This window comes from Neisseria viridiae (assembly GCF_962747995.1).
In the GTDB taxonomy this organism is placed as follows: Bacteria; Pseudomonadota; Gammaproteobacteria; order Burkholderiales; family Neisseriaceae; genus Neisseria; species Neisseria viridiae.
In genome coordinates this window covers 1-57,671 of record NZ_CAUJAJ010000008.1, presented here as the reverse complement: position 1 = coordinate 57,671, position 57,671 = coordinate 1, and the positions used below count along the sequence as shown (strand labels likewise).

At 50.3% G+C, this 57,671-nt stretch carries 50 protein-coding genes and 5 pseudogenes (1 of these 55 running past the window's edge); 34 read left to right on the top strand and 21 right to left on the bottom strand.

Translation table 11 applies throughout. The features are described from left to right. Positions 1 to 765, bottom strand: the 5' portion of a protein-coding gene (locus tag Q9J79_RS06350; protein ID WP_301911951.1) for an inositol monophosphatase family protein. 21 nt of this gene lie to the left of the window's left edge; only the first 765 of its 786 coding nucleotides appear in the window; the start codon lies at positions 763 to 765; its stop codon lies off the left edge, out of view. 242 nt (positions 766 to 1,007) lie between these two features. Between Q9J79_RS06350 and Q9J79_RS06345 the strand changes: the two genes are divergently transcribed. From Q9J79_RS06345 to Q9J79_RS06330, 4 genes are all read left to right on the top strand, one after another. After that, positions 1,008 to 1,823: an RNA methyltransferase gene (locus Q9J79_RS06345; RefSeq protein ID WP_301911952.1), complete on the top strand. Its 816-nt coding sequence runs from the start codon at positions 1,008 to 1,010 to the stop codon at positions 1,821 to 1,823. A 60-nt stretch (positions 1,824 to 1,883) separates the two neighbouring features. Next, entirely contained in the window at positions 1,884 to 2,741 is an 858-nt protein-coding gene (locus Q9J79_RS06340) for a DUF1853 family protein (protein WP_301911953.1), read from the top strand. Between the two features lie 34 nt (positions 2,742 to 2,775). Next, the gene (locus tag Q9J79_RS06335) at positions 2,776 to 4,032 is read left to right on the top strand and encodes an RsmB/NOP family class I SAM-dependent RNA methyltransferase (RefSeq protein WP_301912005.1); all 1,257 of its coding nucleotides are present in this window, start codon (positions 2,776 to 2,778) and stop codon (positions 4,030 to 4,032) included. A gap of 346 nt (positions 4,033 to 4,378) precedes the next feature. Next, positions 4,379 to 4,807, top strand: coding sequence for a DUF4124 domain-containing protein (locus Q9J79_RS06330; RefSeq protein ID WP_304685233.1), 429 nt, complete (start codon positions 4,379 to 4,381; stop codon positions 4,805 to 4,807). A gap of 48 nt (positions 4,808 to 4,855) precedes the next feature. On the opposite strand, the gene Q9J79_RS06325 is transcribed toward Q9J79_RS06330, so the two are convergent. Both Q9J79_RS06325 and Q9J79_RS06320 read right to left on the bottom strand, forming a co-directional pair. Next, positions 4,856 to 6,199 carry an aldehyde dehydrogenase family protein gene (locus Q9J79_RS06325; RefSeq protein WP_304685235.1) on the bottom strand — a complete coding sequence of 448 codons (1,344 nt, stop codon included), beginning with the start codon at positions 6,197 to 6,199 and terminating at the stop codon, positions 4,856 to 4,858. 4 nt (positions 6,200 to 6,203) lie between these two features. Further along, positions 6,204 to 6,857: a MarC family protein gene (locus Q9J79_RS06320; RefSeq protein WP_304685236.1), complete on the bottom strand. Its 654-nt coding sequence runs from the start codon at positions 6,855 to 6,857 to the stop codon at positions 6,204 to 6,206. A 149-nt stretch (positions 6,858 to 7,006) separates the two neighbouring features. Here Q9J79_RS06320 and gatC point away from each other — a divergent pair, with 149 nt between their 5' ends. The 7 genes from gatC to Q9J79_RS06285 all read left to right on the top strand — a co-directional run bounded on the left by gatC (position 7,007) and on the right by Q9J79_RS06285 (position 13,224). Next, positions 7,007 to 7,297, top strand: a complete 291-nt coding sequence (gatC, locus tag Q9J79_RS06315) for an Asp-tRNA(Asn)/Glu-tRNA(Gln) amidotransferase subunit GatC (RefSeq protein ID WP_118814611.1) — start codon at positions 7,007 to 7,009, stop codon at positions 7,295 to 7,297. Positions 7,298 to 7,359: 62 nt separating this feature from the next. Further along, complete coding sequence (gene gatA / locus Q9J79_RS06310) at positions 7,360 to 8,805, top strand: Asp-tRNA(Asn)/Glu-tRNA(Gln) amidotransferase subunit GatA (RefSeq protein WP_304685237.1); 1,446 nt, start codon at positions 7,360 to 7,362, stop codon at positions 8,803 to 8,805. After that, positions 8,802 to 9,734, top strand: coding sequence for a VirK/YbjX family protein (locus tag Q9J79_RS06305; RefSeq protein ID WP_304685238.1), 933 nt, complete (start codon positions 8,802 to 8,804; stop codon positions 9,732 to 9,734). The genes gatA and Q9J79_RS06305 overlap by 4 nt, the downstream gene beginning before the upstream one ends. A gap of 42 nt (positions 9,735 to 9,776) precedes the next feature. Next, entirely contained in the window at positions 9,777 to 11,207 is a 1,431-nt protein-coding gene (gene gatB, locus Q9J79_RS06300; protein ID WP_304685239.1) for an Asp-tRNA(Asn)/Glu-tRNA(Gln) amidotransferase subunit GatB, read from the top strand. Positions 11,208 to 11,298: 91 nt separating this feature from the next. Beyond that, a complete protein-coding gene (locus Q9J79_RS06295; RefSeq protein ID WP_301911958.1) occupies positions 11,299 to 12,309 on the top strand; it encodes a 2Fe-2S iron-sulfur cluster-binding protein in 1,011 nt (336 codons plus the stop codon). Positions 12,310 to 12,338: 29 nt separating this feature from the next. Next, positions 12,339 to 12,857: a hypothetical protein gene (locus tag Q9J79_RS06290; protein ID WP_304685240.1), complete on the top strand. Its 519-nt coding sequence runs from the start codon at positions 12,339 to 12,341 to the stop codon at positions 12,855 to 12,857. 13 nt (positions 12,858 to 12,870) lie between these two features. Then, positions 12,871 to 13,224: a hypothetical protein gene (locus tag Q9J79_RS06285; RefSeq protein WP_118811633.1), complete on the top strand. Its 354-nt coding sequence runs from the start codon at positions 12,871 to 12,873 to the stop codon at positions 13,222 to 13,224. 400 nt (positions 13,225 to 13,624) lie between these two features. On the opposite strand, the gene pdxH is transcribed toward Q9J79_RS06285, so the two are convergent. After that, the gene (gene pdxH, locus Q9J79_RS06280; RefSeq protein ID WP_301911960.1) at positions 13,625 to 14,257 is read right to left on the bottom strand and encodes a pyridoxamine 5'-phosphate oxidase; all 633 of its coding nucleotides are present in this window, start codon (positions 14,255 to 14,257) and stop codon (positions 13,625 to 13,627) included. 221 nt (positions 14,258 to 14,478) lie between these two features. Here pdxH and Q9J79_RS06275 point away from each other — a divergent pair, with 221 nt between their 5' ends. After that, on the top strand, positions 14,479 to 15,528 hold the full coding sequence (locus tag Q9J79_RS06275; RefSeq protein WP_301912006.1) for a pseudouridine synthase: 1,050 nt from the start codon (positions 14,479 to 14,481) through the stop codon (positions 15,526 to 15,528). A gap of 68 nt (positions 15,529 to 15,596) precedes the next feature. On the opposite strand, the gene Q9J79_RS06270 is transcribed toward Q9J79_RS06275, so the two are convergent. Then, the gene (locus Q9J79_RS06270; RefSeq protein ID WP_301911961.1) at positions 15,597 to 17,138 is read right to left on the bottom strand and encodes an L-lactate MFS transporter; all 1,542 of its coding nucleotides are present in this window, start codon (positions 17,136 to 17,138) and stop codon (positions 15,597 to 15,599) included. An 806-nt stretch (positions 17,139 to 17,944) separates the two neighbouring features. Beyond that, positions 17,945 to 19,300, bottom strand: a complete 1,356-nt coding sequence (gene xseA / locus Q9J79_RS06265; protein ID WP_301911962.1) for an exodeoxyribonuclease VII large subunit — start codon at positions 19,298 to 19,300, stop codon at positions 17,945 to 17,947. Between the two features lie 196 nt (positions 19,301 to 19,496). Between xseA and nadE the strand changes: the two genes are divergently transcribed. Beyond that, a complete protein-coding gene (nadE, locus tag Q9J79_RS06260; RefSeq protein WP_301911963.1) occupies positions 19,497 to 20,318 on the top strand; it encodes an NAD(+) synthase in 822 nt (273 codons plus the stop codon). Between the two features lie 69 nt (positions 20,319 to 20,387). Here nadE and dnrN read toward each other — a convergent pair whose 3' ends face one another. Then, positions 20,388 to 20,861, bottom strand: coding sequence for an iron-sulfur cluster repair protein DnrN (gene dnrN, locus Q9J79_RS06255; RefSeq protein ID WP_301911964.1), 474 nt, complete (start codon positions 20,859 to 20,861; stop codon positions 20,388 to 20,390). A gap of 297 nt (positions 20,862 to 21,158) precedes the next feature. On the opposite strand from dnrN, the gene trxA reads away from it, so the two are divergent. After that, positions 21,159 to 21,491 carry a thioredoxin TrxA gene (gene trxA / locus Q9J79_RS06250; RefSeq protein ID WP_301911965.1) on the top strand — a complete coding sequence of 111 codons (333 nt, stop codon included), beginning with the start codon at positions 21,159 to 21,161 and terminating at the stop codon, positions 21,489 to 21,491. A gap of 51 nt (positions 21,492 to 21,542) precedes the next feature. Here trxA and Q9J79_RS06245 read toward each other — a convergent pair whose 3' ends face one another. Further along, the gene (locus tag Q9J79_RS06245; protein ID WP_301911966.1) at positions 21,543 to 22,490 is read right to left on the bottom strand and encodes a class I SAM-dependent methyltransferase; all 948 of its coding nucleotides are present in this window, start codon (positions 22,488 to 22,490) and stop codon (positions 21,543 to 21,545) included. 329 nt (positions 22,491 to 22,819) lie between these two features. Here Q9J79_RS06245 and Q9J79_RS06240 point away from each other — a divergent pair, with 329 nt between their 5' ends. Continuing rightward, positions 22,820 to 24,208, top strand: coding sequence for a DEAD/DEAH box helicase (locus Q9J79_RS06240; RefSeq protein WP_301911967.1), 1,389 nt, complete (start codon positions 22,820 to 22,822; stop codon positions 24,206 to 24,208). A gap of 380 nt (positions 24,209 to 24,588) precedes the next feature. Here the strand turns inward: Q9J79_RS06240 and Q9J79_RS06235 are convergent, their stop codons facing one another. The 3 genes from Q9J79_RS06235 to Q9J79_RS06225 all read right to left on the bottom strand — a co-directional run bounded on the left by Q9J79_RS06235 (position 24,589) and on the right by Q9J79_RS06225 (position 26,632). Further along, positions 24,589 to 25,008, bottom strand: coding sequence for a hypothetical protein (locus Q9J79_RS06235; protein WP_304672832.1), 420 nt, complete (start codon positions 25,006 to 25,008; stop codon positions 24,589 to 24,591). 484 nt (positions 25,009 to 25,492) lie between these two features. Next, entirely contained in the window at positions 25,493 to 26,047 is a 555-nt protein-coding gene (locus tag Q9J79_RS06230; RefSeq protein ID WP_300906306.1) for a hypothetical protein, read from the bottom strand. An 84-nt stretch (positions 26,048 to 26,131) separates the two neighbouring features. Then, positions 26,132 to 26,632 (bottom strand): hypothetical protein, encoded by a 501-nt coding sequence (locus Q9J79_RS06225; RefSeq protein ID WP_301911968.1) that lies wholly within the window; start codon positions 26,630 to 26,632, stop codon positions 26,132 to 26,134. Positions 26,633 to 27,035: 403 nt separating this feature from the next. On the opposite strand from Q9J79_RS06225, the gene Q9J79_RS06220 reads away from it, so the two are divergent. Further along, a complete protein-coding gene (locus Q9J79_RS06220) occupies positions 27,036 to 28,229 on the top strand; it encodes an aspartate aminotransferase family protein (protein ID WP_301911969.1) in 1,194 nt (397 codons plus the stop codon). Positions 28,230 to 28,335: 106 nt separating this feature from the next. On the opposite strand, the gene clpX is transcribed toward Q9J79_RS06220, so the two are convergent. From clpX to Q9J79_RS06205, 3 genes are all read right to left on the bottom strand, one after another. After that, on the bottom strand, positions 28,336 to 29,580 hold the full coding sequence (gene clpX / locus Q9J79_RS06215) for an ATP-dependent Clp protease ATP-binding subunit ClpX (protein WP_304685241.1): 1,245 nt from the start codon (positions 29,578 to 29,580) through the stop codon (positions 28,336 to 28,338). A 112-nt stretch (positions 29,581 to 29,692) separates the two neighbouring features. Beyond that, positions 29,693 to 30,148, bottom strand: coding sequence for a DUF4948 family protein (locus Q9J79_RS06210; protein ID WP_301666789.1), 456 nt, complete (start codon positions 30,146 to 30,148; stop codon positions 29,693 to 29,695). 59 nt (positions 30,149 to 30,207) lie between these two features. Further along, a complete protein-coding gene (locus tag Q9J79_RS06205) occupies positions 30,208 to 30,570 on the bottom strand; it encodes a polymorphic toxin type 44 domain-containing protein (protein WP_301912007.1) in 363 nt (120 codons plus the stop codon). A gap of 201 nt (positions 30,571 to 30,771) precedes the next feature. On the opposite strand from Q9J79_RS06205, the gene rbfA reads away from it, so the two are divergent. Genes rbfA through truB form a run of 3 tightly spaced genes read left to right on the top strand, consistent with a single transcriptional unit; the run spans position 30,772 to position 32,656 of the window. Continuing rightward, complete coding sequence (gene rbfA, locus Q9J79_RS06200) at positions 30,772 to 31,143, top strand: 30S ribosome-binding factor RbfA (protein WP_196428132.1); 372 nt, start codon at positions 30,772 to 30,774, stop codon at positions 31,141 to 31,143. A gap of 10 nt (positions 31,144 to 31,153) precedes the next feature. Then, complete coding sequence (locus Q9J79_RS06195; RefSeq protein ID WP_301912008.1) at positions 31,154 to 31,678, top strand: hypothetical protein; 525 nt, start codon at positions 31,154 to 31,156, stop codon at positions 31,676 to 31,678. Positions 31,679 to 31,735: 57 nt separating this feature from the next. Further along, a complete protein-coding gene (gene truB, locus Q9J79_RS06190; protein ID WP_301911971.1) occupies positions 31,736 to 32,656 on the top strand; it encodes a tRNA pseudouridine(55) synthase TruB in 921 nt (306 codons plus the stop codon). Positions 32,657 to 32,697: 41 nt separating this feature from the next. On the opposite strand, the pseudogene Q9J79_RS06185 reads toward truB, so the two are convergent. Continuing rightward, positions 32,698 to 32,808: pseudogene (locus Q9J79_RS06185) on the bottom strand (IS5/IS1182 family transposase); the annotation flags it as partial. Between the two features lie 170 nt (positions 32,809 to 32,978). Here Q9J79_RS06185 and Q9J79_RS06180 point away from each other — a divergent pair. From Q9J79_RS06180 to Q9J79_RS06170, 3 genes are read left to right on the top strand one after another with little or no spacing between them, the layout of a single operon-like run. Continuing rightward, on the top strand, positions 32,979 to 33,446 hold the full coding sequence (locus tag Q9J79_RS06180; protein ID WP_304713147.1) for a site-specific DNA-methyltransferase: 468 nt from the start codon (positions 32,979 to 32,981) through the stop codon (positions 33,444 to 33,446). After that, complete coding sequence (locus Q9J79_RS06175; RefSeq protein ID WP_304713149.1) at positions 33,337 to 35,037, top strand: site-specific DNA-methyltransferase; 1,701 nt, start codon at positions 33,337 to 33,339, stop codon at positions 35,035 to 35,037. The genes Q9J79_RS06180 and Q9J79_RS06175 overlap by 110 nt, the downstream gene beginning before the upstream one ends. Further along, positions 35,027 to 37,798 (top strand): DEAD/DEAH box helicase family protein, encoded by a 2,772-nt coding sequence (locus tag Q9J79_RS06170; protein ID WP_301911974.1) that lies wholly within the window; start codon positions 35,027 to 35,029, stop codon positions 37,796 to 37,798. Before Q9J79_RS06175 ends, Q9J79_RS06170 begins: the two co-directional genes overlap by 11 nt. Before the next feature lie 147 nt (positions 37,799 to 37,945). On the opposite strand, the gene Q9J79_RS06165 is transcribed toward Q9J79_RS06170, so the two are convergent. Continuing rightward, positions 37,946 to 39,118: an alpha-hydroxy acid oxidase gene (locus Q9J79_RS06165; protein ID WP_127238593.1), complete on the bottom strand. Its 1,173-nt coding sequence runs from the start codon at positions 39,116 to 39,118 to the stop codon at positions 37,946 to 37,948. A 120-nt stretch (positions 39,119 to 39,238) separates the two neighbouring features. Then, positions 39,239 to 39,469 carry a hypothetical protein gene (locus Q9J79_RS06160; protein WP_301911975.1) on the bottom strand — a complete coding sequence of 77 codons (231 nt, stop codon included), beginning with the start codon at positions 39,467 to 39,469 and terminating at the stop codon, positions 39,239 to 39,241. On the opposite strand from Q9J79_RS06160, the gene iscR reads away from it, so the two are divergent. From iscR to iscA, 5 genes are all read left to right on the top strand, one after another. Beyond that, on the top strand, positions 39,468 to 39,914 hold the full coding sequence (iscR, locus tag Q9J79_RS06155) for a Fe-S cluster assembly transcriptional regulator IscR (RefSeq protein ID WP_301911976.1): 447 nt from the start codon (positions 39,468 to 39,470) through the stop codon (positions 39,912 to 39,914). The genes Q9J79_RS06160 and iscR overlap by 2 nt on opposite strands. Positions 39,915 to 39,942: 28 nt before the next feature. Beyond that, entirely contained in the window at positions 39,943 to 41,157 is a 1,215-nt protein-coding gene (locus Q9J79_RS06150) for an IscS subfamily cysteine desulfurase (protein ID WP_301911977.1), read from the top strand. A 66-nt stretch (positions 41,158 to 41,223) separates the two neighbouring features. Beyond that, the gene (locus Q9J79_RS06145; RefSeq protein WP_002216985.1) at positions 41,224 to 41,352 is read left to right on the top strand and encodes a hypothetical protein; all 129 of its coding nucleotides are present in this window, start codon (positions 41,224 to 41,226) and stop codon (positions 41,350 to 41,352) included. 67 nt (positions 41,353 to 41,419) lie between these two features. Then, on the top strand, positions 41,420 to 41,806 hold the full coding sequence (gene iscU, locus Q9J79_RS06140) for a Fe-S cluster assembly scaffold IscU (RefSeq protein WP_211709507.1): 387 nt from the start codon (positions 41,420 to 41,422) through the stop codon (positions 41,804 to 41,806). A gap of 87 nt (positions 41,807 to 41,893) precedes the next feature. Beyond that, a complete protein-coding gene (gene iscA / locus Q9J79_RS06135; RefSeq protein WP_002216984.1) occupies positions 41,894 to 42,214 on the top strand; it encodes an iron-sulfur cluster assembly protein IscA in 321 nt (106 codons plus the stop codon). Here iscA and Q9J79_RS06130 read toward each other — a convergent pair. Continuing rightward, a complete protein-coding gene (locus Q9J79_RS06130; RefSeq protein WP_254324812.1) occupies positions 42,174 to 42,395 on the bottom strand; it encodes an alternative ribosome-rescue factor A in 222 nt (73 codons plus the stop codon). The two genes, iscA and Q9J79_RS06130, sit on opposite strands and share 41 nt — an antisense overlap. A gap of 82 nt (positions 42,396 to 42,477) precedes the next feature. Between Q9J79_RS06130 and hscB the strand changes: the two genes are divergently transcribed. From hscB to Q9J79_RS10385, 6 genes and pseudogenes are all read left to right on the top strand, one after another. Continuing rightward, entirely contained in the window at positions 42,478 to 42,978 is a 501-nt protein-coding gene (hscB, locus tag Q9J79_RS06125) for a Fe-S protein assembly co-chaperone HscB (RefSeq protein ID WP_301911981.1), read from the top strand. A 125-nt stretch (positions 42,979 to 43,103) separates the two neighbouring features. Next, positions 43,104 to 43,412 (top strand): hypothetical protein, encoded by a 309-nt coding sequence (locus tag Q9J79_RS06120; RefSeq protein ID WP_003751092.1) that lies wholly within the window; start codon positions 43,104 to 43,106, stop codon positions 43,410 to 43,412. Between the two features lie 144 nt (positions 43,413 to 43,556). Continuing rightward, the gene (locus Q9J79_RS06115; protein ID WP_070814418.1) at positions 43,557 to 44,081 is read left to right on the top strand and encodes an ankyrin repeat domain-containing protein; all 525 of its coding nucleotides are present in this window, start codon (positions 43,557 to 43,559) and stop codon (positions 44,079 to 44,081) included. Positions 44,082 to 44,153: 72 nt separating this feature from the next. Further along, positions 44,154 to 44,282 carry a hypothetical protein gene (locus Q9J79_RS06110; protein WP_301911982.1) on the top strand — a complete coding sequence of 43 codons (129 nt, stop codon included), beginning with the start codon at positions 44,154 to 44,156 and terminating at the stop codon, positions 44,280 to 44,282. 39 nt (positions 44,283 to 44,321) lie between these two features. Beyond that, positions 44,322 to 46,946, top strand: a pseudogene (gene gyrA / locus Q9J79_RS06105) (DNA gyrase subunit A); the annotation flags it as partial. A 36-nt stretch (positions 46,947 to 46,982) separates the two neighbouring features. After that, positions 46,983 to 47,339, top strand: a complete 357-nt coding sequence (locus Q9J79_RS10385; RefSeq protein ID WP_439652296.1) for a DNA gyrase C-terminal beta-propeller domain-containing protein — start codon at positions 46,983 to 46,985, stop codon at positions 47,337 to 47,339. Positions 47,340 to 47,405: 66 nt separating this feature from the next. Here Q9J79_RS10385 and Q9J79_RS06100 read toward each other — a convergent pair whose 3' ends face one another. After that, the gene (locus tag Q9J79_RS06100) at positions 47,406 to 48,059 is read right to left on the bottom strand and encodes an IS1595 family transposase (RefSeq protein WP_304685354.1); all 654 of its coding nucleotides are present in this window, start codon (positions 48,057 to 48,059) and stop codon (positions 47,406 to 47,408) included. Between the two features lie 323 nt (positions 48,060 to 48,382). Here Q9J79_RS06100 and Q9J79_RS06095 point away from each other — a divergent pair. Beyond that, positions 48,383 to 48,598, top strand: a pseudogene (locus Q9J79_RS06095) (TonB-dependent receptor); the annotation flags it as partial. Positions 48,599 to 48,746: 148 nt separating this feature from the next. On the opposite strand, the pseudogene Q9J79_RS06090 reads toward Q9J79_RS06095, so the two are convergent. Next, a pseudogene (locus Q9J79_RS06090) lies at positions 48,747 to 49,448 on the bottom strand (YadA family autotransporter adhesin); the annotation flags it as partial. 660 nt (positions 49,449 to 50,108) lie between these two features. Further along, positions 50,109 to 57,455, bottom strand: a pseudogene (locus tag Q9J79_RS06085) (ESPR-type extended signal peptide-containing protein); the annotation flags it as partial. Between the last annotated feature and the right edge of the window lie 216 nt (positions 57,456 to 57,671).

Genomic DNA, 57,671 nt, shown 5'->3' with positions numbered 1-57,671 from the left:
TTTCAACATTTGCGCCAGTACTTTAGGATTGGCAGCCACAATATCGCCGCTTTCCAACCAGCCGTCTTCACCCGTCATATCGGTTACGATACCGCCTGCTTCTTGGACAATCAATGCACCAGCGGCAATGTCCCACGGTTTGAGGTTGAACTCGAAAAAGCCGTCAAAACGACCAGTCGCCACAGCACACAAATCCAAAGAAGCCGCGCCTTCGCGGCGGCCGCCGGCGGTTTTTGACAAGAAATCTTTCAAAATCGCCAGATACTTGTCCATCATGCTTTGATCGACAACGGGGAAGCCCGTACCAATCAGGCAGCGGTTCAATTCGATGCGGTTGGAAACGCGGATGCGGCGGTCGTTGAGCAACGCGCCTTTGCCGCGCGAAGCCATATATACGTCGTTGCGCTCGGGGGCGTAAACCAAAGCTTCTTGCAACACGCCTTTGTGCAGCAGTGCCATAGAGATGGCGTATTGGGGATGGCCGTGGAGGAAGTTGGTTGTGCCGTCAAGCGGATCAATAATCCATTCGTACTCGGCTGCGGCTTTGCCGTGGGAGCCGCTTTCTTCGCAAGTGATTTTGTGGTGCGGATAGGCTTCTTTCAAAGCCTCAACCAGGATGATTTCGGAATTGCGGTCAACATCGGAAACAAAATCGTTGAATGCTTTGCTGTCGGTTTTGACGGCATCGAGGTTGCCTGCGGCGCGTATCATCATCTGACCGGCACGGCGGGCGGCTTTAAAGGCTGTATTCAAAAACGGATTCATCAGATTTCCTTAAGGGTGCATACCGCCGGTTCGGACGTGCAGTCCTTCGGAGCGGCAAAATCGGAGTTTATTTGGTTGGGGTAAACACTGCCAAATCGGGTAAAATACCGCCTGACGCGTGTCTGCTTCAGGCGCAACGTTAAATTTCCGACGTTGTTAAAGAACATCTCAGACGGCATTTTACCGTCCGAACGAAAAAGACGGCGCATTATACCCTATTCCATTCCGACCGAAAACCGAACATGACTGCCCCTAAACCCGAATTGCCCGACTATCTCGGCAACATCCGCATCATCCTCACGCGCACCAGCCATCCCGCCAATATCGGCTCTGCCGCACGCGCGATGAAAACAATGGGTCTGCACAAATTGACCATCGTCGCCCCCAATCTGATGGCAACGCCGATGACGGAAAACTCGCCCGTGTTTGACCCGGAGCATCCTCAATCGTTTAAATTACCGGAAGAAAGCTTCATCCTCGCTTCCGGCGCGGCAGACGTTTTGGAAAATGCCACCATTGCCGCTTCTTTGGACGAAGCCCTTGCCGACACCACCATCGCCTGCGCCCTCACCAGCCGCCGCCGCGAAATCACCGCGCCGCTGCAAACGCCGCGCGATTTAGTGCCCGAATTATTGCAGGCGGCGCAACGCGGGGAACAAGTCGCGCTCGTCTTCGGCAACGAGACTTTCGGCTTGAGCATCGAAGAAGTCCGAGCCTGCAACCGACTGATGACCATCAACGGCAATCCCGACTATTTCTCGCTCAACCTCGCCCAAGCCGTGCAGGTCGTGTGCTACGAAATCTTCAGTCAAACCGATTCGCCGATGACCCATCTGCAACAGGAAGACCACGCCGCGACCCACGAGCAAATCAAAGGCATGGTCGCCCACATGGAAAGCGTGATGAACGACATCGGCTTTTTCAACCGCCGCAACGGCGAGCGTCTGATGCGCCGTATGCAGAGCCTGTTCGGACGCGCCAACACGCAAACCGAAGACATCGATATCCTGCGCGGTTTTTTCAATACCGTCAGCCACCGTATCCATAAAAAAGACTGATTAAGGCCGTCTGAAAACATTTCCAGCTTTTCAGACGGCATAACTGATATTCGGATAAGCATGAATTACGCCCTAGACGCATTATGGTGGAAACTTACCAGCCAACCCGTCCGCGACCTTGCCTCGCTGCTGACTGCGCCGCCTTTGTGGCAAAGCGGCTGCGAATTGAGCGTGCGAGAACTGCTGGGAGAACACGGTTTCCGTTACCTTTTGGCATTGGATGCCGATCCCACGCGGCTGACGGATTACCTCGCCCAACGCGCCCCGTTCGGCCACCGTCTCGGCATTTATGCCGAAGAGCTGCTGGCTTTTTGGTTTGCCAATGCACCGCACGCCGAACTGCTCGCGCACAACCTCACGGTTTCCGGTTCGGACGGCAATACGCAAGGAGCGGCGGATTTTGTGGCAAGGCTTAACGACAAACCCTACCATATCGAGCTGACCTGCAAATATTACGGCGGCGGCACGGGCAGGTCCGAAGACATGCGCGGATTCGACCCCAAAGACACGCTGTTGGGAAAAGCCGCCAAACTGACCGCCCAACTCGGTCTGCCGCATACTTCAGACGGCATCCGGACCTTGCGGCAGCACGGTCTGCCGCTTGGCGTAAAACCCGTTTCCATCGTGCGCGGCATTGGATTTTTTCCACAAGGTTTCCATGCTTTTGAGCCGCCGCTTAATCCATACGGCTGGCACGGCGTCTATATTCAAGATTGGGCGGAATACGGGTTTGAACGCCAAGAAGTCCGCTACCACCTGCTCGACCGTATGGCCTATCTCGCGCCTGCGCGTGTTGCCGAAACCGAAGCATTGAACGAAACCGAAATCCGCCGTATCGACCAAGGCCTGATTGCCGTTTTGGAATTGCGCCCCGACGGCTTTTGGCACGAAATCGAACGCATTATGAAGGCCGTCTGAAACCCTTTACCAACTTTAAGAGAACCCATTAATGATGAACGCCGCACAACTCGACCATACCGCCGAAATTTTGGCTGAAATGCTGACTTTCAAACAGCCTGCCGATGCCGTCCTCTCCGCCTATTTCCGCGAAAACAAAAAGCTAGGTAGGCAGGATCGCCACGAAATCGCCGAAACTGCCTTTGCCGCGCTGCGCCACTACCAAAAAATCAGCACCGCCCTGCGCCGTCCGCACGCCCAGCCGCGCAAAGCCGCGCTTGCCGCACTGGTTCTCGGCAGAAGCACCAACATCGGCCAAATCAAAGACCTGCTTGATGAAGAAGAAACAGCGTTCCTCGGCAATTTGAAAGCCCGTAAAACCGAGTTTTCAGACGGTCTGAATACCGCCGCAGAATTGCCGCAATGGCTGGTGGAACAGCTGCAACAGCATTGGAGCGAAGAAGAAATCCTCGCTTTCGGTCGCAGCATCAACCAAGCCGCGCCGCTCGACATCCGCGTCAATACTTTGAAAGGCAAACGCGATAAAGTGCTGCCGCTGTTGCAAGCCGAAAGCCCCGATGCAGAAGCAACGCCTTATTCGCCCTGGGGCATCCGCCTGAAAAACAAAATCGCGCTTAACAAACACGAACTGTTTTTAGACGGCACGCTGGAAGTCCAAGACGAAGGCAGCCAACTGCTTGCCCTGCTCGTCGGTGCAAAACGCGGCGAAATCATTGTCGATTTCTGTGCCGGCGCAGGCGGCAAAACCTTGGCTGTCGGCGCACAAATGGCCAACAAAGGCAGAATCTACGCCTTCGACATCGCCGAAAAACGCCTTGCCAACCTCAAACCGCGTATGACCCGCGCCGGACTGACCAACGTCCACCCCGAACGCATCGGCAGCGAACACGACAGCCGTATCGCACGACTGGCAGGCAAAGCCGACCGCGTGTTGGTGGACACGCCCTGCTCCGGCTTAGGCACGCTGCGCCGCAACCCCGACCTCAAATACCGCCAATCCGCCGAGACCGTCGCCAAACTTTTGGAACAGCAACACAGCATCCTCGATGCCGCATCCAAACTGGTGAAACCACAAGGACGCTTGGTGTACACCACTTGCAGCATCCTGCCCGAAGAAAACGAGCTGCAAGTCGAACGCTTCCTGTCCGAACATCCCGAGTTTGAACCCGTCAACTGCGCCGAACAGCTGCAAAGCCTGAAGGTCGATTTGGATACCGGCAAATACCTGCGCCTCGATTCGGCAAAACACCAAACCGACGGCTTCTTCGCCGCCGTATTGCAACGCAAATAACCCTGTTTGAACAAAATGCCGTCTGAAACCCTCTTAAAAGCATTCAGACGGCATTTCATCAATTAAAAATATCAAAATACCGCAGATTCAACCGATTCAACACCAAAGGCAGAAGCACGCGCCCATCGGATTTTATACGCGCCTGCCTGCAATTTTCTTTTTCTTTGCCGAAATATACGGTAGCATAAGCATATTCCAATGATATTTTTGGGAATCTGTTTTACCCCAATATATAAAGCACCATATTAAGGCGGAGTGTCTTCCCCACTTTGACCCGAACCCGGAAAAGACACCGCCCGAGCCAATCCTGATGCTGCCCCGGCAGCCAACCATTAAGGAAACCCTAATGAACTTTGCTTTATCCGTCATCACATTTGCCCTCGCCTCTTTCCTGCCCGTCCCGCCTGCCGAAGCCGCCGTCTTTACTTGGAAGGACGGCGGCGGCAACAGCTATTCGGATGTGCCGAAACAGCTTCATCCCGACCAGAGCCAAATCCTCAACCTGCGGACGCGCCAAACCAAACCGGCGGTCAAGCCCAAACCTGCCGTCGATCAGAATGCGGGCAGTGCGAAGGAAAACGAAAAGGATATTGCCGAGAAAAACGGGCAGCTTGAGGAAGAAAAGAAAAGAATTGCCGAAACCGAACGGCAGAACAAAGAAGAAAACTGCCGGATTTCCAAAATGAACCTGAAGGCGGTGGGAAACTCAAATGCGAAAAACAAGGATGATTTGATCCGTAAATACAATAACGCCGTAAACAAATACTGCCGTTAATCGGCTCTAGCGCAAACCCCATGCCGTCTGAAGCGGCACGGGGTTTGTTTATTTCTGCCAGTAGGTTTTAACGTTGACGAACTCGTACAGCCCGAATTCGGACAGTTCGCGCCCGTAACCGGAATCTTTGACTCCGCCGAAAGGCAGGCGCAAATCGCTGCTGGTATGGCGGTTGATAAACACCGATCCCGCCTGTATTTTTTCGGCAAACCGCCAGGCGCGTTCAGTATCGGCGGTATAAATGCAGGCACCGAGTCCGAACGGGGAATCATTGGCAAGGGCGATGGCATGATCTTCGTTTTCGGCACGCAAAATCAGAGCCACGGGGCCGAATACTTCTTCTCTCCAGACGCGGCAGGCAGGATTTACCCTGTCTAAAACCGTCGCAGGGTAAAACCACCCCGGCCCCGGCGGGATTTTGCCCCCGATCAGGCATACCGCGCCGTTTGAAACGGCATCTTCAACCTGCCCGTGAACCCGCTCCCGCAAATCTTCGCGGTGCAGCGGTGCAAGCGTGGTATCGGGATGTTTCGGGTCGCCCATTTTCAATTTGGCGCATTCGGCGAGAAACAGCGGAATAAAGCGGTCGGCTGCGGCTTCGGTTACGATGATGCGTTTGGCGGCGTTGCACGATTGCCCCGCATCGCGGAAACGGGAATAACAGGCTTCTGCGGCGGCGCGTTCCAAGTCGGCATCGGGCATCACGATAAAGGCGTTGCTGCCGCCGAGTTCCAACACGGTTTTCTTGAGGTTTGCACCCGCGTGTGCCGCAAGGATGCGCCCCGTATGCGTCGAACCGGTAAACGCCATCGCATCGGTATCTTCAACCGCCTTGAGCGTGTCCGCCTCATCCAGCCACGCGCCTGCCAAAGGAATGCCGTCTGAAGCCAAATCGAACAGTGCCTGACTGACGCGCGCCACGCTGGGTGCGGGTTTGACGGCGCACGCATTGCCCGCGCACATAGCGGGAACGGCAAAGCGCAATACCTGCCAGACGGGATAGTTCCAAGGCATGACGGCAAATACGATGCCCAAAGGCTCGAAGCGCACCTGACTCAAACTCGCCTGCGTCGCAATGGTTTTGTGGGCAAGCAGTTCGGGGGCGAGGCGGGCGTAATAGCGTATCAGTTCGATAGACTTGCCGATTTCCGCGCGGCATTCGTGCAGGCAACGTCCGACTTCTTCGCACACCATTTCCGCAAAACGCTCTTTTTCCGCCTCCAAACGGCCGGCAAATTTTTGCAGGCGCGCGGCACGTTCGGTTACGCCCAATTGCGCGAACGCCCTGCCGCGCATTTTCAAATCCGCCAGCCGCCGTTCAAACTCCGCATAATCTTGAGCTGGGCGGCGGTAAAGCGTTTCGCCCGTAAATACATTGACACTGTGAAACATCGAATCAACCTGCCAGTTGCGGGAATATCGTTTTCAGTCCCGACACAATAATCTCCACCGATACCGCCGCCAGCATCATACCCATAATGCGGTTTAAAATCGTCAGCCCCGTCGTGCCCAGCAGGCGGCTGACCTTCCCGGCAACGATTAAAATGACATAACAAATCGCACTGACCACCAAACCGGCCGCGATAATCAGCGCGATGTCGCTGTACGTTTTGGCTGCCGAAGCGTAAATAATCACGGTTGAAATACCGCCCGGGCCGATGGTGATCGGTATGGCGATGGGCACGACGGCAATCGCTCCGGCATTGCGGGCGGGGCGCGCCTGCCCCGTGTCCGGCTGCGCGCCGAGATTCTGCTTGGCGGGATTGTCGTTGCCGTTCATCATTGAAATGGCAATCAGCAACACCAAAATTCCGCCGCCGACCTGAAACGAACCGACGCTGATGCCCAAAACCTTCAACAGCGCACCGCCGATCAGCGCAAATACCGCAATCACGGCAAACACGGCGACGGCGGCCGTCCGCGCGACCTTCCTGCGCTCCTTCGTGCTGTGCCCGTTGGTCAGGTCAAGGTAAAGCGACAACGCACTGAACGGATTAATCAGCACCAAAAAAGCCACAATCAGCTTGCCGATTTCCATACCCAATCCCATTATTTCCCCTCCTTCAAACCCGTACGGCAGGCATTCGATGTTGCAAATTGCCGCCGCAACGGATTTTTCCGTTATAATTAAAAATTCAAGCAATACGCCCCATCATACCCGAACGACGGTATCTTTACCATCAGACAAGGATGCTTTTCATGGCACTGACACTTGCCGACGTAGACAAAATCGCCCGACTCTCCCGACTGCACCTGACTGCGGAAGAAAAAGAAAAATCGCTTCAAGAATTAAACGACATCTTCTCTATGGTCGAACAGATGCAAACCATCAACACAGACGGCATCGAACCGATGGCGCACCCGCACGAGGCCGCCTTGCGCCTGCGCGAAGACGAAGTAACCGAAACCGACCGCGCCGCCGAATATCAGGCGGTCGCTCCGGAAGTACGCAACCGCCTGTACATCGTACCGCAAGTTATCGAAGAATAATCCGAATACGCTTCAGACGGCATCAGCAATACCGCCCGAAGCCCTTTAAGGATGGAAGATTTATGACACAATACACATTGAAACAGGCAAGCGTCCTGTTGCAGTCCAAACAGATTTCCGCCGTCGAACTGGCAAGCGCATACCTTGCCGCCATCGCTGAAAAAAATCCCGCCCTCAACGGCTACATCACGCTGAACCCCGAAAAAACCCTCGCCGAAGCCCGCGCCGCCGACGAACGTATCGCGCAGGGCAACGCCTCCGCGCTTACCGGCGTTCCCGTCGCCTACAAGGATATTTTCTGCCAAACCGGCTGGCGCAGCGCGTGCGCTTCCAAAATGCTCGACAACTTCATCTCCCCCTACACCGCCACCGTCGTCCAAAACCTGCTCGACGAAGGCATGGTAACGCTTGGCCGCACCAATATGGACGAGTTCGCTATGGGTTCGACCAATGAAAACTCATTTTACGGCGCGACCAAAAACCCGTGGAATCCCGAACACGTCCCCGGCGGCTCTTCCGGCGGTTCGGCTGCCGTCGTTGCCGCACGCCTTGCCCCTGCCGCGCTCGGTTCGGATACCGGCGGCTCCATCCGCCAGCCTGCTTCACACTGCGGCATTACCGGCATCAAACCTACCTATGGCACGGTTTCCCGCTTCGGTATGGTCGCCTACGCCTCCAGCTTCGACCAGGCCGGCCCGATGGCGCAAACCGCCGAAGACTGCGCGATTCTGTTGAACGCGATGGCAGGTTTCGACCCCAAAGACTCCACCAGCCTCGAGCGCGAAAAAGAAGACTACACCCGCGATTTGAACCAACCGCTCAAAGGTTTGAAAATCGGCCTGCCCAAAGAATACTTTAGCGAAGGCAACAGTGCCGATGTTCAGACGGCATTGCAAAACACCATTGATTTGCTGAAAGCGCAAGGCGCGGAATTGGTCGAAGTTTCCCTGCCGCAAACCAAGCTGTCCATCCCCGCCTACTACGTCCTCGCCTCCGCAGAAGCCGGCACCAACCTTTCACGTTACGACGGCGTGCGCTACGGACACCGTGCCGCCCAATTCGGCGATTTGGAAGAAATGTACGGCAAAACCCGCGCCGAAGGTTTCGGCAGCGAAGTCAAACGCCGCATCATGATCGGCACTTATGTACTGTCGCACGGCTACTACGATGCCTACTATCTCAAAGCCCAAAAACTGCGCCGCCTCGTTGCCGATGATTTTCAGACGGCATTTGCACGGTGCGACCTCATCCTCGCGCCGACCGCACCCACTGCCGCCCCCAAAATCGGAGCGGATGCTTCGCCGGTTGAAACCTACTTGAGCGACATTTACACCATCGCCGTCAACCTCGCCGGACTGCCCGCATTGACCCTGCCCGCAGGCTTCAGCGGCGGCGGACTGCCCGTCGGCGTTCAGCTTATCGGCAACTACTTCGCCGAAGCCAAAATCCTCGGTGCGGCGCATCAAATCCAACTCAACAGCGATTGGCACGGCAAACGACCCGAATGAAGCAGAACCGCACCTTTACCTTCCCCGATTTTCGCACCGTTTACAGCTATGCCCCTTTATATCGGCTGCAACATTTAAAATACACATTGCGAAAATTTTTCGGAAAAAAAGAAATTTACGCCTTCGAGCAGTTTGTCAACGCCTCCCCCATCCGTCAGGGGCTGTTCCTCCACTGCCCGCAGGATGCCTATCCGCTTCTGCGTGAATTTGTTGACAGGCGTTTTAACTGCAAACGCCGTTTAGATGCGATGATGGCAGATTTTCTTATGGCGGAAAAACTGTTCGGCACAGACATTCTGCACCAAATGGAAGACTACCGCTTCCATCTGGTCTTGGCGCACCTTTCAGACGGCATCAGCTTGTGGCTCAACCGCAACGACAACTGCGTCGAAGAAGGCGCGTGGTCTTTATCTTTGCGCGATGAAGCAGGCAACCGGCTGTATATGGCGACTTTCGCCTTTGTTGGCACACACCTGCTGGCAGCCTCCGTACAAGGGCCTGCGGGTGAAGAAGCCAAAGACACCGTCCGCCGCATAACCAAACAACTTCACGGCCTGCGTCCCCAACAACTGATGGTAACCGCACTGCAATATTTCGCCGCCGCATTAAAATTAGACGGCGCGATAGGCATTGCACAAAAACATCAAGTCAAATTGCGCTGGAAACTTAAAAAGCGCGTCAAAATGAATTACGACGCATTCTGGCAGGAATACGGCGCAAGTTTGGAACGAGACGGCTACTGGCATCTCCCCCAAACTCCCGCCCGCAAAGACCTTGCCGACATCGAAAGCAAAAAACGCTCGATGTACCGCAAGCGTTATGAAATGCTGGACAACATGGTTGCAGAGATGAAGGACAGTCTGAAAACAAAAGCACGCAGCATTTCAGACGGCATCCAAACGGAAAAACCGCCCCGCCGGACAGCCTGACGCGAAGACTATCGAATTGATATTTTAGAGAAAGAAGCTCTTATGACCTGGGAAACCGTAATCGGCTTGGAAATCCACGTCCAATTGAACACCAAATCCAAAATCTTCAGCGGCGCATCGGCCGCATTCGGCGCAGAACCCAACGCGCACGCCGGCGTAGTGGAATGCGCGCTGCCGGGCGTTTTGCCTGTGATGAACCGCGAAGTCGTTGAAAAAGCCATCAAATTGGGTTTGGCTTTGGATGCAAAAATCAACCGGAAAAACGTATTCGACCGTAAAAACTACTTCTATCCCGACTTACCAAAAGGCTATCAAATCAGTCAGTTGGACTTACCGATTGTCGAACACGGCAAATTGGAAATCGTAGTCGGCGACGATGTGAAAATCATCAACGTAACCCGCGCCCATATGGAAGAAGACGCAGGCAAATCCGTGCACGAGGGCTTGAACGGCGCGACCGGCATCGACCTGAACCGCGCAGGCACGCCGTTGTTGGAAGTGGTCTCCGAACCCGAAATGTGTTCCGCCGCCGAAGCCGTTGCCTACGCCAAAGCTTTGCACAGCTTGGTAACCTGGCTGGACATTTGCGACGGCAATATGGCGGAGGGTTCGTTCCGCGTCGATGCCAACGTATCCGTTCGCCCAAAAGGTCAAGCAGAGTTCGGCACGCGCCGCGAGATTAAAAACCTCAACTCCTTCCGTTTCTTGGAGCAGGCAATCAATTACGAAGTGGAAGCGCAAATCGAGATTTTGGAAGACGGCGGCAAAGTACAGCAGGCAACGATGCTGTTCGATCCTGAAAAAGGTGAAACCCGCGTGATGCGCTTGAAAGAAGACGCGCACGACTACCGCTACTTCCCCGACCCGGATTTGCTGCCCGTCATCATTTCAGATGCCCAAATGCAAAAAGCCAAAGCAGAAATGCCCGAGCTGCCGAAAGAAATGGCGGCGCGTTTCGTGGCGGATTACGGCGTGTCCGAATACGACGCGCGCCTGCTCACCGCCAGCCGCGCACAGGCTGCCTATTTTGAAGAAGCCGCCAAAGAAAGCGGACAGGGCAAGCCGACTGCCAATTGGATGAACGGCGAACTCGCCGCCACGCTGAACAAAGAAGGCATGGAACTTGCCGACAGTCCGATTACCGCCCCGCGCCTCGCCGCGCTGGTGGGCAAAATCGCCGACGGCACATTAAGCAGCAAGTTAGCGAAAAAAGCCTTTGAAGCCATGTGGGCAGAACCTGAAGCCACCATTGCCGAAATCATTGAAAAACACGGTTTGCAACAGATGACCGATACCGGCGCGGTTGAAGCGATGGTGGACGAAGTGCTGGCAAACAACGCCAAAGCCGTGGAACAGTTTAAATCCGGCAACGAAAAAGCCCTGAATGCGATTGTGGGGCAAGTGATGAAGGCCAGCAAAGGCAGAGCCAACCCCGCGCAGGTTCAAGAGCTGATTAAAGCCAAACTTGCCTGATAAGCAAGATGCCGTCTGAAACCCAAATCCGACGTTCAGACGGCATTTTCACAGTCTGACCACATTAAAACAGCATAAAAAACAATATTCCATGAACCACACCATTACACTGCCCGACCAAACCACCTTTGCCGCCGACGACGGTGAAACCGTTTTGGCCGCTGCCGCCCGACAAAACCTCAATCTGCCCCATTCCTGCAAAAGCGGTGTCTGCGGACAATGCAAAGCCGAACTGGTCAGCGGCGATATTCAAATGGGCGGACACTCGGAACAGGCTTTATCCGAAGCAGAAAAAGCACAAGGCAAGATTTTGATGTGCCGCACCACTGCGCAAAGCGATATCAGCATCCACATCCCCGGCTACAAAGCCGATGCCCTACCCGTCCGCACCCTGCCCGCACGCATCGAAAGTATTATTTTCAAACACGATGTTGCCCTCCTGAAACTTGCCCTGCCCAAAGCCCCGCCGTTTGCCTTCTACGCCGGGCAATACATTGACTTACTGCTGCCAGGCAACGTCAGCCGCAGCTACTCCATCGCCAATTCGCCCGACCAAGAAGGCATTTTGGAACTACACATCCGCAGGCGCGAAAACGGTGTCTGCTCGGAAATGATTTTCGGCAGCGAACCCAAAGTCAAAGAAAAAGGCATCGTCCGCGTTAAAGGCCCGCTCGGTTCGTTTACCTTGCAGGAAGACAGCGGCAAGCCCGTCATCCTGCTGGCAACCGGCACAGGCTACGCCCCCATCCGCAGCATCCTGCTCGACCTTATCCACCAAGACAGCAGCCGCGCCGTCCATTTCTACTGGGGCGCGCGTCATCAAGATGATTTGTATGCCCTCGAAGAAGCACAAGGGTTGGCATGCCGTCTGAAAAACGCCTGCTTCACCCCCGTATTGTCCCGCCCCGGAGAGGGCTGGCAGGGAAGAAAAGGGCACGTACAAGACATCGCGGCACAAGACCACCCTGACCTGTCGGAATACGAAGTGTTTGCCTGCGGCTCTCCGGCTATGACCGAACAAGCAAAAAATCTGTTTGTGCAACAGCATAAGCTGCCGGAAAACTTGTTTTTCTCCGACGCATTCACGCCGTCCGCATCATAATTCCCCGGTATAGTAAAAGGGCAGTAATTATGCAAAAAAAAATAATACTTTCTTTAAAAGAAAAAATAGAGGGTATAGGTAATAATGTAGATCATATCTTACTCGCAACTTTAATTCTTAAATGGTTACATGATTATCCTAGTTTAGAGAAAGAATTTTTAGATCACTATTCAAATATTTCTAAATTTATGAATATAGAAATTTCAGATATCCCTAATTATCCAATAAAAAAATCACTAATTAGTTTTTACGATTTAAAAGCTCTTAAACGGGAAATAGATATTTCCATGCAAAGAAAAAATTCATATATTTATCAATCGCTACAAAATTTTTTAGAGAATTTATTTATTATTCAAGAACCAGATATGGAATGTAATATTTGCCATGGCACCTATGGTTTTGATTTATGGAAGGAAATCGAGACTAATAGATTAGTTTATTGCTGCAAAACATGTGCATTCGCAGAATATGTTAATGGGGAATTTAGAAATAATGAAAATCACCTTACCATTCCAACAAATGATGATTTGAGTTTATTGAATACATAATTAGTAGAATAAAATGAAACAACGTAATCAAAAAACTAAAATTTGGACAGAGAATGAAGTTGAGCAGTCATTAAATGAATTTAATGATATTTTGCTTAATAATACATTTCTTATTGATGATTTAAAAAAGAAGTTTTTAGCAACAAGTGCCTATTGTTTATCTCTACTTCCGGAAGAAGAAGATATATATAAAATATTAGTCAATGGCACTAAAATTGTAAATTTAGAATTTAACAAGCATGCAAATACATCATATATTACAAATGTAATTGATATTGATGAGTATATAGAAACATTAAATAATGAAGCTTGCAAATTATTTTTTAGGTTGGCAAAAAAAATTGGTATGCAGAATATAAATATTTAGTCTGCGTAGCCTGTGCAACATACTAATCGTGAAATGGTAGGGTGTGCATTCATGCATACGCGGTTTGGGCTTCACGGAATTTTATTTCAGACCGTCTGAAAATACTGCGTGGGTAACAAGTTGCCCACCCTGCGCGTGCTTGCCGTGTATGCTAAAAATGACATTACTATCAGCTCAGGCATCCATACCGGCTAAGTTATAGAATAAGTTATAGAAAACCATGTTTACATTTTTCATCATGAGAAGCTTATGACTGAATTAAATCTTGTTTTAGATAACCTCAAAAGAGGATTCAGGCTTTCCGTTCGGAACACAAAAAACTTCCCGTCCGTGTTTTCCCGTGAAAAAATGCCGTCTGAAACCCAATTCCGGCTTTCAGACGGCATATGTTTTTTCCTGTTCAAGGCGACAGCCGCTCGCGTATCCAGCCGCCATCCAGCAAACGGTATTGGATGCGGTCGTGCAGCCTGCTCGGCCTGCCCTGCCAGAACTCAAGCAAATCGGGAATCACAATATAGCCGCCCCAATGCGGCGGACGCGGCACGTGCAAAGGATGTTTGAGTCCGACCGCCGCCGCCTTTGCCACCAATACCGCCTTGTTCGGAATAACCTCGCTCTGCGCACTTGCCCACGCACCCAAACGGCTCTGATACGGGCGACTCTCAAAATATTCGTCCGACAACTTCTCCGACAGCCTTTCAACACGCCCTTCCACGCGCACCTGACGCTCCAGCTCCGGCCAAAAAAACGTCATCGCCGCAAATGGATGAGCATCCAGCGAACGCCCCTTGCGGCTGTGATAATTCGTAAAGAAAACAAAACCTTCAGAATTAACTTCCTTCAGCAGCACCATACGGCTGTTGGGTCTGCCGCGTCCGTCGACCGCCGCCACATTGACCGCCGTCGGCTCGTTGACCTCGGCGCGTACCGCCTCGTCCAACCACCGCTCGAACTGCTCGATCGGATTGTCAGCGCAATCGCCTTCCGACAATTCCCGTTTGCTGTAATCTTCCCGAATATTGTGCAAATCCATTTACCGCTCCTCTTGTTATTTGAAAGATTCTACTCCCGCACACAAACCGATTTCAACCGTTGCACAAACTTTGTCCCCAAAGCCGCAGCGACGATTTCATCCACAAACACGCCGCATCAGGTACAATGGCAGCCCGTCCCGAACAAAGACGGCATTTTATCAACCCGTCCTGCCGCACACGCCGCAGAAGAACCGCCTTATCAGGCGAGTTAGGAAAAATGATGTCCAAACAGCCCACCAGCAAACGCCAATGGCGCGACGGCGCAGCCCCGTCTGCCAAGAAAACCGCCAAACCTTCCAAAAGCAAAGCCCGTCCCAAAAACGAAACGGGCAAAACCGCATCCCAACCTTACGGACAAAAAGCTTCAGACGGCATCAAGCCACAAAACGCCCCCAAACAGCGCGCCGCCAAAGCCAAAAAACTCGTCGTCCGCAATCCCAACCAAAAAATTATGGAACACGCACGCGATTTGAAAGAACGCCGCAGCGACCTATCGCGCATGGAACCCGAACGCCTGCAAAAAGTGCTCGCCGCGTCCGGCGTCGGCTCGCGCCGCGAAATGGAAGAATGGATCAACAACGGCTGGGTAACGGTCAACGGCAAAACCGCGCAACTGGGCGACAAAGTCACCCCCGACGACCACGTTACCGTCAAAGGCAGCATCATCAAGCTCAAATGGGCGGACCGCCTACCGCGCATCATCCTGTATTACAAACAAGAAGGCGAAATCGTTTCCCGCGACGATCCGCAAGGCCGCGTCAGCATTTTCGACCGTCTGCCGCAGGCCGCCAGCAGCCGCTGGGTCGCCATCGGACGCTTGGACATCAACACCAGCGGCCTTCTGATCCTCACCACCTCCGGCGAACTCGTCCAACGTTTCGCCCACCCCAGCTTCGAAGTTGAACGCGAATACGCCGTGCGCGTACTGGGCGGACTGACCACCGAACAAATGCGCAGCCTCACCGAAGAAGGCGTGATGCTCGAAGACGGCTTGGCAAAAGTCGAACGCATCTACGAACAAGGCGGCGAAGGCGCGAACAAATGGTACAACGTCGTAATTAAAGAAGGCCGCAACCGCGAAGTGCGCCGCATATTCGAAAGCCAAGGCCTCACCGTCAGCCGCCTCGTGCGCGTCGGCTTCGGCCCCATCGGACTGCCCAACCGCCTCAAACGCGGACAGTTCTACGAACTCAACCCCGCCGAAGTCGCCAACATCCTCAAATGGGCGGAAATGCTGCTGCCGGGAGAATACCGCCGCAAAAAAGCCTAAACCCGCCAAAACACAAAAATGCCGTCTGAAACATCTGCTGTTTCAGACGGCATTTTATTCGGGCGTTTTCAGGAGAAAAGGTCGAGTGCTTTGACAAAGACCATCACCACGCCGTAGGCGAGCGGTATGACGGCCAATGCCCAACGCCACCAGACCGATATGCCGCCGCCGGAAACTTTTTCGCCCACAAGGTAAGCGTCGGATATGGCGGTTTCGTCGTCGGGGTTGCCGCTGCGTGCGGCGGTTTTGATGTCTTTTTCGTGGTGTTTTTCGTGTACGGACTTGACGGCGAGGTTGCACAGCAGTCCGACAATCAACAATCCCGCCATAATATACATGGTTACGCCGTATGCCTGTGCCGCCGGTATGCCGCTGTCGATTTGGCTTTGGCGTATGTAATTGACCAGTACCGGGCCGATGACGGCGGCGGTTGACCAGGCCAGCAGGATGCGCCCGTGAATCGCGCCGACCTGATAGGTACCGAACAGGTCTTTCAGGTAGGCGGGAATGGCGGCAAATCCGCCGCCGTACATGGAAATAATCACGCAAAAACCGATGATGAACAGGGCTTTGCTGCCGCCCTCGCCGACGGAGGGAACGGCGAAATACAGCAGCGAACCGAGTACGAAGAAGATGGTGTAGGTGTTTTTGCGTCCGATTTTGTCGGAAACGCTCGACCATAAAAAGCGTCCGCCCATATTAAACAGGCTCAGGAGGCTGACGAAGCCTGCCGCCGCACCTGCGCCGACTGCCGCCTGCCTGCCTGCGGAGGTTTCGGAAAAGAGTTCCTGAATCATCACGGATGCCTGGCCCAATACGCCGATGCCGGCGGTTACGTTCAGGCACAATACCCAGAACAACAGCCAAAACTGCGGCGTTTTCATGGCTTGGGACACGTTGACATGATTGCTGCTGACCAGCTTGTTTTGCGTTTTCGGCGCGGTATAGCCTTCAGGTTTCCAGCCGTCGGCAGGTACGCGGATGGTAAACGCGCCGAACATCATCAGTGCGAGGTAAAGCAGGCCCAATACGGCAAAGGTTTCGGCAACCCCGACCGAAGCGGCGTTTGAAAAGGCGTTCATCAATGATACGGAAAGCGGCGAGGCCAGCATTGCGCCGCCGCCGAAACCCATAATTGCCAAACCGGTCGCCATACCCGGTTTGTCGGGAAACCATTTCATCAGTGTGGAAACCGGCCCGATGTAGCCCAAACCCAAGCCTACGCCGCCGATGACGCCGTTGCCCAAATAAAGCAGGAAAAGGTTGTGCGTACTCACGCCGAATGCGGATACGAAAAAGCCCAGGCTGAAGCAGCATGCGGCGGCAAATATGGCTTTGCGCGGCCCTACCCGTTCCATCCACGTGCCGAACAGGGCGGCCGACGCGCCCAGCATCGCGAGTGCGATACTGAAAATCCAACCTACGGTCGTCAGCTTCCAATCTCCGGCCGCCGATTCGGTTATGCCGATAAGTTTGGTCAGCGGCGCGTTGAATACGGAATAGGCGTAAATCTGCCCGATGGCAAGGTGCACCGCCAATGCTGCGGGCGGTACGAGCCAACGGTTGAAACCCGGCTTGGCAATGCTTGCCTCACGGTCTAAAAACTTCATAACATCCTCTTTCTGTCAGTTGAAAAATAAAATTTCATTTTCTCAATGTAACTTATTGAAAATTATATAGTGGATTAACAAAAATCAGGACAAGGCGACGAAGCCGCAGACAGTACAAATAGTACGGCAAGGCGAGGCAACGCCGTACTGGTTTAAATTTAATCCACTATAAAAAATATCGGGTCGGGTTTTTATCCTCCCCAAGATGCCCCGTCTGAAACATTTCGGGTGTGCGGAGAGGTTTCTGTTTTTTCCGATAAATTCCTGCGGCTTTTCGCTTCCGGATTCCCGCTTTCGCGGGAATGACGAATTAAAGATTATCTTAAGGTCAAGGGACCGGATTCCCGCTTTCGCGGGAATGACGGCGGCGGGTTGCTGTTTTTTGTTTATAAATTTCTGTAACTTTGAATTTCAGCCATCTTCAATAAATTATAGTGGATTAACAAAAACCAGTACGGCGTTGCCTCGCCTTAGCTCAAAGAGAACGATTCTCTAAGGTGCTGAAGCACCAAGTGAATCGGTTCCGTACTATTTGTACTGTCTGCGGCTTCGTCGCCTTGTCCTGATTTTTGTTAATCCACTATATCGAAACGTATCAATCGTCATTCCCGCGCAGGCGGGAATCCATCCAGTTCGTTCGATTTCGTTTTTTTAAGTTTCGAGTAACTTCTGACTCGTCATTCCCGAGCAGGCGGAATCCGTTTTTTGAGTTTCAGTCATTTCTAATACATTCCCACCACTTTTCGCTTCCGGATTCCCGCTTTTGTGGGAATGACGGCAGAGGGGGAACTGTTTTCCGATTGGGTTTAAATGCAATCGAACAAATCCTGCTGCCCTTGTTCTTTGGTTACGCGCACGTCGGTTTCGCCGTCGGCGAAAGTAATGTGCAGCTTCTGCCCCTGCTTCAAAACATCGGCGTTGCGGATGACTTGTCCGCGTGTATTTTTGACGACGGAAAAGCCGCGTTCCAGAATGTGCTGCGGCGAAACGGCTTCGAGCAATGCGGCTTGGGCGGTCAGGCTTTGGCGGCGGCGGGCGAGCAGCTGGCTGAAGGCGGCGGGCAATGCCGTCTGAAGGCGGACGATGTTGTTTTTGCAAACGGAAATATCGGGGCGGCAATGTTGCAGGGCTTGGGTTTGGCGTTCAAAACGGGCGGTGTGGGCGCGGAAGTTTTGCGTCATCGAGTAAGACAGCATTTGCGCCAGTTTGTGAATGTAGGTGCGCTGTTCGTCGAGTTTTTGGCGCGGATGACGGATTTGCCGCGCAAGCCAGTCGAGTTTTTGGCTGGCATCGAAATAGCGTTGCTCCAAAACGGTTTTCAGACGGCCTTGGGCTTGGACGAGGCGGTGTAGTGATTCTTGGCGGTTGGGGCTGACCAATTCTGCCGCGCCGGTCGGTGTCGGTGCGCGCACATCGGCAACAAAATCGGCAAGTGTGAAATCGGTTTCGTGGCCTACGCCGCTGACGACCGGAATCGTGCAGGCTTCAATGGCGCGTACGACCGGTTCTTCGTTAAACGCCCACAAGTCTTCAATGCTGCCGCCGCCGCGACAGACAATCAACACGTCGCATTCGGCGCGTTGCGATGCGGTTTTAATCGCTTGTGCGATTTGCAATTCGCTGCCTGTACCTTGAACGGGTGTCGGATAAACGATAACGGGGATTTCGGGCGCGCGGCGTTTCAAGGTGGTTACAACATCGCGCAAAGCCGCTGCTGCCAGGCTGGTGACGATGCCGATACATTGCGGACGTGCAGGCAACGGTTTTTTGCGTTCCGCCGCAAACGCGCCTTCCGCCTGCAACTGCGCCTTCAACCGCTCATAGGCTTCGTAAAGCTGCCCCAAACCTTTGAGCCGTACTTCATTTACGGTAATTTGAAATTCGCCCCGTGCCTCGTAGATGCTGATTTTCCCTGATACTTCGATATGGTCGCCTTCTTTCAAAGGCTTCGCCAAACGCGCCGCTGCACCTTTGAACATCGCGCAACGTACCTGCGCGCGGCTGTCTTTGAGCGAGAAATAATAATGTCCGCTGGCGGCACGGGTCAGGTTGGACACTTCGCCCGCAATCCACAAACCGGCAAGGTGGTTTTCCAAAAGACTTTTAGCAAATGCGTTCAACTCGGAAACGGACAACACGTCAGAATGAAAAAAATCAGACATCGAATCAATCAAATAATAAAAAATATGAATGTGTTTTGAAGCCCAAGGCGGCATTGGGCCGCCTAAATTGTCAACAATATTATAACACGCGCCATCTTGCCTCCCGCCTTTTCCCGTATGACTTTTTTAAGCGGGGAATGGGAAAAATATTCATCAACCCGCCCGCAATCTATTCAAATTAAACCGCCGGCAGGCTATGATGCGGATATTTTCGACAGGAGGAAAAATGGATACGCAGGCAGTTATCACACATATTGTCCGATGGTTGGACGAATACGCCGCTCAGGCAAATGTAAAAGGATTCGTCGTAGGCGTTTCCGGCGGCATCGATTCCGCCGTCGTCTCCGCACTCGCCGCCCGCACCGGCCGCACCACGCTGCTTCTGGATATGCCGATACGCCAACACCCCGACCAGCTTGAGCGGGCAAGGCTGCACATCCGCAATCTGCAACGGCAATATGCCAATGTAAGCGCGCAAACGGTCGACCTGACCGACACCTTCCAGACCTTTGAACAAACCGTCGGCGCTCATCAGACGGCATTTGACAGTCAGCCGCTTTCCCTCGCCAACGCCAGAAGCCGCCTGCGTATGCTGACCCTGTACTACTACGGGCAGATACACGGACTGCTGGTTACGGGGACAGGTAATAAAATTGAAGATTTCGGCGTAGGATTTTTTACCAAATACGGCGACGGCGGCGTGGACATCAGCCCGATTGCCGACCTGACCAAAACGCAGGTTTACCGGCTTGCCGAAGCATTGGGCGTGGACGAGGCGATTCAAAAAGCCCCACCGACCGACGGCCTGTGGGATACGGAACGCACCGACGAAGAACAGATGGGCGCAAGCTATCCCGAACTGGAGTGGGCAATGGGCGTGTACGGCACGCGCGAACCCGAAGATTTTGAAGGGCGGCGGCGCGAAGTTCTCGAAATCTATACGCGGCTGCACCGCGCCATGCAACACAAAATCAACCCGATTCCCGTGTGCCGCATCCCGCCCGAATTGCTGGGCTGAAACGTGAAAATGCCGTCTGAAACGGAAAACCGTATTTCAGACGGCATGGAAATATCCGACTCCCGTTCCTTAAGAATCGAGTACGCGGGCAAACAGAATATCGTTTTCCAAATGAATGTGGTCGTTCAAATCGTCCACCATTTCTTTCGCCAGCGCGTAAAGCCGCGTCCAGCTTCCGCAAGCCCCTTCAGGCGCGTGGAAATTGTCGGTCAGCTCTTTGAGCCGTGCGATGGCGCGGTCGTGTTCTTCATGTTCGTGCATCATCACGCTGATGGGCATCGCCGCCCCCCGGCCGACACCCTGATTGATCATCGGAAACAGCATCCTTTCCTCTTTCATCATATGCATCAGCAGTTCGTTCTGCATATAGGCAAGCAGCTCGGCAATTTCCGCCGGAAAGGTATCGGCATGGACTTGGGCCACTTTTTGCGCCAGCGGCACCAATTCTTCAAATTGTGCACGGTGTACATTGTGGTAGCGTTGCAGGATATGATCGACAGTCGCACCAAAGGGAGCAGTTTCCCAAACGGAAAAATCAGTCATGGCAGGGTTCCTTTTATAGGGTTTTAGGGCTTATTTTTAACATTCATATTTTAAGAATTTATTTGAACGAAGCATACACCGCCCGCACGCTTCTGTACAGCCTCAAACATATTTATTACATTTTGATAATAAAAGTAATTTTCAGAAATATAATGTAATCCGTTCCATCGACTGAATTTGCAAAGACGATGGGGACGGTACAAAAAAACTATTATCCGAACATCCCCCTTGAAATTTTTACGTTCAAGCCCTATTCTGCACACTATCCCACTAATCCAAACCTAAAAGGAAAATTTGATGAGCAGCGACTTGATTGTACACACCAGCGATGCCGCTTTTGAAAAAGACGTTTTAAATGCAGATATCCCCGTCCTACTGGACTTTTGGGCTCCTTGGTGCGGCCCCTGCAAAATGATTGCTCCTATTTTGGACGATATCGCCGCCGAATTTGAAGGCCGTCTGAAAGTGGTCAAACTCAATATCGATGACAACGAAGTCACCCCGTCCCGTTTCGGCGTGCGCGGTATTCCGACCCTGATGGTATTCAAAAACGGCGAAGTCGTCGCTACCAAAGTCGGCGCATTGGCAAAAGGTCAGCTGACTGCCTTTGTCGAAGCCTCCATCGCCTAACGGCAATATGAAAAGAAGCCGCCGGAATTTAATCCGGCGGCTTTTTTTGTTTTAAGCCTTTTTACGGATTTCCCAACACTGATGGATTTTCTTGTTGCGGAAATCGTCGGGAACGGATTGTTTGGAAATGTCTTTGACGGCGTATTGTTCTGATACCGAGTCGTCCAAGACGAAGCTGCGCAAGTTGTTGGAGAAATACAAAAGGCCGTCTGAAGCGAGCAGGTTCATCGCGCCGTCTATGAGTTTTTGATGGTCGCGCTGGATGTCGAGGATGTCGAGCATCTTTTTGCTGTTGGAAAAGCTGGGCGGGTCCATCACAATGAGGTCGAACTGCCTGCCTTCCCTATATGCCGTCTGAAGATATTGGAACACGTCGGCGCGGACAATTTTGTGCCGTTCCATATCGATGCCGTTCAATTCAAAATTGCGCTTCGCCCAATCGAGATAAGTGTTCGACAAGTCGACAGTTTCGCTGGATACCGCGCCGCCGGTGGCTGCATAGACGGTGAAGCTGCCGGTGTAGGAAAACAGGTTGAGGAAGCGTTTGCCCGCTGCGGTTTCGCCGACTTTTTTGCGTGTGTTTCGATGATCCAAAAAAAGCCCCGTATCCAAATACTTATCAAGGTTGACCCAAAACTTGCGGCCGTTTTCGGTGATGACGAAATCGTCGCCCGCCTTTCCGGTTTTCTCGTATTGCTGCAAACCTTTTTGGCGTTCGCGGCGTTTGAGGTGGATTTGTTCGGGCGCAAAACCGGTTACGAAACCAATGGCTTCCAAGACTTCGGCAAGCCACGCTTCGTATTCTTCGGACTGCATCAGCCAGCCGGTATCGTATTCCTGAAGGTGGATTTGGTCGCCGTAAACATCGGCGGCGAAGGGGAATTGCGGGATGTCGCGGTCGTAAATGCGCCAGGCTTCGATGCCGTTGCGTTTCGCCCATTTCATAAGGTGTTTGATGTTTTTGCCCAAGCGGTTGGCAAACGGTGTGATGTCGGTCATTGATTTCAGGCGGAATAAAGTGGAAAACGGCAATTTTACTGTAATTAACGCCCGATTGCTTGACCGTTTCGGGCAAACCCTATACCATCCGCCGCTTATCTTGTCATACGAAGCCATCGTCTTCCAACCTAAACCGCCCTTACGGGCGCGTTTCTTTTGTTGCTTTGATTTTGCAAAGCGTATCTGTGCAGGTTGCCGTCGATGTAAACCACAAGCGAGCCGCTTGCGACAACCCTGTAACTTCACATTTCCCGTATCGTTACTTTCCTTTGCTTCAGGTCGTCTGAAAACTGTTCAGACGTGCGCGTTGTTGTCTCTTTAGGATAGCTATGTCTATTAAATTTGCCGATTTGAACCTTGATAAAAACATTTTGTCCGCCGTCAGCAGCGAGGGTTACGAAAGCCCGACCCCGATTCAGGCGCAAGCTATTCCGTTTGCTTTGGAAGGCTGCGACATCATGGCTTCGGCGCAAACCGGCTCCGGCAAAACCGCCGCCTTCCTGCTGCCGACGTTGCAGCGGCTGACCAAACGCAGCGAGAAACCGGGCAAAGGCCCGCGCGCGTTGGTGTTGACGCCGACCCGAGAATTGGCGGCACAAGTCGAGAAAAACGCGCTGGCGTACGCCAAAAATATGCGTTGGTTCCGCACCGTCAGCATCGTCGGCGGCGCATCGTTCGGCTACCAAACCCGTGCTTTGAGCAAACCGGTTGACCTGATTGTCGCCACGCCGGGCCGTCTGATGGACTTGATGCAAAGCGGCAAAGTTGATTTCGCCCGCTTGGAAGTGCTGATTTTGGACGAAGCCGACCGTATGCTGGACATGGGCTTTATCGACGACATCGAAACCATCGTGGAAGCGACACCGAGCGACCGTCAGACTTTATTATTCTCCGCCACTTGGGACGGCGCGGTCGGCAAACTGGCGCGCAAACTGACCAAAGACCCTGAAGTCATCGAAGTCGAACGCGTGGACGACCAAGGCAAAATCGAAGAACAGCTGCTTTATTGCGACGATATGCGCCACAAAAACCGCCTGCTCGACCACATCCTGCGCGACGCAAACATCGACCAATGCGTGATTTTCACGTCCACCAAAGCCATGACCGAAGTCATCGCGGATGAATTATATGAAAAAGGTTTCGCCGCCAACTGCCTGCACGGCGATATGCCGCAAGGCTGGCGCAACCGCACGCTGATGGATTTGCGCAAAGGCCGCTGCAAAATTTTGGTTGCCACCGACGTTGCCGCACGCGGTATCGACGTACCGACCATTACCCACGTTATCAACTACGACCTGCCGAAACAGGCGGAAGACTACGTTCACCGCATCGGACGCACCGGCCGTGCCGGCCGTACCGGTATTGCGATTACTTTTGCCGAAGTGAACGAATACGTCAAAGTCCACAAAATCGAAAGATACATTAACCGCAAACTGCCCGAGCTGACCATCGAAGGCATAGAACCGACCCGCAAGCGCAAATCCGCAGGCGGCAAGCCGAAAGGCAAAGGCGGCCGGGGCGATCGTAAATCCGGCGGCCGGCGCGGCGATCATAGACCGGGCAAAGAAGGCTTCGGCGGCAAAACGCGCGGCGAAGGTTTCAAGAAAGAAGGCTTTAAGAAAGATAGTTTCAAAAAAACCGGCGAAGGCTTCAAAGGCAAACGCAAAGTCGGCGATTCTTTTGCCGGCAAAAGCGAACGCCGTTACAAAGACCGCTAAGCCCCAACCTGCCGCATAAACCAATGCCGTCTGAAACCGATTTCGGGTTTCAGACGGCATTTTTGTATAGCGGATTAACAAAAATCAGGACAAGGCGACGAAGCCGCAGACAGTACAATAGTACGGAACCGATTCACTCGGTGCTTCAGCACCTTAGAGAATCGTTCTCTTTGAGCTAAGCCGAGGCAACGCCGTACTGGTTTTTGTTAATCCACATTATTCTAAATCAAGGATCTTATCTAAATCAAAGGATTGCTGCCATTCGTTTATGAGGACTTGTATTCAATACAAGTCCTAACATCTTAATCATGGCGCAGCGTATAAGCGTGGATTTGCAGCCCAATCTATACTTTCTGATTCTATTCATTAAGCCATTATGCTTATTCCTCAATCACGGTTTCCACCACCGAATGAATACTTTTAGGCAATTGCAAAAAAGCATTCCAAGCAATTAAAGCAGTTTTAAAAGTATGCAGCGAACAGCTTAAATCAGGCCAGCCGTCTTCTTCATCAAATTCGTTGTGATAGAAAACTACTTTTTCAGCAGAAATATCCCAGCAAAAACCTTGTCCACCTCCTGAATAAACTTCATTGGGATTATTTTCTGCTTGATGGATAAATTCTAAATTTTCATCAATGTCTTTTTGTAGATAAAGGTCTCCTGTTAAAACATAAATTAAGTATTCATATATTCTATCTTTAATTATTTCATTATTTTCTTCATCTAAAAATATACATCTTTTTAATAGTTCTCCATTAAATTCATAAATATCGTAATAAACTTTAAAAATAGATATCATATCATTTCCTTATCTTCCATAAATTGGATATGCTGTTCCTCTTGGTGTAATAAACCCTTTATAATGTTTCAGCACCGCCCGGCTTTGATACCCAAAGGATTAGGCTGCAATAAAAACCCTTTTCCGCTTTGGTAACGATTGAAATTTATGTAAATTCAAATACCTAGATTCCTTCCTACGCGGGAATGACGCGGAAAGGTTCAGATGCAGGGTGGGCATTCCCGCCCGCCAAATCCCGCCCTTGCATCGGTCGGCAAGAATGCTCGCCCTACGGTTTGACGGTTCGATATGATGCCGTCTGAAAACCCAACGGCGGCATGACAATGCCGCCCTGCCAACGCACGTAAGTCAAAATTTCCATCCCGACATCAAACGCTTGGAAACGAAATGCCGTCTGAAAATCAAACGGCAACATAACAATGCCCCCCTAACAAATGCAAAAATGCCGTCTGAAAGCCCTTCAGACGGCATTGGCGCGACGGGTTTACCGCCTCCTGCCGAAACCGCGCATAGCGGGGCGGCGGTAATTGGCGGGCGGGCGCGTTGTCGGGCGGTAACGCTGCGCCTGCGCCGCCTGTTGTTTTGCACGGAGGCTGCGCGTGTTCAAATCCCTGCTGGTGCGCGCATTGGGATGTGCGGACTGATGGTAGGCTGCACGCGCGCGCCGGGCGACGGGACTGTCTTGGTTGCCTGCCCGTGTGAATTTGTTTGCCAGCGCGTTGCCGATAAACGCGCCTGCCGCCGCGCCGACCAGGCTTTGCAGCAGCCAGCTTCCTGTCGATTGGTCGTAAATATACTGCTGCCCGTCTTTACCGGTAACGGGTTGCCCGTTGTTGCCGTTTGCCTGTGCTTCGGCAGGAATGGTGTCTTTGACTGCTTCGGGAGTCAGTTGGTAAACCGTATCGTCTGCCTGCTGTGCGAGCTGCTGTTGCAGGGCTTCAATCTGTTTCTGCTGCTGTTCGAGCCGCGCCTGCGTGTCGTCTTGGCAGGCGGTGAGTGCGAATGTTGCGATAAGCGCGGAGGCGATGATTTTTTTCATGTGTGTCCTGTTTGGGTGGAAAATCGGTTTTATTGTATCGCCGTCGGGAATTTTGGCAAGCATTCTGCCGGCAAATCATGATGTTTACAGGGGCAGGAAGTGCAGTTTGCGGACAAATGCGAGGCTGTTGGCGACGGGGTTGCCTTTGTTTTCGACTTCGTGTTCGGTTTCTACGGTCAGCAGGCGGCGGTTTTTGTGTTTGTTCAAACTCAATTCGGCTTGTGCGGGTGTGAAAAACAGGCGGTGTTTTTCGGCAAAGCGGCGGGCGCGCTTGTTTGCGGTTTTCAAAATCTGAAGCAGCGATACGTCCAGATGGAAGCGTCGCACGCCCAATACGAGAATCCGTGCGGCAAAAAAATCGGCGGCATCGGTAAACTCGGCGGGGCTGCTGCGGCTGAAGTCGTGCCGTTCGGCGGCTATCAAGGCGGCAACGGTGCGGATTTGCGGAATCATCGATTCGCTGATGAGTGTGTCGTCCCGCCCTGCATCGAGAAGCATGGGGGAAAAATCCCGTGCATCATCGACAATAATGCTGCAAGTGTGCAGGGTTTCGTTTTGTGCGGCGGTTTGGGGCATTGCATTCATGGTCATTTTCCTGATTCTGTCGTGTGTTGCCGAATCGGGCGACCTGTGTGAAGGTAACAAAAAAGCCGCCCCGTTTTCGAGCGGCCTGTTTTGCGTATGGGATGGATTTCAAGCAAGCGCAAAAAAGTACCGCACGTCTGTGTGGTACCAATAGCAGTAAGCGGTTGTAAACATTTTGCCTTGCATGATGAAATGCCGTCTGAAGATAAAAATATGGGGGAGAGTCTAAATCAAAACGCTGCCTCGCCTCAAGCATTTTATCGAAATTTTTTTGATTTTTCATCTATCCGATTGAAAATATTCTGGTTTATTTTTACCGCTGCCCGATATTGTCGGCAATTTCCCTTTATCCGCCTTGAAAAACGGTGCATAATCCCGAACAAAACCGCAATCAGGAGCAATTATGCAAAACTATCTGACCCCCAATTTCGCCTTTGCCCCGATGATTCCCGAACGCGCTTCAGGCAGCCGCGTTTGGGATACGGAAGGGCGTGAATATATTGATTTTTCAGGCGGTATCGCCGTCAATGCGCTGGGACACTGCCACCCTGCCCTTGTCGATGCTTTAAACGCGCAGATGCACAAGCTGTGGCACATTTCCAATATCTATACGACGCGGCCGGCGCAGGAATTGGCGCAAAAATTGGTTGCAAACAGTTTTGCCGACAAGGTTTTTTTCTGCAACTCGGGCGCGGAAGCGAATGAGGCGGCGTTGAAGCTGGCGAGGAAATACGCCCGCGACCGTTTCGGCGGAGGAAAAAGCGAAATCGTCGCCTGTATCAACAGTTTCCACGGGCGCACACTGTTTACCGTGTCCGTCGGCGGCCAGCCGAAATACAGCAAGGATTATGCACCGCTGCCGCAAGGCATTACGCACGTTCCGTTCAACGATATTGCCGCGCTGGAAGCTGCCGTCGGCGAACAGACCTGCGCGGTCATCATCGAGCCGATACAGGGCGAAAGCGGCATCCTGCCCGCCACTGCGGAATATTTGCAAACCGCGCGCCGTCTGTGCGACCGGCACAATGCGTTGTTGATTTTGGACGAAGTTCAAACCGGGATGGGACATACGGGCAGGCTGTTTGCCTATGAACATTACGGCATTGTTCCCGATATTTTGAGTTCGGCAAAAGCCTTGGGCTGCGGCTTTCCGATTGGCGCGATGCTGGCGACAGAAAAGATTGCCGCCGCCTTCCAACCGGGCACACACGGCTCGACTTTCGGCGGCAACCCGATGGCGTGTGCGGTCGGCAGCCGCGCATTCGACATCATCAATACGCCCGAAACTTTAAACCATGTCCGTGAACAGGGGCAGAAACTTCAGACGGCATTGCTGGATTTGGGCAGGAAAATGGGCTTGTTCTCACAGGTTCGCGGGATGGGGCTGCTGCTTGGATGCGTGTTGGATGTGCCTTATCGCGGGCGTGCCGCCGAAATCGTCGCCGCCGCCTTGAAACACGGCGTGATGATTTTGGTTGCGGGTGCGGACGTATTGCGTTTCGCGCCTTCGCTGCTGTTGAACGATGAGGATATGGCGGAAGGTTTGGCGCGTCTGGAAAACGCGCTGGCGGAATTTGCCGCCGCAAACCGCGCTTAGGCAGAAAACAGATGCCGTCTGAAGGCGGGAAGGCTTCAGACGGCATCAGAAACAAAAAACCGCTTCGGAAACGTGGTCCAACGTTCCGAAGCGGTTTTGTTTGCCATCATGACTCGAACACCAATTCCGGTTCCCTGCCCTCTTCGATAACTGCCTTACCGACCACCACTTTTTTCAAGCCTTGCAAATCGGGCAGGCGGTACATCGTATCCAACAGGCAGCGTTCGACGATGGAACGCAGGCCGCGCGCGCCGGTTTTGCGTTCCATTGCCTGCCGCGCGATGGAACGCAATGCGCCTTCTTCAAATTCCAACTCGACATTTTCCATACCGAACAAAGCTTGATACTGCTTAACCAAAGCGTTTTTCGGTTCGGTTAAAATATTAATCAGCGCGTCTTCGTCCAATTCTTCCAATGTCGCAATCACGGGCAAACGTCCGATTAATTCCGGAATCAGGCCGAATTTAATCAAATCTTCCGGTTCGACTATACCGAACAGCTTGGTAACATCGGCATTTTCGTCCTTGCTGTGAACGGACGCGCCGAAACCGATACCGCCTTTCTCGGTGCGCCGGCGGATGACTTTTTCCAAGCCTGCAAACGCACCGCCGCAGATAAACAGGATGTTGGTGGTATCGACGTTGATAAATTCCTGATTCGGATGCTTGCGGCCGCCTTGGGGCGGAACACTGGCCACCGTACCTTCAATCAGTTTCAGCAAGGCTTGTTGCACACCCTCGCCGGATACGTCGCGGGTAATCGACGGATTGTCGCTTTTGCGTGAAATCTTATCGATTTCGTCGATATAGACGATGCCGCGTTGTGCTTTTTCAACATCGAAATCACATTTGCCCAAGAGTTTGGTGATGATTTGCTCGACATCTTCGCCGACATAACCGGCTTCGGTCAGCGTGGTTGCATCCGCCATCACGAACGGTACGTCCAGTTTGCGTGCCAAAGATTGCGCCAGCAGGGTTTTACCCGATCCGGTCGGACCGATAAGCAGGATGTTGGATTTCGACAATTCGACATTATCGCCGGCTTTCGGATGGCGCAGGCGTTTGTAATGGTTGTACACCGACACCGCCAAGGCTTTCTTGGCTTGTTCCTGACCGATAACGTGGTCGTTAAGGTTGGCGACGATTTCGGCGGGCGTGGGCAGTTTGCCGGATTCTTCCGGCACGCCTCCGGCACTTTCCGGAGGCGTGCCGTCATTTCCGTCTTCATGCAATATTTCAATACAGTTTGAGACGCATTCGTCGCAGATAAAGGCGTTTTCGCCCTCAATCAAATGTTTGACGTGTGGTTTGGATTTTCCGCAAAAGGAACAGGTACGGTTTTCGTTGGACATAGCTTTCTTTACAATGTATGCGTTGCAGAAACGGCACGCGCCGTTCGGGTTGCCAAGTATAATAACTATATCCGTGCTTATCAATATAAAAGAATAGCATACATCTCAAGAATCAATTCTCTCGACTGAGGTGTATATACCAACCATTTTTTATAGGACGATATAACTCTATATTTGCAGAATATCTTTGAGCAACTTGATCCAAATCTTCCTCCGTAATTCTTTCTACGATATACATTTCAGTGCTGGGATCTAAGGCAACCTCTTTATCGTAGTTCTTTATATGATCCTCAAGATTTGGAGTATAGACATACTCCTTGTACCCTCCGCTGATAGAAACACCCCATGTATGAAAGAGCAAGCATACTTCTGATATCCCATCATACTGTATACTAATAATATCCAGTCTCTTGATTAAAGAGTCCAATTCCTTTTTATCTTTAGATGAAATAACATAGGCTGTACTATCTGTTTCGTCATAAGGGGTATAATGAAATCCATCGTACTTAACAGAAATTTTTCTCAATCTCTCAAATTCAGACTCGTAGAGATTGAAATGCTCTAACATTTGATGATCTGACGACACATTATTTCTTGTACACCCAAAAAGCAAAAAAATGAATGTAATTAAAAAGAATATTGATGATTTAGGCATTTCTTGATATTTACAGGTTTGTTATCTTGATAAGATTTATAGATTTCATCCAAGATAACTTGAGCCATTAAGAAAGAAGGAGTTCCTCCATATCTATTATATAGTCTGAAACCTATTTTGATAGCTTCATTATCACTCGCATCATCAAAAGCTGCTAAAAAATCTGCATCCCAAAGTTCTCTAATCCGATTTTGAATGTATTGAGAAACCCATGCCCCCAAATTTCGATTATTATCTTTCAACTGTACTACTCCTGCCTCGGCTGTTAACTCCCATTCTGTAAACCCAACCGCTTTTCCGATGAAACCATAGTGTATATTTAGACCACAAGTCATAGAAAAACAAGAAATGTTTATTCTTATCACAAGACCAATGTTTATACCCTTGAAGCCTTTGTATTGCCTTCTTGTGATTCCAAGGACATCCTGCCGCGTATTACCTTAAAATCCCGCCGATTCGGCTATAATACGCCCCTTCGCAACCGCCCCGGCGGCAGAAATGCCGTCTGAAACCAAATCTGAAATCTGAGGATATTCATGAAAAAAACCCAACGCGGCTACGCCCGCCAAGACCGTGTCAAAGAACAAATTATGCGCGAGCTTGCCGAACTCGTCCGTACCGGACTGAAAGACCCCCGCGCCGGCTTCATTACCGTCAACGAAGTCGAAGTTACCCGCGATTACAGCCACGCCACCGTGTTCTACACCGTTTTAAACCAAGACGCGCGCGAAATTACGGAAGAAGTGCTGGAACACGCACGCGGACATCTCCGCAGCGAATTGGCCAAACGCATCAAGCTGTTCAAAATCCCCGAGCTGCATTTCAAATACGACGAATCCTTGGAACGCGGTATGAACCTGTCCGCCCTTATCGACCAAGTGGCGGCGGAAAAACCGGTTGAAGACTGATACTGCCAGAATGAACAATCTGATTCCCGAACATTTAGCCGCCTATGCACATAGTGATAGCCTACAAATTGAAGGCAGGCATCGTTGCTTTTCATTATCCTGCCAAGGTAGAGATACTTTCCACATCCGTTACTATGGAGAGCATTTTGATGGATTGATTACCGATACTGATAAGGCTCCGGTAAAAATTGTGGCGGTAGAAGCTGTAAGCGGCAATGAAATCGTATTGTTTGATGGCGCGGAACATGGCTATAACGCTATGTTTTGCGACAAATATAGTCCAAATCAAAAGCAAAACAGAACGTTAACTGATTTGGATGAGTATACTTACCGGGTTCTGATCCATCTTTATTACAATATAAACTACGAAGATGAATATGAAGATTTCGTCAATTCTGAAGGACAAGTCCCCTTAATTGATGGTCGAATCATTAGTTTTGACTCATTAAAACGAAATGGCTTTGATGCAATCAGCGTTGATCTAATTGATGAAAAACACTCTGTTCGTGAATTATTGAATGAAGAATTAAGCTAACACGCAGACCGTCTGAACCCTTTCAGACGGTCTGAACATTAATATTCCCTAATTAATATGACCAATAAACCCGCCAAACGCCCGGTCAACGGCGTTCTTCTTCTCGACAAACCCGAAGGCCTTTCCAGCAACACCGCCCTACAAAAAGCGCGGCGTTTGTTTCATGCCGAAAAAGCCGGACATACCGGCGTGCTCGATCCTTTGGCAACCGGACTTTTGCTCGTCTGCTTCGGCGAAGCGACCAAGTTCGCCCAATATCTGATTAATGCCGACAAAGCCTACACCGCCACACTGAAACTCGGCGAAGCCAGCAGCACGGGCGATGCCGAAGGCGAAATCGTTGCCACCGCCCGCGCCGATATTTCCTTAGCCGAATTTCAGACGGCCTGCCAAGCACTGACAGGCAACATCCGCCAAGTGCCGCCAATGTTTTCCGCGCTCAAGCACGAAGGTAAACCGCTGTACGAATACGCCCGCAAAGGCATCGTCATCGAACGCAAAGCGCGCGATATCACCATTTACGCCATTGATATTGCCGAATTTGACGCGCCCAAAGTCGTGATAAGCGTGCGTTGCAGCAAAGGCACCTATATCCGCACCCTCAGCGAAGACATCGCCAAACATATCGGCACGTTCGCCCACCTGACCGCCCTGCGCCGCACCGAAACCGCCGGTTTTACCATCGCCCAAAGCCATACGCTTGAGGCCTTGGCAAATTTGAACGAAACAGAACGCGACAGCTTGCTGCTACCCTGCGACGTATTGGTTTCACACTTTCCCCAAACCGTTTTAAACGATTATGCCGTCCATATGCTCCGCTGCGGACAACGGCCGCGTTTCGAGGAAGACCTACCTTCCGATACGCCGGTACGCGTTTACACGGAAAACGGCCGCTTTGTCGGACTGGCGGAATATCAAAAAGAAATATGCCGTCTGAAAGCATTGCGCCTGATGAACACGGCGGCATCCGCCGCCTGAACGGCGGTTAAAAATACGGGCTGTGTTTGAATAATGTGTTGATATAGTGGATTAAATTTAAACCAGTACAGCGTTGCCTCGCCTTGCCGTACTATTTGTACTGTCCGCGGCTTCGTCGCCTTGTCCTGATTTAAATTTAATCCACTATATTTCCGCAAAATCACGACACACTCGGACACCCGCCCCGCTTATCGCAACTTTGCGAACGCCCCCCGGAAACAGCAAAGACATCAAAGAATTGATTTTATTAGAATTTATTTGCAAAGCCATTTGCCGTTACACAAGAATGGCACATTAAAATGACTGATGAGGATTTATAACGATGAAGGCAGACATTCAAACCGAATTAACCCAAGCCCTGCTATCACACGAAAAAGTATGGGCGAACGAAGAAAAAACCATTTTAGCCAAAAACATTCTGTTGGATTTGGTGGAAAAAACCGACCCGGCCATTATCGGTTTGTTATTGGGGAACGATGAGTTAAAACGCCATTTCTTTGTGGAAGTGAATGGTGTGCTGATGTTTAAATTGCAGGATTTCCGTTTTTTCTTGGACAAACACAGCGTCAATAATTCCTACACAAAATACGCCAACCGCATTGGCTTGACGGACGGCAACCGCTTTTTGAAAGACAATTCGGATATTGTGTTGGATTTTCCGTTTAAAGATTGCGTATTAAATGGCGGACAAAGCACCGAGGAAGGCGAAGAAATTTATTTTAAACGCAATAATAGCCAGCCAGCCAGCCAGCCAGCCAGCCAGCCAGCCAGCCAGCCAATTATACACTAAATTAACCCGAAAAAGACAAGAAATCTTTTTTAATCAAACGCTTGCTTTTGATGAAATCGATCGGCTTTTTGACGCAAAAGCATTCTCAAAATTCTCTCGCTATACCGCAGACGGCAAACAAGCCGTTGGCGAAATCAAACGACATTCAGACGGCACACCAGCCGAAAATCTTATTATCAAAGGCAATAATCTGATTGCCCTGCATTCGCTTGCCAAACAGTTTAAAGGCAAAGTGAAGCTGATTTATATTGACCCGCCATATAACACGGGCAATGACGGTTTCAAATACAACGACAAATTTAATCGTTCCACTTGGCTGACTTTTATGAAAAACCGTCTGGAAATCGCCAAAGAGCTGCTTATGGAAGACGGTTCAATTTTTGTGTCGATTGACGACAACGAACAGGCATATTTGAAAATTTTAATGGATGAAGTTTTCGGAAATGAAAATTTCATCTGCAATTTTATTTGGGAAAAAAAGACAGGTGCGTCCGATGCCAAACAGATAGCGACTATTACAGAGTTTGTCTTATGTTACTCAAAGAACTTTAAAACAGTTAAATTAAATAAAAACACGTCTTCTTATGATACAGAGAGATACAAATTAAGTGATAAGTTTGAACAGGAAAGAGGCAAATATTATATCGACAATTTAGATAGAGGGGGATTGCAGTATAGTGACAGTTTGAATTTTGCAATCCAATGTCCAGATGGCACTTTTACGTATCCGAATGGCAGGACTGAATTTGTCAATGATGGCTGGATATGGAAATGGAGTAAAAATAAAATTGATTGGGCAATAACAAACGGTTTTTTGGAGTTTAGAAAATCAAAGTCTAAAAAATCTGGATGGAGTGTATGTTATAAAAACTATATGTTGGTTGATAACGAAAACAAGCCGATAGAACGTTCTGCTCCCTATAAGAACTTAATACAGGATATCTTAAATACACATGCGACAGATGAATTGAAAAAACTGTTCGGCAGCAAAGTTTTTACTACTCCAAAACCTGAGAGCTTATTGCAGTATCTTATTCAAATTGCCACATCCGAATCTGACATCGTCTTAGACTACCACTTGGGTAGTGGCACAACCGCTGCCGTTGCCCACAAAATGAACCGCCAATATATCGGTATTGAACAAATGGATTATATTGAAACGCTTGCCGTTGAACGCTTGAAAAAAGTGATTGAAGGTGAGCAAGGCGGTATTTCCAAAGTTGTAAACTGGCAAGGTGGTGGCGAGTTTGTCTATGCCGAGCTTGCTCCATTTAACGAAACCGCAAAACAACAAATTTTAGCGTGCGAAAATTCAAACGACATCAAAACACTGTTTGAAGATTTATGCGAACGCTATTTCTTGAAATACAACGTCAGCATAAATGAATTTAGTCAAATCATTCAAGAGCCTGAATTTCAATCCTTGGCATTAGACGAACAAAAACAAATGGTGCTTGAAATGTTAGATTTAAATCAAATGTATGTTTCATTATCCGAAATGGATGACGAACAATTTGCAGGTTGCTTAAACGATGACGATAAAGCGGTAAGCCGTGCGTTCTATCAAGCGGAGAAAAAAGATGGCGAATGATAAAACTTTGTTTGAAGTGATTGAAAATGAACGTAAAGCGGTTAAAAAATACAAGCCTGAATTACTTGAAATGCCTGAATTTGTTTCCAAAAACTTAAAATATGATTTTTTTGAATGGCAAAAATCTGCCCTTGAAAACTTTTTGATTTTTGACCGCACTTCAGAGCTAGACGATTTCCCTGATTTAAAAAATAAGCCAACGCATTTGCTATTTAATATGGCAACAGGTGCCGGCAAAACGATGATGATGGCGGCGTTGATTTTGTATTATTTTGAAAAGGGTTATCGGCATTTTCTGTTTTTTGTGAATCAAAACAATATCGTGGATAAAACGGAAAATAATTTTATTGACCCGACGCACGCAAAATTTTTATTTACCGAGAAGATTTTGCAGGGCGATACGGTAATTCCCATTCACAAAGTGGAAACGTTCAGCCCACATTCAGACGGCATTGAAATTAAATTTACCAGCATTCAAAAACTGTATAACGATATTCACACCGAACGGGAAAACCAAACCACATTGGCGGATTTGCACGGTTTGAACCTTGTAATGCTGGGCGATGAAGCACACCATTTAAACGCGCAAACCAAAAGCAAAAAACAAGGCGAATTAGATTTAGAAAAGGAAATGAACGACCGCACTAGCGATGCCGAAATTGAACGCAAAGGCTGGGAGCATATGGTTTTGGAATTGTTGCTCAATAAAAATGGCAATCCCGGCCAAAATGTGCTGTTGGAATTTACCGCTACGCTGCCTGAAAATGCTGAAGTGCAACAAAAATATGCGGATAAAATCATCACAAAATTTGGCTTAAAAGAGTTTTTGCAAAAGGGTTATACCAAAGAAATCAATTTGGTATCTAGTACGCTGAATAAGAAAGAGCGGATATTACACGCTTTATTGTTTGCCTGGTATCGCCATCAAATCGCGTTGAAATACGGCATTGCCAATTTCAAGCCTGTGATGTTGTTTAGAAGTAAGACGATTGATGAATCAAAGGCGGATTATTCGGCATTTTTAAATTGGGTAGAAAATGTGCAAGCGGATGATTTTGAGTTTTTAACGACATTTTCAATGAGCTTAAACGACAGCGATAACGCCAACGAACAAGGCAAAACCCGCACCGAACAAGCCCTAAAATTTATGCAGGAAAATGACTTTGAGTTTGCACATTTGGCAAATTGGGTAAAACAAAATTATCAAAAACACAATGTGATTATTACCAACTCCGAAACCAACAAAACCAAAACCGAAAAAACCGACAGAGAAACGGAAAAATTGCTGAATAATTTGGAAGCGGCTGATAATCCGATCCGTGCCATTTTTACGGTGGATAGATTAACCGAAGGTTGGGACGTTTTAAATTTGTTTGATATTGTGCGTTTGTATGAAGGGCAAAACGGCGGCGGTTCAAATAAAAAATCAGGCAAAACGGCTGCCGCTACTGTATCGGAAAAGCAGTTGATTGGTCGCGGTGTGCGTTATTTTCCATTTGCGTTTGAAGGTAAACAGCCGAATAAACGCAAATTTGACAACGATATGCAACACGAATTGCGTATTTTGGAAGAATTGTTTTATTACACGCACGATGAGCAATCCCGCTATATTTCAGAACTGAAAAACGAGTTGCGAAAAGACGGTTATTTGCCTGAAAAAGACGATGATAAGGTGTTGGCAACATTTAAACTCAAATCTGAATTTGCCGATAATAAGGATTTTAGAGAGTTGTTAATTTGGGCGAATAAAAAAATCCCCAACCCAAACGCCAAAAGCAATAATGCAGACAGCCTGCAAGCCAATCCGCAAACGCTTTCATTCCAAGTTCACGGTAATCAACTGTTGCAGGAAACGCAATTTACAGCCGATGAAAATGATGAAACCGCCCGACAAATCGGCACACAAAATAATTTTACTCAAACCATAAAAATGAGTGAAATGGAGTGGCACATTTTTAATAAAGCATTACATATCAAAGGGAAAAATAGTCAATCTTTATTCCATTTCAACCATTTGCAAAGCAAGCTCAATATTCAAAATCGCAATGAATTGCAAAATAAATTGTTGAAAGACTGGCAAATTGAATTTTTAGGATTAGGGCAAGACAAACAGGTTCGCCCGGACGATAAACTTGCAGGCTGCCTGAAAATCTTGGAAATGGTTGAAAAACATTTGAATGAAAGTGATAAGCCATTTATCGGTACAAAAGAATTTACGCCTAAAAAATTATGGGAAATTTTCGGCACGCCAAAACAAAAATGGGTCAAAAAAGATGATATAAAAACTGCTATTGCCACGCAAAATGATTGGTATGTGATGGATAATTTTGCTGGAACAAGTTTGGAAGAAGCGTTAATTCAATTTATTTCAGAGCGTTTGGGCGATTTGAAATCTAAATATGACGTGCATTTAATCCGTAATGAAGAAGTGTTTAAATTAAATAACTTTACCGATGGTGAAGGATTTATGCCCGACTTTGTTTTATTGCTGAAAGATAAACAAAAATCTTCTTCCGACAGCGTGGACGGCTTTTTGCATTACCAAATTTTCATTGAACCGAAAGGCGGGCATTTAGTGGAAAATGATTCGTGGAAAGAAGCTTTTTTAGAGGCAATCACAGTGAAATATGGGAAGGATAAAATCCTGCAAAAAGATACACCGCATTATCGTTTGATCGGTTTACCGTTTTTTACTGATCATCAGAAAAATGGACAATTTACGGAGTCATTCCCTTTAGGTGCGGCATCGCTTGAAAAATGAAGTAGTGCATTGCCGGCAGCCCCGTTTGACAAAACTTCCTTTATAAAAGAGTGTTTTGTCAAATATTTAATCAACACATTATTAAAATACAGCCAAATTTTAATGCCGTCTGAACCCTGTGTTCAGACGGCATCATTTTTTCAGTATCTAAACCGTTTCCCTACCCCAATCTTTACCCCTCAAAATCGAAGCATCGACATCTTGAATATCGCGGTGTCCCGTAAACGCCATAGATATATCCATTTCTTTATACAGGATTTCCAGCGCACGGGTTACGCCTTCTTCGCCATACGCGCCCAAGCCGTAGAGGAACGCGCGGCCGATCATCGTACCTTTCGCACCCAAAGCCCACGCCTTCAAAATATCCTGACCGCTGCGGATACCGCTGTCCATCCAAACCTCGATGTCGCTGCCGACTGCGGAAACAATATCGGGCAATGCCTTGATGGCGGACACGGTATCGTCGAGCTGGCGGCCGCCGTGGTTGGAAACGATCAATGCGTCCGCGCCGCTTTTCGCCGCTTTTTCCGCGTCTTCAGGCTCCATAATGCCTTTAATAATCAGCTTGCCACCCCACAAATCTTTAATCCGCGCCACGTCGTCCCAGCTTAAGCGCGGGTCGAACTGTTCCGCCGTCCACGAAGAAAGTGAAGACAAATCGCCCACATCTTTTGCGTGTCCGACGATATTGCGGAACGTGCGGCGTTCCGTGTTCAGCATTTTCATGCACCATTCGGGCTTGGTCGCCAGATTGATTAAATTGGCGATGGTCGGTTTCGGCGGTGCGGACAGACCGTTTTTGATGTCTTTGTGGCGCTGACCCAAAACCTGCAAATCGGCGGTCAAAACCAATGCCGAACATTTGGCATCCTTCGCGCGCTTAATCAGGTTTTCCATAAACTCGCGGTCGCGCATCACATAAAGCTGAAACCAAAACGGCGCGCTAGTGTTCTCGGCAACGTCTTCAATCGAGCAGATGGACATGGTCGAGAGCGTAAACGGAATGCCGAACTTCTCCGCCGCCCGCGCCGCCAAAATTTCGCCGTCGGCGTGTGCCATACCGGTAAAACCCGTCGGCGCAATCGCCACCGGCATTTTCACATCCTGCCCGATCATTTTAGTCTCAAGGCTGCGTCCCTCCATATTGACTAATACCTTTTGTCGGAAGCGGATATCTTTGAAATCCGAAGTATTTTCCCGATAAGTCGTTTCCGTCCACGAACCCGAATCGATGTAATCGTAAAACATACGCGGCATTTTGCGCTTGGCAACGCGGCGCAAGTCTTCGATGCAGGTCATTTTGCTCAAATCACGTTTCATCTTGTTTTTCCCTGTTTGACAGCCTGATGGAATATGCCGTCTGAAACTGCTTGAGCCTTCAAACGGCATTTCAGGCAATACCCAAATAAATCACTAAGATTTAGATAATCTATATCAATATCAAAAATAAATCAAATTGTTTTGAAACCGCTTGCCGGCAAAACGCCCCAACCGCCACTCCTCAAAAAACATAACCAACTGATTCAAAAAACCAAACAAATAAAGCAAAATCAGACTATACCGCCATTTAAACAAACAATCGGCAACAGCTCCCCCATACTTGACTGAAACACTCAGATATTGGACAATTCCGACCACTATAAAAAAGCCGACACGGGCAACCACCACCATGAGACTGACCACCAAAGGGCGTTTCGCCGTTACCGCTATGCTGGATTTGGCGATGAACGCGCAAACCGGCGCCGTCAAACTCAGTGCCATCAGCGAACGCCAAAACATATCCCTCTCCTATCTCGAGCAATTGTTCAGCAAACTCCGCCGCGCCGGACTGGTTGAAAGCCTGCGCGGGCCCGGCGGCGGCTACATCCTCGCTGCCCCTCCCGCACAAATCAACATCGCCCAAATCATTTCCGCCGCCGAAGACCGGCTGGACGCGACCCAATGCGGCAGCAAAGCCAACTGCCACCACGGCGCGCCCTGCCTGACGCACGACCTTTGGGAGAATTTAAACAAAACCATCAACGACTACCTCGGCAGCGTTACCCTGCAAAGCATCATCGAACAGAAAAACAACGGCGACGGCAGCCGCGTCGTCCAATTTACACACATCCATTAAATAACACCCGAAAAAGAAAGAGCAAACCATGACCGTCAAAACCCCCGTTTACCTCGACTACGCCGCCACTACCCCCGTTGACAAACGCGTTGCCGAAAAAATGATTCCCTATCTGACCGAAACCTTCGGCAACCCCGCCTCCAACAGCCACGCATTCGGCTGGGAAGCAGAAGAGGCCGTCGAAAAAGCCCGCGCCGACATCGCCGCCCTGATTAATGCCGACCCCAAAGAAATCATCTTCACCAGCGGCGCGACCGAGTCCGACAACCTCGCCATCAAAGGTGCGGCAAACTTCTACAAAACCAAAGGCAAACACCTCATCACCGTCAAAACCGAACACAAAGCCGTGCTCGACACGATGCGCGAACTCGAACGCCAAGGTTTTGAAGTAACCTACCTCGGCGTTCAAGAAAACGGTTTGATTAATCTGGAAGAACTCAAAGCCGCCATCCGCGACGACACCATCCTGATTTCCGTAATGTGGGTAAACAACGAAATCGGCGTAGTGCAAGACATTCCCGCCATCGGCGAAATCTGCCGCGAACGCAAAATCGTCTTCCACGTCGATGCCGCCCAAGCCTGCGGCAAAGTGCCTGTCGATGTTGAAGCCGCCAAAATCGACTTGCTCTCGATGTCCGCGCACAAAGTGTACGGTCCTAAAGGCATCGGCGCGCTGTACGTCCGCCGCAAACCTCGCGTCCGCCTCGAAGCCCAAATGCACGGCGGCGGTCACGAACGCGGCTTCCGCAGCGGCACATTGCCGACCCACCAAATCGTCGGTATGGGCGAAGCCTTCCGCATCGCCAAAGAAGAACTCGAACAAGATATGGCGCACTACCGCAAACTGCGCGACATCTTCCTCAAAGGCATCGAAGGCATCGAAGAAGTCTATATCAACGGCGACCTCGAACACCGCGCCCCGAACAACCTGAACGTCAGCTTCAACTTCGTCGAAGGCGAAAGCCTGATTATGGCGGTGAAAGAACTCGCCGTATCCAGCGGCTCCGCCTGCACCTCCGCCTCGCTCGAACCCAGCTACGTCCTGCGCGCATTGGGCAGAAATGACGAATTGGCACACTCGTCCCTGCGTATCACCTTCGGCCGTATGACCACCGAAGAAGAAGTGCAATTCTCCGCCGAACTGATTAAATCCAAAATCGGCAAACTGCGCGAACTGTCGCCGCTGTGGGAAATGTTCAAAGACGGGATTGATTTGAACTCGATCGAATGGGCGGCGCATTAAAGCGTACCAACATGCCGTCCGAACCTTCAGACGGCATTCCAAAAACAAAGCAATCAAGAGAAAAATATGAACGAACAAGATTTAGATTTGGACAACCTCGACAACCTGCTTGACGATTTCGACGGCGTTACCGTGGAAGGCGGCGTCGATTCAGAGAATGATGACGGCTGCGAAGGCGGCGCGTGCAAAATCTAATTCAGGCCGTCTGAAAACCGGCAAACAAACCACTGAAACCATCAAAAAACATTAAGGAAACCACATCATGGCATACAGCGATAAAGTAATCGACCACTACGAAAATCCCCGCAACGTCGGCACATTCGACAAAAACGACGATTCCGTCGGCACCGGCATGGTCGGCGCACCCGCCTGCGGCGACGTAATGCGCCTGCAAATCAAAGTGAACGATGAAGGTATCATCGAAGATGCGAAATTCAAAACTTACGGCTGCGGTTCGGCCATCGCTTCGTCCAGCCTGATTACCGAGTGGGTCAAAGGCAAAAGCCTCGATGACGCGCTGGCAATCAAAAACAGCGAAATCGCCGAAGAACTGGAATTGCCGCCGGTAAAAATCCACTGCTCCATCTTGGCTGAAGATGCAGTAAAAGCGGCCGTTGCCGACTACCGCAAACGTCAGGAAAACAGATAAAGCCCTTCAGACGGCATCGTCCCGCAATGCAGTCTGAACCGCCCGCCGCTTCGGTTCTTTCCGGGGCGGCACAACAAGGAAAAGAATATGATTACCCTTACCGAGAATGCCGCAAAACACATCAATGACTATCTCGCCAAACGCGGCAAAGGCTTGGGCGTACGCTTGGGTGTGAAAACCAGCGGCTGCTCGGGTATGGCGTACAACCTTGAATTTGTCGATGAAGCCGACGGCGACGACCTGATTTTCGAAGGACACGGCGCGCGCATTTATATCGACCCGAAAAGCCTGGTTTATCTGGACGGCACGCAAGTCGATTACACCAAAGAGGGTTTGCAGGAAGGTTTCAAATTTGAAAACCCGAATGTCAAAGACTCTTGCGGCTGCGGCGAGAGCTTCCACGTTTAAGGCATAAAAATGGCGGGACAGTATCAAAACCGTCCCGCCATTTTTTCGCTTCCTGCCTGTTGTAGCTGCCTTTGCCTTTTCTTTTCCGTTCTACCTTGTGTCGGAACAAATCGGATTTCACTAAGGCTTTTAAAGCATTGTCGCGTATTTTGCCTTTATTGTGTTGCACTTTATTGCTCATATTCAGTCCTTTGGGTTAAGAATTAGCGGATTATAAGGCAAAATCAGGCTTCTGCCGAAAATTTCACATTAATTATCCCGCCATGTCTCAATATTTCACACTCTTCCAGCTTGAACCCGCTTTCGATATCGACACCGAAAGCTTGGAGCAAACCTACCGCGCCTTGGCTGCCCGTTTCCATCCCGATAGATTCGCTTCAGCTTCCGCTTTCGAGCAGAAACAAGCAGTAATGATGTCTTCCACCATCAACGATGCCTACCGTACCTTGAAAAATCCCATCGACCGCGCTGCGTACCTGTTGAAAACATCGGGTATAGATGCCGATGCGCCGGAGCATACCTCTTTCGCCCCCGAATTCCTTATGCAGCAAATGGAATGGCGCGAAACGCTGATGGAGGCACGGGCAGGCAACGACCTTGAATCCTTGAAAAATCTCGATAACGAAATCCGCGCCGAACAAGAAAAACTGTTCTGCGGTCTGAAACAGTCGTTTGCCCGACAAGATTACGACACCGCCGCACAACAAGTCCGCCAAGGCAGGTTTCTCGACAAACTCCGCAACGAAATTTCCTCGGCATTATAATCCGCACCGTGTTTCAGACGGCATAACCGTTTCGTCCGCCATGCCGTCCGAACATAGGGCTACCCGCCCACAACAGACAAAAGCCGTGGAGGAACATCAAAAAAATAACATTTTTGCGGGAGGCAATGCCGAACCTCCGCCTGCATCCGTTTTTTAATGACGTGCGCCAGCGTTTCGGCATTGCCCCCATTCTATCCTTTACCGGCAGAAAAGCCTTCTTCGGACGGCATGCCAAAATCGGCATCAGCTTCGGCAAAGACCGTCCCGAAAGCACACATACCTGCACATCAAACTTTTTCAATCCGCCCGTTTTTCCTCCTCGCATTCCCATCCGAAAATATACTGTCTTCACCCACCTGTTCCTCCAAATCGAAAAACGCCAATACGTCCCACCAATCACCGTCATCGGTACGATACGCCATCACAACAATTGAACGATTATGTTAATGCGCGGCCGAGTATCTTTAAGCTGGAAAATGCTAAGGATAATTTGAGTCATCGCTATGAGAAACCAGGTATTGATGACTTAAAAGATATTAGAGATGATATGGAAAAATTTTTAACGACAGGAAAATAAAATGAGACTAGATCCTTATAAAAATGATATCGGCATGCAGGTTGTTCGAGCGAACAGACTAGGCGATATCAAATTTCTGCAAAAAACGGCAGACAGCGGCCAGTTTGATCCTTTGAAAATCACGCCGTCTGAAAAATGGAGCTATCTGCACCGCATTAATATGAATCCTCACAGTCCTTCACCGCTAGAAACCGTCCGGTTCTATCTGGACAAAGGCGTAGCAGTCAATGCCCAAGATATATACGGCATGACTCCACTACATTACGCCATGCGTGCCAGAAACGGCGATGCAGCATTAGCGTTGCTGGAGGCAGGAGCAAATCCGAATATAGCCGATGAAGACAATATGATTCCTCTAGCAATGATAGGCTATATGCCCGAACGATTAGATGTTTTGAAAGCTATGCTTGATAGTGGTGCTAATGTTCATTTTTTTAATGGAAACGAAACAGTTATAGACAGCTATCGCTCAGATTCAGAACCGGAGCTAATGCCTATCGTGGCATTAATGGAGCAATATGCGTAAGAGACAAAAAGAAGCAAGGCGAAGGCGGCTACCACATCTTCCCCTCCGTCCCGTTTTCCTATGGAAAGGATTATGCCCCGATGCCGTCTGAAATGCCGCCTGTACAAATTTGTGGAAGCCGGACGCTTCCCGCCGCATTTTGCCCGCGCCTTTCAGACGGCATATCCGGCCGCCGCACCGTTCCGCGTCAAAATATGCTAAAATAAGCAACAATTTTTTGCCATACGAAACATTGAAACCATGACCGACGCAACCATCCGCAACGACCACAAATTCGCCCTCGAAACCCTGCCCGTCAGCCTTGAAGACGAAATGCGAAAAAGCTATCTCGACTACGCCATGAGCGTGATTGTCGGGCGCGCGCTGCCGGACGTGCGCGACGGTCTCAAACCCGTACACCGCCGCGTGCTTTACGCCATGCACGAGCTGAAAAACAACTGGAACGCCGCCTACAAAAAATCGGCGCGCATCGTCGGCGATGTCATCGGTAAATACCATCCGCACGGCGATTCTGCGGTTTACGACACCATCGTGCGCATGGCGCAGGATTTTTCGATGCGCTACGTCTTAATCGACGGTCAGGGCAACTTCGGCTCGGTTGACGGCGACGGCGCAGCAGCGATGCGTTATACCGAAATCCGCATGGCGAAAATCGCCCATGAAATGCTGGCGGACATCGAAGAAGAAACCGTCAATTTCGGCCCGAACTACGACGGCAGCGAACATGAACCGCTGGTGTTGCCGACCCGCTTCCCTGCGCTGTTGGTCAACGGCTCGTCCGGTATCGCCGTCGGCATGGCGACCAACATTCCGCCGCACAACCTCACCGACACCATCAACGCCTGTCTGCGTCTTTTGGACGAACCCGAAACCGAAATCGACGAATTGATCAACATCCTGCAAGCCCCCGATTTCCCGACCGGCGCAACCATCTACGGCTTGAGCGGCGTGCGCGAAGGCTATAAAACCGGCCGCGGCCGCGTCGTCATGCGCGGTAAAACCCATATCGAGCCCATAGGCAAAAACGGCGAACGCGAAGCCATCATCATCGACGAAATCCCGTATCAGGTGAACAAAGCCAAGCTGGTGGAAAAAATCGGCGAACTGGTGCGCGAAAAAACATTGGAAGGCGTATCCGACCTGCGCGACGAATCCGACAAATCCGGTATGCGCGTCGTTATCGAATTGAAACGCAATGAAAACGCCGAAGTCGTTTTAAACCAACTCTACAAACTCACCCAACTTCAAGACAGCTTCGGTATCAATATGGTTGCCTTGGTTGACGGTCAGCCGCGCCTGTTGAACCTGAAACAGATCCTGGCGGAATTCCTGCGCCACCGTCGCGAAGTCGTTACCCGCCGCACCCTGTTCCGCCTGAAAAAAGCGCGTCATGAAGGCCATATCGCCGAAGGTAAAGCCGTCGCCCTGTCCAATATCGACGAGATGATTCGGTTGATTAAAGAATCCGCCGACGCGCCTGAAGCCAAAGAAAAACTGTTGTCCCGCGCATGGCGCAGCGGTTTGGTGGAAGACATGTTGAGCCGTACCGACCTCGACCTGCGTATGGCGCGTCCCGAAGGTTTGCCCGCCAACCTCGGCTTACAGGAACAAGGCTATTATCTGAGCGAAATCCAAGCCGATGCCATCCTGCGCATGAGCCTGCGCAACCTGACCGGCCTCGACCAAGAAGAAATCGTCGGCGACTACAAAAACATTATGGCAAAAATCATCGACTATTTGGACATTTTGGCGAAACCGGAACGCATTACCCAAATCATCCGCGAAGAATTGGAAGAAACCAAAACCAATTTCGGCGACGAACGCCGCAGCGAAATCAACCCGTTCGGCGGCGACATTGCCGATGAAGACCTGATTCCGCAACGCGAAATGGTCGTTACCCTGACACATGGTGGCTATATCAAAATCCAGCCGACCACCGACTATCAGGCGCAGCGTCGCGGCGGACGCGGCAAACAGGCTGCCGCCACCAAAGACGAAGACTTTATCGAAACCCTGTTTGTTGCCAACACGCATGATTATTTGATGTGCTTTACCAATTTGGGCAAGTGCCACTGGATTAAGGTTTACAAGCTGCCCGAAGGCGGACGCAACAGCCGCGGCCGTCCGATTAACAACGTCATCCAGTTGGAAGAAGGCGAAAAAGTCAGTGCCATCCTCGCTGTCCGCGAATTCCCCGAAGACCAATACGTCTTCTTCGCCACCGCACAAGGCATGGTGAAAAAAGTCCAACTTTCCGCCTTTAAAAACGTCCGCAGCCAAGGCATCAAAGCCATCGCATTAAACGAGGGAGATTACTTGATAGGAGCATCACGTACCACTGGTTCAGATGATGTAATGCTATTTTCTAATTTAGGTAAAGCTTTGAGATTTAGTGAATCCAACGATGAAGTAATCAAGCAATTAGTCGAATTATATGAACCTTTTATACATCGATTTAATGAACGAAGCAGCGCAAACAATGGCGTAATTTCCGAGTTACTGTTAGGAAACGAAGAAAATTCTTTGGAATGGGATGAAGAAATGGAAGAACTCTTAAAGCCGATTATTGAGTTCACTTCAACTTTTTCTCGAGAACAAAAAATTAAAGTTGCCACTATCGTAGTTAATGGACGTCCTAATGATATTCATCAACATGATTATGAAGATAACGAACAAGAAGATTATCGTACTTACGATGAAAATGTAGATGGCGACGTGAACGAATATTTTGAAAAAATAATTCGCAGACCTTCGACATATTCTTACCTAAAAAAAGCAAATAACGGTGTGCGTCCGTCCGGTCGCGGCAGCGGCGGCTTACGCGGTATGCGCCTGCCTGCCGACGGCAAAATCGTCAGCCTGATTACTTTCGCCCCCGAAGCCGCTCAAAGCGATTTGCAAGTGCTGACCGCCACTGCCAACGGCTACGGCAAACGTACCCCGATTGCCGATTACAGCCGCAAAAACAAAGGCGGGCAAGGCAATATTGCCATCAACACCGGCGAGCGCAACGGCGATTTGGTCGCCGCAACCTTGGTCGGCGAAACCGATGACCTGATGCTGATTACCAGCGGCGGCGTGCTTATCCGCACCAAAGTCGGACAAATCCGCGAAACCGGCCGCGCAGCATCAGGCGTGAAACTGATTAACTTGGACGAAGGCGAAACCTTGGTATCGCTGGAACGTGTTGCCGAAGAAGAATCCGAATCCGACGCTTCTGTAATTTCCAGTGTAACCGAACCGGAAGCCGGGAACTGAAAATCATCTCCCGATGCCGTCTGAAGATTCAAACGGCATTTATTTTGGGGCTGTACTAGATTAGCCCTAAATTCCACACCAATCCCGCAGGATTTTAAGCTGTTGAGACGGTGTGCCGAAGTTAAATCGAAATTCGCATTCTTTCAAGAACAGTGGGAAAGATTTGCAATCGATTCCGTTGTATTTTCGCAAGACGCGTTTTGCCTGATTCCAAAAGTTCTCAATGCCGTTAATGTGGTTTTGACGGTCTGCAAGTTCCTTGGAATGGTTGATGCGGTAATGGATAAAACCGCTCACGTCCAACTTGTCGTAGCTGCTCAGACTATCGGTATAAACAATACTGTCCGGTATGATTTTCTTTTTGATGACAGGGAGTAACGTTTCAGACTTGGCATTATCTACGATAACGGTATAGACCCGTCCGTTGCGTTTCAGAATGCCGAAGATAACCACTTTTCCTGCCGCACCTCGACCACGTCTGCCTTTACGCCGTCCGCCGAAATAGCTTTCGTCCAACTCAACAGAGCCCTCAAAAACCTCATCGGCAGCCAAGGCTAAATGATGGCTGATAACCGTGCGGATTTTACGGTAGAACAGTGCTGCCGAATTGGGATGGATACCCAAAATATCGGCGGCAGAACGGGCGGTAACTTCCAGTACAAAAAAACGGAGCAGTTCTTTTTGTACTTTTTTCTTTAATTTGTAGTGCGTTATCTTCATATTTCCAGGGTAACATATCTGCTAATCTAGTACAGCCCCTTTATTTTTCCCTAATCCGTCATCCGGCTTCTCACAATATAGCGGATTAACAAAAATCAGGACAAGGCGACGAAGCCGCAGACAGTACAAATAGTACGGAATCGATTCACTCGGTGCTTCAGCACCTTAGAGAATCGTTCTCTTTGAGCTAAGGCGAGGCAATGCCGTACCGGTTTTTGTTAATCCACTATAAAATTTGAAAACAGCTTCCCGACTTTAACTTATCAAAAGCATATTGCATCCTTTTTAAAGATTATAGAAAACAATATATTAATAAAAAATGGACGGTCAAATCCGTTAAAAGCGGCTACGGCGTACACGACATTTATGCCAACTGGCAGCCTTTGGGCAAAGACAATATGAACGTCAACTTTGCCGTCAACAACATCGGCAACAAAAAATACCGTTCGCACAACCAACGCTTCCCCGACGGCGACGGGCGCGTACCGTTCTACGAACACGGCAGAGAGTTTGTCTTCGGTTTGAACTACCGCTTCTAAGCTGCCGTTTTAAAGAAATGCCGTCTGAAGGCCCTTTCAGACGGCATAGGTTGAAAATGCGGCACACCCAAATAAAAAGGGCGGCAAATCGCCGCCCTTCCCTTCAAACCTTCCGCCTGCCCCAACAGCAGACAGGCGGGAAAGTCTTTTACCACTGATAACCGACAGATGCGGAAGCACCGAAATGGCCACGCGAATTGCCGGAAGCCGTGCCTTTGATAATCCAATTTCCGCCGTCGGAAATACTGGAGTAGCCGATAGCATAACCTGCTTCGCCGCGATAAGTGCCGCCGCCGATTGCCATCATACTCTTGCCGGGCAAATACGCCTGAACCAAACCTGCGGTTGCAATCGCTTGGGCGATGCCCGCACGCGCGTTGCCGTCCACATTGTCGATGCGGTTGTTCAAGTTTTGCGCCACGCCTTTAAGTTGTGCAACGTTTGTAACATCCCCCTCTTTAACGCCCGGGGCGACATTGGTAATGCGGACGGGGTTGTTGTCCTTCTTACTGCCGACATTCAATGCGTCCCCATCCACGCTCAAAGTGGGCGCATCCGCCCCCGCACCGAGCGAAACGCTGGAAAACTGCGGCGCCATCGAAGTGGCAATCTCGATATTTTTACCGTTGCGGGTAATCTCGATATTGTTGCCGGCATCAATGTTGACGGTTTCATCCATCTTTACCTTGCTCGGCGAAACATTGCCGCTGATGACTTTGCCCGAAGAACCTGCAACCGCTTTGGAATCCAAATTCCAACCGCTGTTTTGCAGCTGATCGACGTTTACGGCATCTCCCGGCGCAGTACCGCGCGCCAAATTGGAAATGACCGTGCCGCCCGTACCCTTATCCAAACCCTTCTCTTTCAGATATTGCACCTTCGCCTCGTCTTGCGCTGCTTTTACAGCGGCCTCGGAGGCGGCATCAACAACATCTTTCGGCTGATTTTTCAGCAGGTTTTCGATTTTGAGTTTCGCCGCTTCGGCGGCTGCGACCTGCATGCCGGCAAGTTCGCCCATTTGTACCGGAGTCAGACCTTTTTCGACCTGATGGGCAGATTTGTATTTGTCGCCCTTATTTTCAGGATCCATTGCCGCCACATTGCCCGTTGCAACCTTTTCCGCCTCTTCGTCGGAAAGCGCGGTCGAATTGCCCGGATTTTTCAACGTGCCGTCCTCATTGACCTGATCGGTGGGATACCATTTATCGCCGACTTTTTTCACTGCGTTGCCTCCCGCATCGCGGGAAACGTTTTCAATCTGACCGATGGGCAGCTCGACATCGAATTTCACATAAGTATTGGTGATTTTCCTGCCGTCTTTATTGATTTCGGCCACAGTCGCCGCCTTGACCTTGGTGTTTTTGCCGTCGGCAAAGCGGAAGTTGTCGTCTGGATTGACTTTTTCAAGATCACTTTCGGACAAGGCTTTGCCGCCGCCTGCGAATGCGGCTTCTGCCTTTTTCCCATCTGCCAAACCCACGTTCCATCCCGAATCGTTGATTGCATTAGCGACCGTATTGCCGGTTACAAAACCCGAACCGCCATTGTCTGCCGATTTAATATCCGCAGCGGGAATTTCCTTATACGTATCCGGATTCGTATCCGTCTTCGGTTTCCCGTTTTCATCGCGCTCATAGTATTTGCCGTCAATGATGACCGCGTGAACTTTCGAGCCGTCGTTTTTGGTTATCTCGACTTTGTTGGTAACCTTGCCTTCTTTGGCAGACACGGTAATCACGCGTGTGCCGTCGGCGGCGGTGCTTCCGCGCACCTCAATGCCGTTGCCTCCTTTGAAGTCGACCTTGTTGGCGTTCTTCACGACATCGGTGTAGCCGTTACCGTCTTTGGTCGAGACCACCCAGCCCATATTTTGCAAATCGCCTACGGTTGCGGCGGCGTTTTTGTTCACCGAAGCAGAATCCTTACCATTCAAATCAACCAGATTGATGCTACCTCTTTTGCCGTCTTTGCCTTTCGGCGCGGTTTCGACTTCTTTGTCATTAAGGCTGGAAGCTACGCCGGTCAGCTGCGTCGGTTTGCCGTCGGTCGAGCTAATGTTCAACGCGGAAGACGGTTGGTTCTTCGCATCCGTACCGTTGTTGGTCGCAGGTTTGGCATCTTCGCGGGCGAAGTTGACTTGCGGATTGACGGTCGTAACATTGCCGCCGGCAACTTCAACCGCATCGTCTTTCGGCTTGCCATTTTCCACATTGTCGGCTTTGTAGAACTTGCCGTCCACCTTGACAACCGTGTTGCCTTGGTCGTCCCGATAGGTTTCGGGTGCGCCGACCTTGACAGTGTTGAACGCAACATCGCTTGCAGTCGCATAAGTGACTTTGCCGTCTGCATCCTGTTTCACGGTCAGATTTTTACCTGCAACCATTTCAACGGTTTTACCCAGGTTGATGACTTCCCCGTCGTTCTTCAGGGTATTGTCGGCAGTCAGATTGTCGTCGGCGGCAGTGGCGGAAGTCTTCAGCGTAAAACCGGAGTTGTTAATCATATCCGCAACATTTTGAGCGGTTGCCACTTTGTTCAAACCTGCCTCATCTGCCGCTTTATTTGCAGTATCAAGTTTAGTTTGAGCCGCTTTCTTAGCCTGTTCATCTCCTGCTTTCGCCAATTCATCTTGAGCATCTTTGATTGCTTTCGATAAATCCGCAGCATTGGCAACCGGACCTGCAACTTTACCCGTAGCTTTACCGTCTTTGGTTTCCGCAGTGATTACACCCGTATCCACATCCACCTTCACTCGGCTTTCCGCGCCGTCGGTTTCGATGCTGACCGTCGTTCCTTTGCCGTTTACAAAGTTCACGGTGTCATACGCCCTGACAAAATCAACCGCGCTTCCGTTGCCCTTCAAGTTCCAGCCGCTGTTTAACACGTCGCCCACGGTGGCGGCGTTGTTCGCATTCACATTGCCGTCCGCCGTGCCGATTGTCGGGGCGGATTGCGATTTGCTTGCCGGTTTGCCGGTCGGATCGGCGGCATCCGCCGTGTTGCGGGTTTCAGGGAGGTTTGATTTGACATTCGACAAGGTGGTCGGAATTGTCGTGCCTTTCGCGCCGTTGACCGAAACGATTACGTCGTCTGCCGGCACTTCGTCTCCCGTACCGTCGGCATTCGGATAAAACTTGGTTTCCGTCTTGCCGCCATTGGTTACGGTTTTCGGATAGACTTTTGTTCCGTCTTTCTTGGTATATTCCACGGGTTTGACCGAATTGTTCGTCGCAAGCTGGTGATCCACGCCCACTGTAATGGTGCGGACATTGCCCTCCGTTTTACCGGAAACGATAACGCCCGACGCGCCCACGAATTTCACTTCTTCGGCGTTTTTTACCTGCGCGTTGTAAGCCTCGGCGGGATTGTCTGTTTTCTTATCGGCAGAAAGCACCCAGCCCATACCGCGCAAGTCGCCCACGGTGGCGGCGGTATTGTCGCCGACTGTCGGTTCGGTCTTGCCGATTTCGGTTTTATTGAGGTTCAACAACCCCTCGGTTTTCGGATCGGCAGCGTCGAATTTGTCCAAACCGCTGCTTATGCCGCTAAGGGTAACCGGCTGTTTCGCTCCACCCGCCGTTGCAGCAGGACGGCTGAAGCTCAAACCATTTGCAGTCGGCGCAATATTGACTTTCGCCCCGTCTTTGCCGATGCTCAGCGTGTTTTCCACATTGGCGGTTTCAACCGTAATGTCCTTCGCCAAGGCAAAGGTAATGTTGCCGCCGTCGCGTTTGACACGCAGGTTTTTGCCCGCTTTCAGGTTCAACGTGTCGCCCGCCTTGACCGCCGTGCCTTTATCGTTTTCGGTCGGCGTGTCCACGCTGTCGTCCGTGTTTTCCACTTTGGCAATCCACGCCGCGCTGTTGATTGCATCCGCAACGTTTTTCACTGTGGCAATCTCGGAAGCCGCGCGGGTTTCCGCCTCCGCCTGTGTTTCCGTCGTGCCGTCTGCCTTGGTTTTTGGGGTAACGGTTACCTTGCCGCCATTTGCTGCGGCAATCGCGCCTGTATTGACTTTTACGCCGTCTGTGCCGACCGTAAGCGTTTTATCGGCGGCTTTCACGGCAATACCGTTCTTCGTGGTCTCGATGCCGTCTGAAACCTTGACCTTCACGCCGTTTGCGCCAACTTCCAAAGAGTTGCCGTCGGCTTTGACGCTATATTTCACGGTCGAGGTCTGCTTGTCGTCAGACACGCTGACAGACACGTCCGTGCCGTCGCCTTGTGCGAAGTTTACGGTGTCGTAGGCTTTGACAAAGTCTTTTGCCGTACCTTTTTCTTGGATGTTCCAGCCGCTGTTCAACACGTCGCCTACGGTTGCCGCATTGGTTTCGGTAAGTGCGGTCGGTTTTGTTGCTGAAGTTGTCGGCGCGGTCGTACCGGTTTTCGCGCCGTCAAGGTTGCCGGCTACATTAGAAATCGCATTGCCGCCGTTGTTTAAGCCGTTTTCGGTCAATGAAACGGGTTGCTTGCCTACAGTTGCCGAAGTAATGGTTATGCCTGCATTGGTGAGTTTGGTGGTCGGCGCATTTTTGCCTGTGCCTTTAAACTCTGCACTGGTCAGGTTAATTAATTCCGGATTCAGGCTGTAAGTTACTTTACCGTTAGCTTCTTGTTTCACGGTTAAGTTTTTACCCGCGACCATTTCAACGGCTTTGCCCGGTTTGATGACTTCGCTGCCTGCCGATGCGGCATCTTTCTTGCCCTCGTCAGCGGAAGTTTTCAGCGTAAAGCCGGAATTGTTAATCATATCCGCAACATTTTTAGCCGTAGCAACGCCTTTATCATCCAAAGCCTTATTTAATGCCGTTTCGGCAACTTTTACTTTATTCTCAGCCGCTTCTTTTGCCGCTTTAGTTGCAGTGTTAGGCAATGCGGCCAACTCGTCTTTCGCAGTTTTTAATGCGTCTTGGAGTTTGGAATCAGTTGAGGGAGCAATCACAGAACCGTCGGTGCTTGAAACCAGCTTGGCAGTTTTAACATCAGGCACTTTCACATCAACGGTAATGGTGCGTACGCCGTTCTCGGTTTTACCCGATACTTTGGCGGCGTTTATGCCGACAAATTTCACTTCGTCCGCATTTCTCACCACATCACTGTATGACTTATTTTCCGCACCGGTCGCTTTATCTGATGAGACTTTCCAGCCCATATTCGCCAAATCGCGCACGGTGGCGGCAGAGTTTAAAACATTGTCTGCCAATGCCGTCTGATTATGTGCCGTACCGAGGTTAACCAATTTCGGTTGGGTTATCAGTGCGGTGCCGTCCGGCGCGCTTGTAACCGTTGTCGTATTCAACACCGAACCCACGCCTGTAATTTGCGTCGGTTTCGCATCTGTGCCCGTGCCGCTGCTGATATTCAACGCGGTCGTCGGGGCTTTTCCTGTCTGATTATTATTGGCGGTTATTGCCGCACTGGTTGTCAGACTGACCGGTTTTTTGCCGTCTTTGTCTTCGCCGACTTTGACAGATTTAAATTCAACATTATCTTTTGTCGAGAATGTGAATTTACTTCCATCTTGAGCAATCTTGATGTTTTTATCTGCTTCAAATGTAACGGTTTCGCCCGGTTTCACAAGTTGCGTTGCTTCGCCTGACACCTCTCCATTTTCAGTTTTAGCAGCAATGGCATTCCAACCCGCCTTGTTGATGGCTTCAGTAACATTTTCTACCGTCGCAATCTGTTTGCCCGCATCAGCTTTTGCTTTATTTGCAGCATCAAGTTTCTCTTGTGCTTTTTGCTGTGCAGTAATATCCCCAGCCTCGGTCGCTTCAGCCAATTCCTTGGTCGCCTCTGCAATCGCTTTATCTAGTGCAGTTGTTGCCTTACCCGTTGATTCCGTTGCAATATCGCCCGTGTTTACTTTTACGCCATCTGTACCAACGGTAATTGTTCTATCCGCTGGTTTTACAGAAATAGTATTGTTTGCCGTCTGTAAACCATTGCCAACGTTCACATCGTATTTCACGTTGACGTTGCCGTTTTCTTTGCCGTCTGCACCTTTATCTTTTTCAACAGTTACGGTTGTGCCACTACCATCCAAGAAATTCACTTGCTCGCTTGGATTGATGGTGTCAACTTCAGTTTTGTTATTTCCTGCAACTTTCCAACCGCTTGCTTTTAATTGGTTTACGTTTACAGCATCGTTGCCATCGCTACCGTTAGCTACGTTGGTGATTTTGGTCGAGCTTGTGCCATCCGCTTTAGTGACTTTTAAGTTATCACCATCGTTGGTGATTTTCGGGCCGTTGTTGCCGAATTGGACGCTGGTAAATTCAGGCGTGTCGGTGGTGGCAAATTCAAAGCTGTTGGCGGTATGGCTGACCGTCAGGTTTTTGCCTGCTTTGAAGGTAACCGTGTCGCCGGCTTTCACATTGTCTGCTACATCCGTTGTTACACCATTACCTGAAGCCGCCGCTTTCCAATAGGCATCATTAATCGCACTTGCCACTGCATCGACTGTCGCCAGCTTGCCTTTATCTGTTTCAACAGGACGTACTTGACCGACTTTTTCACCAGTACCTTTGTTAGTATCTGTAACCGTTTCTATCGAGCCTGTAACCGCCTTCACTTTGCCCTTATTGTCGACAGTGATTGTTGTACCGTCGGTATCGACAGCAACTTTGTTGCCGTCTGCCGTATCGATTTTCAGACCTTTGCCCGTATTGACCTTAATGCCGTCCGTCGTTGTCTCGATGCCGTCTGAAGCCTTGACCTTCACGCCGTTTGCGCCAACTTCCAAAGAGGTGTCGGCGGCTTTGACATCAAATTTGACGTTCGCGCCTTTCGGAGTTGTGATTTTTTCAACCTGTTTGCCGTTTTCGGTAACGGTTTCTTTTACCGCTGGCTGATCCGTTACCGTTACCGTCGTGCCGTTGCCGTTGATGAAGTTGACCTGATCGTCCGATCCTATGCCGGAGACTTTGGTTTTGTTATCGCCGGCAACCTGCCAGCCGGATGCCACTTTGCGCGCCACGGAGTTTAACTGCGAGCCGTTGATGGCATCTGTTGAATCTTCAGCCACGCGACCTGCTGCCACATTTTTCAACTGGCGTTCCGCGCCCGCGCTGCCGAAAGACACCACGTCGCCGGCGGAAGTGTTGATACCGCCCGCCCATTTGAAGGTATAGGCGACATCGGGCGAATCGGAAGAAACAATCGATCCGGCAGCGTTGTAGGAAACGTCGGTTTGGCGCGAGCCTTGCAACTCGGTTGTCGAACCGGTGCCGATTGCCACGGCATTTTGACGGTCTGCCACCGCACCCGCGCCGAGCGCGATTGAGCCGAGGCTGTTGGCGCGCGCGCCCGTGCCGATTGCCGTACCCAAATTCCCTTCAGACAGGGCGTGGATACCGAGGGAAATGGAGGAATGACCGTTTGTTACCTTGGAGTAATCCAAGGTGGACGTATCCATCGGCTTGCCGGTCAGTGCCTTATAGGCTGCGGCAAGCGTGCCGGTTTCCTCCGTCGTGTCGATAACTTTGTAATGACGCTTCACCTTTGCACCATTAATCATTTCATCCACGGTAACGTCTGTCACTTTTGTATGGTCTTCTACGTCATACTTGACGGTTTGATTTGCCGCCTCCGAAATATCTGAGCCACCAATCATAATAGAAGAATGCCCGATTGCGCGCGTACCGAGACCGGCTGCGATTGCCCCTTGCTTACCAATCGCCCTAGCACCTTTACCAATTGCAATATCTGCTTCATTCAGCGATGCTGATTCAGAACCAATCGCTACCGAATTATCTGCCGCTTCCGCACTATATCCGACCGCTACTGCGTCTAGCCCTGCATGAGAAGAAGTACCTAAAGACAACGCGTTTCGATTTGCCGCATCTGCCCTTGTACCTAAGGCGATGGCATTCTCTTCCCTCGCATTAGAGAAAGAGCCTATGGCAATCGAATGCTCTGCTTTGGCTTGTGCATGATCACCAAGGGTCGCACTTTCTTTGCCAGCAGCGTTTGCATACCAACCGATGGAAACGGCGTTTTCCCCACTAGCAACAGCTTCATTAGCAATGGCAACAGCGCGGTATTCGGTAGCCTTACTATTGTAACCAATGGCTACAGCATCACCTAAAGTTGCACTAGCAGTAGCTTGTGGACCTATGGCAAGAGAGTGATTGCCCAAAGCTTTCGCCTCTTGCCCTAAAGCCACTGACCCACCGCCAGTGGATTGGGTATCCCGTCCCACTGCAATGGCATCTGTATTACTACTGGACGCATTGTGTCCCTGTGCAATACCATATTGTGCCGTTACCTTGGCTTTATAACCAATAGAAATAGATTTACTACCTGCCGTAGCATCATTCCCTAAGACAACAGATTCTGTCTTAGCTACTGTATTACTGCCAATTGCTATAGCATTCGGACCATCTTGTGTTAAAGCATTACTACCAATAGCAATTGTATTAGCCCCCACATTTTTAGCAGATACCCCAATGGCAATTGATTCTTTCTGATCATTTTTTGCATTCTTACCAATAGCAATCGCTCCCGTAGCCCCGCCTCCATTAACTGCGGTTGCACCAATGGATACACCATCTGGGTTATTAGCTCTCGCACCATTCCCAATAGCTACAGATGTATCTGGATTTGCCACCGAATTAGGTCCCCAGGCTACCGCCCCGCCTCCACCAGTACCTGCCGTATTGACGGCATAAGCCGTATTCGCGCCCGTTAACAACCCTAAGGCGATAACGGAGGATTTGAAAACGCTTCCCGAAATGTTCGCTGCATTTTTTTGTGCATTTGATGAACTTTGTTTTTTATGTGCTTTTGTCAATTCCGACACTGCCACCCAAGATTGGGTTGCCTGACTGTAAATGACACGGAAAATTTTGTTCATTGATTCTCTCTGTTTGTGATACGCCGCCCACGCTCTTGATGCTTCCGGCCGCCGGACGGCAAACGGCCATACACACTTATTGACAGTCTCATTATATTGCGAAAACCAACCTAGGAGAATCGCTCTAATTGTCAACATTCCCTTATGATTAAAGGGATTACACTTTCTTACGCAAATGCGGGGGGGGGGGGGGGGGGGGGTTTTTTGTTTTTTTTT

Coding starts and splice junctions, on each gene's coding strand:
- gatA (WP_304685237.1), top strand. CDS start 7,360: ATGACACAATACACATTGAAACAGGCAAGCGTCCTGTTGCAGTCCAAA.
- dnrN (WP_301911964.1), bottom strand. CDS start 20,861: ATGACTGATTTTTCCGTTTGGGAAACTGCTCCCTTTGGTGCGACTGTC.
- Q9J79_RS06130 (WP_254324812.1), bottom strand. CDS start 42,395: ATGAGCAATAAAGTGCAACACAATAAAGGCAAAATACGCGACAATGCT.
- Q9J79_RS06240 (WP_301911967.1), top strand. CDS start 22,820: ATGTCTATTAAATTTGCCGATTTGAACCTTGATAAAAACATTTTGTCC.
- Q9J79_RS06245 (WP_301911966.1), bottom strand. CDS start 22,490: ATGACCGACATCACACCGTTTGCCAACCGCTTGGGCAAAAACATCAAA.
- Q9J79_RS06335 (WP_301912005.1), top strand. CDS start 2,776: ATGAACGCCGCACAACTCGACCATACCGCCGAAATTTTGGCTGAAATG.
- Q9J79_RS06340 (WP_301911953.1), top strand. CDS start 1,884: ATGAATTACGCCCTAGACGCATTATGGTGGAAACTTACCAGCCAACCC.
- Q9J79_RS06170 (WP_301911974.1), top strand. CDS start 35,027: ATGGCGAATGATAAAACTTTGTTTGAAGTGATTGAAAATGAACGTAAA.
- Q9J79_RS06175 (WP_304713149.1), top strand. CDS start 33,337: ATGGCGGACAAAGCACCGAGGAAGGCGAAGAAATTTATTTTAAACGCA.
- Q9J79_RS06195 (WP_301912008.1), top strand. CDS start 31,154: ATGAACAATCTGATTCCCGAACATTTAGCCGCCTATGCACATAGTGAT.
- Q9J79_RS06225 (WP_301911968.1), bottom strand. CDS start 26,632: ATGAATGCAATGCCCCAAACCGCCGCACAAAACGAAACCCTGCACACT.
- Q9J79_RS06285 (WP_118811633.1), top strand. CDS start 12,871: ATGAAACAACGTAATCAAAAAACTAAAATTTGGACAGAGAATGAAGTT.
- iscR (WP_301911976.1), top strand. CDS start 39,468: ATGAGACTGACCACCAAAGGGCGTTTCGCCGTTACCGCTATGCTGGAT.
- rbfA (WP_196428132.1), top strand. CDS start 30,772: ATGAAAAAAACCCAACGCGGCTACGCCCGCCAAGACCGTGTCAAAGAA.
- hscB (WP_301911981.1), top strand. CDS start 42,478: ATGTCTCAATATTTCACACTCTTCCAGCTTGAACCCGCTTTCGATATC.
- truB (WP_301911971.1), top strand. CDS start 31,736: ATGACCAATAAACCCGCCAAACGCCCGGTCAACGGCGTTCTTCTTCTC.
- Q9J79_RS06270 (WP_301911961.1), bottom strand. CDS start 17,138: ATGAAGTTTTTAGACCGTGAGGCAAGCATTGCCAAGCCGGGTTTCAAC.
- pdxH (WP_301911960.1), bottom strand. CDS start 14,257: ATGGATTTGCACAATATTCGGGAAGATTACAGCAAACGGGAATTGTCG.
- trxA (WP_301911965.1), top strand. CDS start 21,159: ATGAGCAGCGACTTGATTGTACACACCAGCGATGCCGCTTTTGAAAAA.
- iscU (WP_211709507.1), top strand. CDS start 41,420: ATGGCATACAGCGATAAAGTAATCGACCACTACGAAAATCCCCGCAAC.
- Q9J79_RS06110 (WP_301911982.1), top strand. CDS start 44,154: ATGCCCCGATGCCGTCTGAAATGCCGCCTGTACAAATTTGTGGAAGCC.
- Q9J79_RS06180 (WP_304713147.1), top strand. CDS start 32,979: ATGAAGGCAGACATTCAAACCGAATTAACCCAAGCCCTGCTATCACAC.
- Q9J79_RS06145 (WP_002216985.1), top strand. CDS start 41,224: ATGAACGAACAAGATTTAGATTTGGACAACCTCGACAACCTGCTTGAC.
- xseA (WP_301911962.1), bottom strand. CDS start 19,300: ATGTCTGATTTTTTTCATTCTGACGTGTTGTCCGTTTCCGAGTTGAAC.
- Q9J79_RS06100 (WP_304685354.1), bottom strand. CDS start 48,059: ATGAAGATAACGCACTACAAATTAAAGAAAAAAGTACAAAAAGAACTG.
- Q9J79_RS06150 (WP_301911977.1), top strand. CDS start 39,943: ATGACCGTCAAAACCCCCGTTTACCTCGACTACGCCGCCACTACCCCC.
- Q9J79_RS06330 (WP_304685233.1), top strand. CDS start 4,379: ATGAACTTTGCTTTATCCGTCATCACATTTGCCCTCGCCTCTTTCCTG.
- Q9J79_RS06210 (WP_301666789.1), bottom strand. CDS start 30,148: ATGTTAGAGCATTTCAATCTCTACGAGTCTGAATTTGAGAGATTGAGA.
- Q9J79_RS06120 (WP_003751092.1), top strand. CDS start 43,104: ATGCCGAACCTCCGCCTGCATCCGTTTTTTAATGACGTGCGCCAGCGT.
- Q9J79_RS06325 (WP_304685235.1), bottom strand. CDS start 6,199: ATGTTTCACAGTGTCAATGTATTTACGGGCGAAACGCTTTACCGCCGC.
- Q9J79_RS06165 (WP_127238593.1), bottom strand. CDS start 39,118: ATGAAACGTGATTTGAGCAAAATGACCTGCATCGAAGACTTGCGCCGC.
- Q9J79_RS06235 (WP_304672832.1), bottom strand. CDS start 25,008: ATGATATCTATTTTTAAAGTTTATTACGATATTTATGAATTTAATGGA.
- Q9J79_RS06115 (WP_070814418.1), top strand. CDS start 43,557: ATGAGACTAGATCCTTATAAAAATGATATCGGCATGCAGGTTGTTCGA.
- Q9J79_RS06275 (WP_301912006.1), top strand. CDS start 14,479: ATGTCCAAACAGCCCACCAGCAAACGCCAATGGCGCGACGGCGCAGCC.
- Q9J79_RS06205 (WP_301912007.1), bottom strand. CDS start 30,570: ATGACTTGTGGTCTAAATATACACTATGGTTTCATCGGAAAAGCGGTT.
- Q9J79_RS06230 (WP_300906306.1), bottom strand. CDS start 26,047: ATGAAAAAAATCATCGCCTCCGCGCTTATCGCAACATTCGCACTCACC.
- Q9J79_RS06345 (WP_301911952.1), top strand. CDS start 1,008: ATGACTGCCCCTAAACCCGAATTGCCCGACTATCTCGGCAACATCCGC.
- Q9J79_RS06160 (WP_301911975.1), bottom strand. CDS start 39,469: ATGGTGGTGGTTGCCCGTGTCGGCTTTTTTATAGTGGTCGGAATTGTC.
- Q9J79_RS06305 (WP_304685238.1), top strand. CDS start 8,802: ATGAAGCAGAACCGCACCTTTACCTTCCCCGATTTTCGCACCGTTTAC.
- gatB (WP_304685239.1), top strand. CDS start 9,777: ATGACCTGGGAAACCGTAATCGGCTTGGAAATCCACGTCCAATTGAAC.
- Q9J79_RS06290 (WP_304685240.1), top strand. CDS start 12,339: ATGCAAAAAAAAATAATACTTTCTTTAAAAGAAAAAATAGAGGGTATA.
- Q9J79_RS06320 (WP_304685236.1), bottom strand. CDS start 6,857: ATGGGATTGGGTATGGAAATCGGCAAGCTGATTGTGGCTTTTTTGGTG.
- nadE (WP_301911963.1), top strand. CDS start 19,497: ATGATGCGGATATTTTCGACAGGAGGAAAAATGGATACGCAGGCAGTT.
- Q9J79_RS06220 (WP_301911969.1), top strand. CDS start 27,036: ATGCAAAACTATCTGACCCCCAATTTCGCCTTTGCCCCGATGATTCCC.
- gatC (WP_118814611.1), top strand. CDS start 7,007: ATGGCACTGACACTTGCCGACGTAGACAAAATCGCCCGACTCTCCCGA.
- Q9J79_RS06295 (WP_301911958.1), top strand. CDS start 11,299: ATGAACCACACCATTACACTGCCCGACCAAACCACCTTTGCCGCCGAC.
- iscA (WP_002216984.1), top strand. CDS start 41,894: ATGATTACCCTTACCGAGAATGCCGCAAAACACATCAATGACTATCTC.
- clpX (WP_304685241.1), bottom strand. CDS start 29,580: ATGTCCAACGAAAACCGTACCTGTTCCTTTTGCGGAAAATCCAAACCA.